The sequence below is a fragment of the Paenirhodobacter sp. genome (genome assembly GCF_047600745.1).
Classification (GTDB): Bacteria; Pseudomonadota; Alphaproteobacteria; order Rhodobacterales; family Rhodobacteraceae; genus Rhodobacter.
The window spans coordinates 279,149-330,969 of sequence record NZ_JASGKI010000006.1; the positions used below are offsets into that span (position 1 = coordinate 279,149).

Annotated in this window: 65 protein-coding genes and 8 pseudogenes (1 of these 73 cut by a window edge); 40 read left to right on the forward strand and 33 right to left on the reverse strand. The window is 66.4% G+C overall.

The genetic code is table 11. From position 1 onward, the window contains the following. Nucleotides 1-70 precede the first annotated feature (70 nt). Entirely contained in the window at nt 71-1,453 is a 1,383-nt protein-coding gene (locus tag QM789_RS20530; protein ID WP_420353694.1) for an MFS transporter, read from the reverse strand. Between the two features lie 91 nt (nt 1,454-1,544). Between QM789_RS20530 and QM789_RS20535 the strand changes: the two genes are divergently transcribed. Continuing rightward, nucleotides 1,545-2,345: a helix-turn-helix transcriptional regulator gene (locus tag QM789_RS20535; protein WP_420353695.1), complete on the forward strand. Its 801-nt coding sequence runs from the start codon at nt 1,545-1,547 to the stop codon at nt 2,343-2,345. On the opposite strand, the gene QM789_RS20540 is transcribed toward QM789_RS20535, so the two are convergent. The 3 genes from QM789_RS20540 to QM789_RS20550 are packed head-to-tail and all read right to left on the reverse strand — an operon-like array spanning nt 2,290 to nt 4,870. Next, nucleotides 2,290-3,429 (reverse strand): MFS transporter, encoded by a 1,140-nt coding sequence (locus QM789_RS20540; protein WP_420353696.1) that lies wholly within the window; start codon nt 3,427-3,429, stop codon nt 2,290-2,292. The genes QM789_RS20535 and QM789_RS20540 overlap by 56 nt on opposite strands. Beyond that, complete coding sequence (locus tag QM789_RS20545; RefSeq protein ID WP_420353697.1) at nt 3,426-4,262, reverse strand: EamA family transporter; 837 nt, start codon at nt 4,260-4,262, stop codon at nt 3,426-3,428. The genes QM789_RS20540 and QM789_RS20545 overlap by 4 nt, the downstream gene beginning before the upstream one ends. Then, on the reverse strand, nt 4,259-4,870 hold the full coding sequence (locus QM789_RS20550) for a nitroreductase family protein (protein ID WP_420353698.1): 612 nt from the start codon (nt 4,868-4,870) through the stop codon (nt 4,259-4,261). Before QM789_RS20550 ends, QM789_RS20545 begins: the two co-directional genes overlap by 4 nt. Before the next feature lie 95 nt (nt 4,871-4,965). On the opposite strand from QM789_RS20550, the gene QM789_RS20555 reads away from it, so the two are divergent. Next, a complete protein-coding gene (locus tag QM789_RS20555) occupies nt 4,966-5,889 on the forward strand; it encodes a LysR family transcriptional regulator (protein ID WP_420353699.1) in 924 nt (307 codons plus the stop codon). Here QM789_RS20555 and QM789_RS20560 read toward each other — a convergent pair. Then, complete coding sequence (locus tag QM789_RS20560) at nt 5,843-7,231, reverse strand: MFS transporter (protein ID WP_420353700.1); 1,389 nt, start codon at nt 7,229-7,231, stop codon at nt 5,843-5,845. The genes QM789_RS20555 and QM789_RS20560 overlap by 47 nt on opposite strands. Nucleotides 7,232-7,329: 98 nt before the next feature. On the opposite strand from QM789_RS20560, the gene QM789_RS20565 reads away from it, so the two are divergent. Then, entirely contained in the window at nt 7,330-7,926 is a 597-nt protein-coding gene (locus QM789_RS20565) for a TetR/AcrR family transcriptional regulator (protein ID WP_420353701.1), read from the forward strand. A gap of 36 nt (nt 7,927-7,962) precedes the next feature. Here the strand turns inward: QM789_RS20565 and QM789_RS20570 are convergent, their stop codons facing one another. Then, nucleotides 7,963-8,661 (reverse strand): type 1 glutamine amidotransferase domain-containing protein, encoded by a 699-nt coding sequence (locus QM789_RS20570; RefSeq protein ID WP_420353702.1) that lies wholly within the window; start codon nt 8,659-8,661, stop codon nt 7,963-7,965. Between the two features lie 101 nt (nt 8,662-8,762). Between QM789_RS20570 and QM789_RS20575 the strand changes: the two genes are divergently transcribed. Beyond that, nucleotides 8,763-9,668 carry a LysR family transcriptional regulator gene (locus QM789_RS20575; RefSeq protein ID WP_420353703.1) on the forward strand — a complete coding sequence of 302 codons (906 nt, stop codon included), beginning with the start codon at nt 8,763-8,765 and terminating at the stop codon, nt 9,666-9,668. A gap of 67 nt (nt 9,669-9,735) precedes the next feature. Here QM789_RS20575 and QM789_RS20580 read toward each other — a convergent pair whose 3' ends face one another. Next, nucleotides 9,736-10,920 (reverse strand): serine hydrolase domain-containing protein, encoded by a 1,185-nt coding sequence (locus QM789_RS20580; protein ID WP_420353704.1) that lies wholly within the window; start codon nt 10,918-10,920, stop codon nt 9,736-9,738. Between the two features lie 76 nt (nt 10,921-10,996). On the opposite strand from QM789_RS20580, the gene QM789_RS20585 reads away from it, so the two are divergent. Both QM789_RS20585 and QM789_RS20590 read left to right on the forward strand, forming a co-directional pair. Beyond that, entirely contained in the window at nt 10,997-11,653 is a 657-nt protein-coding gene (locus QM789_RS20585; protein ID WP_420353705.1) for a TetR/AcrR family transcriptional regulator, read from the forward strand. A gap of 23 nt (nt 11,654-11,676) precedes the next feature. Continuing rightward, nucleotides 11,677-12,243, forward strand: a complete 567-nt coding sequence (locus QM789_RS20590) for a TetR/AcrR family transcriptional regulator (RefSeq protein WP_420353706.1) — start codon at nt 11,677-11,679, stop codon at nt 12,241-12,243. 13 nt (nt 12,244-12,256) lie between these two features. Here the strand turns inward: QM789_RS20590 and QM789_RS20595 are convergent, their stop codons facing one another. Beyond that, a complete protein-coding gene (locus tag QM789_RS20595; RefSeq protein WP_420353707.1) occupies nt 12,257-13,036 on the reverse strand; it encodes an NAD(P)H-dependent oxidoreductase in 780 nt (259 codons plus the stop codon). A gap of 89 nt (nt 13,037-13,125) precedes the next feature. Between QM789_RS20595 and QM789_RS20600 the strand changes: the two genes are divergently transcribed. After that, entirely contained in the window at nt 13,126-14,046 is a 921-nt protein-coding gene (locus QM789_RS20600; protein ID WP_420353708.1) for a LysR family transcriptional regulator, read from the forward strand. Here QM789_RS20600 and QM789_RS20605 read toward each other — a convergent pair. Further along, nucleotides 14,033-14,407 (reverse strand): EthD domain-containing protein, encoded by a 375-nt coding sequence (locus tag QM789_RS20605; protein WP_420353709.1) that lies wholly within the window; start codon nt 14,405-14,407, stop codon nt 14,033-14,035. The two genes, QM789_RS20600 and QM789_RS20605, sit on opposite strands and share 14 nt — an antisense overlap. A 72-nt stretch (nt 14,408-14,479) precedes the next feature. Between QM789_RS20605 and QM789_RS20610 the strand changes: the two genes are divergently transcribed. Then, nucleotides 14,480-14,836 (forward strand): MerR family transcriptional regulator, encoded by a 357-nt coding sequence (locus QM789_RS20610; RefSeq protein ID WP_420353710.1) that lies wholly within the window; start codon nt 14,480-14,482, stop codon nt 14,834-14,836. 12 nt (nt 14,837-14,848) lie between these two features. Here the strand turns inward: QM789_RS20610 and QM789_RS20615 are convergent, their stop codons facing one another. The 3 genes from QM789_RS20615 to QM789_RS20625 all read right to left on the reverse strand — a co-directional run bounded on the left by QM789_RS20615 (nt 14,849) and on the right by QM789_RS20625 (nt 17,039). After that, nucleotides 14,849-15,769: an NADP-dependent oxidoreductase gene (locus QM789_RS20615; protein WP_420353711.1), complete on the reverse strand. Its 921-nt coding sequence runs from the start codon at nt 15,767-15,769 to the stop codon at nt 14,849-14,851. A gap of 41 nt (nt 15,770-15,810) precedes the next feature. Beyond that, nucleotides 15,811-16,164, reverse strand: a complete 354-nt coding sequence (locus QM789_RS20620; RefSeq protein ID WP_420353712.1) for a MerR family transcriptional regulator — start codon at nt 16,162-16,164, stop codon at nt 15,811-15,813. 92 nt (nt 16,165-16,256) lie between these two features. Next, a complete protein-coding gene (locus tag QM789_RS20625) occupies nt 16,257-17,039 on the reverse strand; it encodes an SDR family NAD(P)-dependent oxidoreductase (protein WP_420353713.1) in 783 nt (260 codons plus the stop codon). 94 nt (nt 17,040-17,133) lie between these two features. Here QM789_RS20625 and QM789_RS20630 point away from each other — a divergent pair, with 94 nt between their 5' ends. Then, complete coding sequence (locus QM789_RS20630) at nt 17,134-17,721, forward strand: TetR/AcrR family transcriptional regulator (protein ID WP_420353714.1); 588 nt, start codon at nt 17,134-17,136, stop codon at nt 17,719-17,721. 62 nt (nt 17,722-17,783) lie between these two features. On the opposite strand, the gene QM789_RS20635 is transcribed toward QM789_RS20630, so the two are convergent. After that, nucleotides 17,784-18,788, reverse strand: coding sequence for a zinc-binding alcohol dehydrogenase family protein (locus QM789_RS20635; protein ID WP_420353715.1), 1,005 nt, complete (start codon nt 18,786-18,788; stop codon nt 17,784-17,786). A 99-nt stretch (nt 18,789-18,887) separates the two neighbouring features. Beyond that, nucleotides 18,888-19,541: an NADPH-dependent F420 reductase gene (locus QM789_RS20640; RefSeq protein ID WP_420353716.1), complete on the reverse strand. Its 654-nt coding sequence runs from the start codon at nt 19,539-19,541 to the stop codon at nt 18,888-18,890. Nucleotides 19,542-19,617: 76 nt separating this feature from the next. On the opposite strand from QM789_RS20640, the gene QM789_RS20645 reads away from it, so the two are divergent. Further along, the gene (locus tag QM789_RS20645; RefSeq protein ID WP_420353717.1) at nt 19,618-19,959 is read left to right on the forward strand and encodes a winged helix-turn-helix transcriptional regulator; all 342 of its coding nucleotides are present in this window, start codon (nt 19,618-19,620) and stop codon (nt 19,957-19,959) included. 32 nt (nt 19,960-19,991) lie between these two features. On the opposite strand, the gene QM789_RS20650 is transcribed toward QM789_RS20645, so the two are convergent. Next, on the reverse strand, nt 19,992-20,306 hold the full coding sequence (locus QM789_RS20650) for a cupin (protein WP_420353718.1): 315 nt from the start codon (nt 20,304-20,306) through the stop codon (nt 19,992-19,994). 94 nt (nt 20,307-20,400) lie between these two features. Between QM789_RS20650 and QM789_RS20655 the strand changes: the two genes are divergently transcribed. The 8 genes from QM789_RS20655 (at nt 20,401) to QM789_RS20690 (ending at nt 27,662) form a co-directional block, all read left to right on the forward strand. Continuing rightward, nucleotides 20,401-20,847 carry an Lrp/AsnC family transcriptional regulator gene (locus QM789_RS20655; RefSeq protein WP_420353719.1) on the forward strand — a complete coding sequence of 149 codons (447 nt, stop codon included), beginning with the start codon at nt 20,401-20,403 and terminating at the stop codon, nt 20,845-20,847. A gap of 169 nt (nt 20,848-21,016) precedes the next feature. Beyond that, nucleotides 21,017-21,907, forward strand: a complete 891-nt coding sequence (gene ltnD / locus QM789_RS20660; protein WP_420353720.1) for an L-threonate dehydrogenase — start codon at nt 21,017-21,019, stop codon at nt 21,905-21,907. A gap of 9 nt (nt 21,908-21,916) precedes the next feature. Continuing rightward, entirely contained in the window at nt 21,917-23,170 is a 1,254-nt protein-coding gene (otnK, locus tag QM789_RS20665) for a 3-oxo-tetronate kinase (protein WP_420353721.1), read from the forward strand. A gap of 1 nt (nt 23,171) precedes the next feature. Further along, a complete protein-coding gene (gene otnI / locus QM789_RS20670; protein ID WP_420353722.1) occupies nt 23,172-23,954 on the forward strand; it encodes a 2-oxo-tetronate isomerase in 783 nt (260 codons plus the stop codon). Then, nucleotides 23,951-24,745, forward strand: coding sequence for a DeoR family transcriptional regulator (locus QM789_RS20675; RefSeq protein ID WP_420353723.1), 795 nt, complete (start codon nt 23,951-23,953; stop codon nt 24,743-24,745). The genes otnI and QM789_RS20675 overlap by 4 nt, the downstream gene beginning before the upstream one ends. Then, on the forward strand, nt 24,742-25,710 hold the full coding sequence (denD, locus tag QM789_RS20680) for a D-erythronate dehydrogenase (RefSeq protein WP_420353724.1): 969 nt from the start codon (nt 24,742-24,744) through the stop codon (nt 25,708-25,710). Before QM789_RS20675 ends, denD begins: the two co-directional genes overlap by 4 nt. After that, nucleotides 25,707-26,339 (forward strand): aldolase, encoded by a 633-nt coding sequence (locus QM789_RS20685; protein ID WP_420353725.1) that lies wholly within the window; start codon nt 25,707-25,709, stop codon nt 26,337-26,339. Before denD ends, QM789_RS20685 begins: the two co-directional genes overlap by 4 nt. 21 nt (nt 26,340-26,360) lie before the next feature. After that, complete coding sequence (locus QM789_RS20690) at nt 26,361-27,662, forward strand: MFS transporter (protein ID WP_420353726.1); 1,302 nt, start codon at nt 26,361-26,363, stop codon at nt 27,660-27,662. A gap of 659 nt (nt 27,663-28,321) precedes the next feature. On the opposite strand, the gene QM789_RS20695 is transcribed toward QM789_RS20690, so the two are convergent. Further along, entirely contained in the window at nt 28,322-30,883 is a 2,562-nt protein-coding gene (locus tag QM789_RS20695; RefSeq protein ID WP_420353727.1) for a GcvT family protein, read from the reverse strand. 949 nt (nt 30,884-31,832) lie between these two features. Here QM789_RS20695 and QM789_RS20700 point away from each other — a divergent pair. Both QM789_RS20700 and QM789_RS20705 read left to right on the forward strand, forming a co-directional pair. Then, on the forward strand, nt 31,833-32,195 hold the full coding sequence (locus QM789_RS20700; protein WP_420353968.1) for a DUF899 family protein: 363 nt from the start codon (nt 31,833-31,835) through the stop codon (nt 32,193-32,195). Nucleotides 32,196-32,207: 12 nt separating this feature from the next. Then, nucleotides 32,208-32,414: pseudogene (locus QM789_RS20705) on the forward strand (DUF899 family protein); the annotation flags it as partial. A 46-nt stretch (nt 32,415-32,460) separates the two neighbouring features. Here QM789_RS20705 and QM789_RS20710 read toward each other — a convergent pair. Further along, on the reverse strand, nt 32,461-32,700 hold the full coding sequence (locus QM789_RS20710) for a helix-turn-helix domain-containing protein (RefSeq protein WP_420353728.1): 240 nt from the start codon (nt 32,698-32,700) through the stop codon (nt 32,461-32,463). A 24-nt stretch (nt 32,701-32,724) separates the two neighbouring features. Beyond that, the gene (locus QM789_RS20715) at nt 32,725-32,880 is read right to left on the reverse strand and encodes a hypothetical protein (RefSeq protein WP_420353729.1); all 156 of its coding nucleotides are present in this window, start codon (nt 32,878-32,880) and stop codon (nt 32,725-32,727) included. Between the two features lies 1 nt (nt 32,881). On the opposite strand from QM789_RS20715, the pseudogene QM789_RS20720 reads away from it, so the two are divergent. Continuing rightward, nucleotides 32,882-33,362, forward strand: a pseudogene (locus tag QM789_RS20720) (IS66 family transposase); the annotation flags it as partial. Between the two features lie 14 nt (nt 33,363-33,376). On the opposite strand, the pseudogene QM789_RS20725 reads toward QM789_RS20720, so the two are convergent. Next, a pseudogene (locus tag QM789_RS20725) lies at nt 33,377-33,533 on the reverse strand (transposase); the annotation flags it as partial. A 131-nt stretch (nt 33,534-33,664) separates the two neighbouring features. Here QM789_RS20725 and QM789_RS20730 point away from each other — a divergent pair. Beyond that, complete coding sequence (locus tag QM789_RS20730) at nt 33,665-34,039, forward strand: hypothetical protein (RefSeq protein WP_420353353.1); 375 nt, start codon at nt 33,665-33,667, stop codon at nt 34,037-34,039. On the opposite strand, the gene QM789_RS20735 is transcribed toward QM789_RS20730, so the two are convergent. Beyond that, the gene (locus QM789_RS20735) at nt 34,006-34,332 is read right to left on the reverse strand and encodes a hypothetical protein (RefSeq protein ID WP_420353354.1); all 327 of its coding nucleotides are present in this window, start codon (nt 34,330-34,332) and stop codon (nt 34,006-34,008) included. The genes QM789_RS20730 and QM789_RS20735 overlap by 34 nt on opposite strands. Before the next feature lie 124 nt (nt 34,333-34,456). Here QM789_RS20735 and QM789_RS20740 point away from each other — a divergent pair, with 124 nt between their 5' ends. The 4 genes from QM789_RS20740 to QM789_RS20755 all read left to right on the forward strand — a co-directional run bounded on the left by QM789_RS20740 (nt 34,457) and on the right by QM789_RS20755 (nt 35,981). Beyond that, the gene (locus QM789_RS20740) at nt 34,457-35,029 is read left to right on the forward strand and encodes an SRPBCC family protein (RefSeq protein WP_420353355.1); all 573 of its coding nucleotides are present in this window, start codon (nt 34,457-34,459) and stop codon (nt 35,027-35,029) included. A 167-nt stretch (nt 35,030-35,196) separates the two neighbouring features. Next, nucleotides 35,197-35,322 carry a hypothetical protein gene (locus tag QM789_RS20745; protein WP_420353356.1) on the forward strand — a complete coding sequence of 42 codons (126 nt, stop codon included), beginning with the start codon at nt 35,197-35,199 and terminating at the stop codon, nt 35,320-35,322. A gap of 53 nt (nt 35,323-35,375) precedes the next feature. Continuing rightward, on the forward strand, nt 35,376-35,591 hold the full coding sequence (locus QM789_RS20750; RefSeq protein ID WP_420353730.1) for a hypothetical protein: 216 nt from the start codon (nt 35,376-35,378) through the stop codon (nt 35,589-35,591). Between the two features lie 60 nt (nt 35,592-35,651). Beyond that, a complete protein-coding gene (locus QM789_RS20755) occupies nt 35,652-35,981 on the forward strand; it encodes a hypothetical protein (protein WP_420353731.1) in 330 nt (109 codons plus the stop codon). A gap of 226 nt (nt 35,982-36,207) precedes the next feature. On the opposite strand, the gene QM789_RS20760 is transcribed toward QM789_RS20755, so the two are convergent. From QM789_RS20760 to QM789_RS20775, 4 genes and pseudogenes are all read right to left on the reverse strand, one after another. After that, a complete protein-coding gene (locus tag QM789_RS20760) occupies nt 36,208-36,846 on the reverse strand; it encodes a zinc-binding dehydrogenase (protein ID WP_420353969.1) in 639 nt (212 codons plus the stop codon). Between the two features lie 51 nt (nt 36,847-36,897). Next, nucleotides 36,898-37,266, reverse strand: a pseudogene (locus QM789_RS20765) (hypothetical protein); the annotation flags it as partial. Then, entirely contained in the window at nt 37,214-37,780 is a 567-nt protein-coding gene (locus tag QM789_RS20770; RefSeq protein ID WP_420353732.1) for a DUF2239 family protein, read from the reverse strand. The gene QM789_RS20770 and the pseudogene QM789_RS20765, both read right to left, overlap by 53 nt. Nucleotides 37,781-37,891: 111 nt before the next feature. Next, the gene (locus tag QM789_RS20775) at nt 37,892-38,062 is read right to left on the reverse strand and encodes a hypothetical protein (protein WP_420353733.1); all 171 of its coding nucleotides are present in this window, start codon (nt 38,060-38,062) and stop codon (nt 37,892-37,894) included. A gap of 303 nt (nt 38,063-38,365) precedes the next feature. On the opposite strand from QM789_RS20775, the gene QM789_RS20780 reads away from it, so the two are divergent. The 10 genes and pseudogenes from QM789_RS20780 (at nt 38,366) to QM789_RS20825 (ending at nt 43,344) form a co-directional block, all read left to right on the forward strand. Further along, nucleotides 38,366-38,980 (forward strand): TetR/AcrR family transcriptional regulator, encoded by a 615-nt coding sequence (locus tag QM789_RS20780; RefSeq protein ID WP_420353734.1) that lies wholly within the window; start codon nt 38,366-38,368, stop codon nt 38,978-38,980. A gap of 280 nt (nt 38,981-39,260) precedes the next feature. After that, the gene (locus QM789_RS20785; protein WP_420353735.1) at nt 39,261-39,680 is read left to right on the forward strand and encodes a M24 family metallopeptidase; all 420 of its coding nucleotides are present in this window, start codon (nt 39,261-39,263) and stop codon (nt 39,678-39,680) included. A 316-nt stretch (nt 39,681-39,996) separates the two neighbouring features. Next, a pseudogene (locus QM789_RS20790) lies at nt 39,997-40,321 on the forward strand (ATP-binding cassette domain-containing protein); the annotation flags it as partial. 654 nt (nt 40,322-40,975) lie between these two features. Continuing rightward, nucleotides 40,976-41,107: a hypothetical protein gene (locus QM789_RS20795; RefSeq protein WP_420353736.1), complete on the forward strand. Its 132-nt coding sequence runs from the start codon at nt 40,976-40,978 to the stop codon at nt 41,105-41,107. 110 nt (nt 41,108-41,217) lie between these two features. Next, complete coding sequence (locus QM789_RS20800; RefSeq protein WP_420353737.1) at nt 41,218-41,601, forward strand: hypothetical protein; 384 nt, start codon at nt 41,218-41,220, stop codon at nt 41,599-41,601. A 170-nt stretch (nt 41,602-41,771) separates the two neighbouring features. Continuing rightward, entirely contained in the window at nt 41,772-41,918 is a 147-nt protein-coding gene (locus QM789_RS20805) for a hypothetical protein (RefSeq protein WP_420353738.1), read from the forward strand. Between the two features lie 210 nt (nt 41,919-42,128). After that, nucleotides 42,129-42,341 (forward strand): annotated as a pseudogene (locus QM789_RS20810) (hypothetical protein); the annotation flags it as partial. Between the two features lie 221 nt (nt 42,342-42,562). Continuing rightward, nucleotides 42,563-43,122: pseudogene (locus tag QM789_RS20815) on the forward strand (lipocalin-like domain-containing protein). Then, entirely contained in the window at nt 43,058-43,243 is a 186-nt protein-coding gene (locus QM789_RS20820) for a hypothetical protein (protein ID WP_420353970.1), read from the forward strand. The pseudogene QM789_RS20815 and the gene QM789_RS20820 overlap by 65 nt, the downstream one beginning before the upstream one ends. After that, entirely contained in the window at nt 43,186-43,344 is a 159-nt protein-coding gene (locus QM789_RS20825) for a hypothetical protein (protein WP_420353739.1), read from the forward strand. Before QM789_RS20820 ends, QM789_RS20825 begins: the two co-directional genes overlap by 58 nt. A 103-nt stretch (nt 43,345-43,447) precedes the next feature. Here QM789_RS20825 and QM789_RS20830 read toward each other — a convergent pair whose 3' ends face one another. Beyond that, nucleotides 43,448-43,627: a hypothetical protein gene (locus QM789_RS20830; RefSeq protein ID WP_420353740.1), complete on the reverse strand. Its 180-nt coding sequence runs from the start codon at nt 43,625-43,627 to the stop codon at nt 43,448-43,450. 277 nt (nt 43,628-43,904) lie between these two features. Next, nucleotides 43,905-44,387: a serine hydrolase gene (locus QM789_RS20835; protein WP_420353741.1), complete on the reverse strand. Its 483-nt coding sequence runs from the start codon at nt 44,385-44,387 to the stop codon at nt 43,905-43,907. Between the two features lie 396 nt (nt 44,388-44,783). On the opposite strand from QM789_RS20835, the gene QM789_RS20840 reads away from it, so the two are divergent. Further along, entirely contained in the window at nt 44,784-44,870 is an 87-nt protein-coding gene (locus tag QM789_RS20840) for a hypothetical protein (protein ID WP_420353971.1), read from the forward strand. 490 nt (nt 44,871-45,360) lie between these two features. Here QM789_RS20840 and QM789_RS20845 read toward each other — a convergent pair whose 3' ends face one another. Next, nucleotides 45,361-46,275, reverse strand: coding sequence for an alpha/beta fold hydrolase (locus QM789_RS20845; protein WP_420353742.1), 915 nt, complete (start codon nt 46,273-46,275; stop codon nt 45,361-45,363). A gap of 58 nt (nt 46,276-46,333) precedes the next feature. After that, nucleotides 46,334-47,239, reverse strand: coding sequence for an alpha/beta fold hydrolase (locus QM789_RS20850; RefSeq protein ID WP_420353743.1), 906 nt, complete (start codon nt 47,237-47,239; stop codon nt 46,334-46,336). 326 nt (nt 47,240-47,565) lie between these two features. On the opposite strand from QM789_RS20850, the gene QM789_RS20855 reads away from it, so the two are divergent. Genes QM789_RS20855 through QM789_RS20865 form a run of 3 tightly spaced genes read left to right on the forward strand, consistent with a single transcriptional unit; the run spans nt 47,566 to nt 48,312 of the window. Continuing rightward, entirely contained in the window at nt 47,566-47,730 is a 165-nt protein-coding gene (locus tag QM789_RS20855; protein WP_420353744.1) for a hypothetical protein, read from the forward strand. 18 nt (nt 47,731-47,748) lie between these two features. Beyond that, nucleotides 47,749-48,006 (forward strand): hypothetical protein, encoded by a 258-nt coding sequence (locus tag QM789_RS20860; RefSeq protein WP_420353745.1) that lies wholly within the window; start codon nt 47,749-47,751, stop codon nt 48,004-48,006. Between the two features lie 27 nt (nt 48,007-48,033). Next, on the forward strand, nt 48,034-48,312 hold the full coding sequence (locus QM789_RS20865) for an SH3 domain-containing protein (RefSeq protein ID WP_420353746.1): 279 nt from the start codon (nt 48,034-48,036) through the stop codon (nt 48,310-48,312). Between the two features lie 471 nt (nt 48,313-48,783). Here QM789_RS20865 and QM789_RS20870 read toward each other — a convergent pair. From QM789_RS20870 to gstA, 5 genes and pseudogenes are all read right to left on the reverse strand, one after another. Further along, nucleotides 48,784-49,317: pseudogene (locus tag QM789_RS20870) on the reverse strand (IS66 family transposase); the annotation flags it as partial. Between the two features lie 164 nt (nt 49,318-49,481). Continuing rightward, on the reverse strand, nt 49,482-49,742 hold the full coding sequence (locus tag QM789_RS20875; RefSeq protein ID WP_420353747.1) for a transposase: 261 nt from the start codon (nt 49,740-49,742) through the stop codon (nt 49,482-49,484). A gap of 533 nt (nt 49,743-50,275) precedes the next feature. After that, the gene (locus QM789_RS20880) at nt 50,276-50,773 is read right to left on the reverse strand and encodes an aldo/keto reductase (protein ID WP_420353748.1); all 498 of its coding nucleotides are present in this window, start codon (nt 50,771-50,773) and stop codon (nt 50,276-50,278) included. Then, on the reverse strand, nt 50,770-51,141 hold the full coding sequence (locus QM789_RS20885) for an aldo/keto reductase (RefSeq protein ID WP_420353749.1): 372 nt from the start codon (nt 51,139-51,141) through the stop codon (nt 50,770-50,772). Before QM789_RS20885 ends, QM789_RS20880 begins: the two co-directional genes overlap by 4 nt. Before the next feature lie 74 nt (nt 51,142-51,215). Next, nucleotides 51,216-51,821, reverse strand: partial view of a glutathione transferase GstA gene (gene gstA, locus QM789_RS20890; protein ID WP_420353750.1) — the 3' portion only. The gene runs 36 nt beyond the window's last position; the window shows 606 of its 642 coding nt (coding positions 37-642); the start codon falls outside the window, past its right edge — the gene reads right to left on this strand; it ends in the stop codon at nt 51,216-51,218.

Consider the following 51,821-nt stretch of genomic DNA (forward strand, 5'->3'; position numbering starts at 1 on the left):
CCTTATTCTGTAGTCATGGGTACACAAATCAGCGATCCCGGACCGGGCGTCAAGGATTATATAATCACGATTACGGATTTCTCGCCCGCCCGAGGCGCAGCAACACGAAGGTCGCGAGGATCGCCGCGCCGACATTGTAGCCCATGCCCGCCACGAAGGCCGAGGCGTAGAGCGCCCGATCCGCCGGTCCCGCGCCCAGCACCCCGCCGAACAGCATCCCGACGACCGCGACGCCAAGCGCCGCGCCCACCTGTTGCAGGGTCGAGATGACGCCGGAGGCCATGCCGGCCTGACGCTCCGCGACGAAGCCCAGCACAAGGTTGAGCAGCGGCGTCATGATCATCGCCTGCGCCCCGCCGATGACGATCAACACCGGGATGAGGTGGGGGACGACCAGCGCGGCGCCCGCCTGCCAGACCTGTCCAATCAGCACCGCCAGCGCGGCGGCGTAGATCAGCGCGCCGATGGCGATGGCCCGGGTGCCGAACTGCGCGACAAGGCGCGGGGCGCTCAGCGACAGGACCACGAAGGCGATGGAACAGGGGGCGAAGACGCGGCCCGCCGCGAAGGGGCTGAGGCCAAAGCCGGTCTGGGCCAGAAGCGCGAAGCACAGGAAGAAGGAGGCCGAGGTCGAATAGATCAGCAGGACCAGCACCCCGCCCTGAGCGAAACGCGGCTGCCGCAGCAGGGTCATGTCCACCAGCGGCTGCCGCCCGGTTTTGCGGCGATGTTCCTGATGGTAGTAAAAGGCGGTCAGCACGAGGGCGGCGGCGATGCTCCCGCCACGGATCGGGGCTTCGATCAGCGGGATCAGCAGCAGCGCCAGCCCGAGGCTGACCAGCGCCACGCCCGCCCAATCCAGCGCGGGGCGCTCCGGCGCGCGGGTTTCGGGAATGAATCGCGCCGCCGCGATGGCGATGAGGCCGATCGGCACGTTGATCAGGAAGATCGTGCGCCAGCCGAGGCCGAGGAGATCCGCCTCGACCAGATACCCGCCGAGGATCTGCCCGGCGATGGCGGCGAGGCCCAGCGTCATGCCGAGAAACCCGAAGGCGCGCTGCCGGTCCTCGCCGGTGAAATTCACCCGGATCGAGGCATAGACCTGCGGGAACAGCAGCGCCGCCGCCAGCCCCTGCGCCACCCGCGCGGCGATCAGGAAACCCACCGTCGGCGCAAGGCCGCAGAGCAGCGAGGCAAGCGTGAAGCCCGCCATTCCGGCCACGAACAGCCGCCGCCGCCCGTATAGATCGCCAAGCCGCCCGCCGGTGATCAGCAGGACGCCGAAGGCCAGCTCATACCCCGCGACGATGAAACCGATCTGCGACAGGCTGGCGCCAAGGTCGGCCTGCATCGACGGGATCGCGACATTGACCACGAACAGGTCAAAGATCGTCACGAACCCCGCCAGCAGCAGGATGGCAAGGCCGGGCCATGGTGGGGGATTGGGGGTCATGTCGCGTTCTCCTGAATTGACGCGACGGGGATTCCATGGCCTTGATCGGGTTACAATTTAACACGTTATGCTGTTACAGAAGGCAATATCCATGCGGACGCTGGACCGGACCCGCCCCGAACTGACCGAATTCCTGCGCAGCCGGCGGGAACGGCTGACGCCCGAGGATGTCGGCTTGCCGAGCGGCCGGCGCCGCCGCACGCCCGGCCTGCGGCGCGAGGAGGTGGCCGCGCTCGCCGGGGTCGGGCTGACGTGGTACACATGGCTTGAACAGGGGCGGGAAATCGGCGTTTCGGCCGGGTTCCTCGATACGCTCGCGCGGGTGCTGAAGCTCGATGCGGCGGAGCGGCGGCATCTGTTCCTGCTCGCCCATGAACGCCCGCCCGCCGAACCGGGCAAGACCTTCTGCACCGTGCCGCCGCTGGCCGGGCGGCTGGTGCGGGATCTGGCGCCGCATGCCGCCTATATCCTCAACCTGCGGTGGGACGTTCTGGCCTTCAACCCGCCCGCCGATGCGCTGTTCGGCCTGGGCGGGCAGGGGGGCAACATGCTGCGGCGGCTGTTCACCGATCCGGCACTACGGGAGGCGATCGTGGATTGGGAGGAACAGGCTCCGGCCATGCTCGCCAGTTTTCGCCGCGATTTCGCCGCCGCGCGCGCGGATGCCGATGCCTGCGCGCTGGTGGCCGAACTGGAGGCGGTTTCGCCGGAGTTCCGCCGCTGGTGGCGCAGTCAGGAGGTGCATGCCCCCTGCACCGGCACCCGCAGGATCCGGGTGGCGGGGGAACCGGTCACGTTCGAGCATACCTCGCTGACGATCGACGGCGGGCAGCACCTCAGGATGGTGGTCTATGCCCGTCAGGGCGCCGCCCCGCCACCATCAGCGCGATGAGGGTCAGGGGCAGCAGAACCACGGGCAGCCAGCCCGGCCCCGGGCCCCGGACGATCAGCCCACCCGCCAACCCGCCCGCCGCCACGGCGAGGTTGAAAACGGTGACGAAGACGGATTGCGCGATGTCCGCCTGTGCGCCCGACGCATCCGCCAGCGCGGTTTGCAGGAGCGTGGGCGCGCCGCCGAAGGCAAGGCCCCAGATCACTGTGCCGAGGAGGACGCGCGTTGCCGAAGGCTGCGGCAGCGCGAGCAGGACCGCAGCGGCGGCGAAGGCGCACAGGCTGGCCAGCACCATCCCGCGCAGGTGACGGTCCACCAGCAGGCCGGTGCCGCAGATCCCCGCGACCGAGGCCATGCCGAAGACCAGCAGGACGACCTCCACCCGCAGGCCGGTTCCCGTGGCGGCAAGAAAGGGCGCGACATAGGTATAGAGGGTATTATGCGCCAGGATCCACGCGAACAGCACCAGCAGGATCGGCCGCAGCCCGGGGATCCGCATCACCTGCCGCAGCGGCAGGCGCTGGTGCCAGGTCTGGCCGGGAAAGTCGGGGATGCCGAGCCGGATCCAGACCAGAAGCACCAGCGCCACCGCCGACATGATCCAGAACACCGCGCGCCAGTCGAACAGCCCGCCGAGCCAGGCCCCGAGCGGCACGCCGAGCGACAGCGCGACGGGCTGACCGACACCGGCGATGGCGAGCGCGCGGCCTTGCAGATGCACCGGCGCCAGCCTGCGCGCATAACCCGCGATCAGGCCCCAGACGACGCCCGCCGACATGCCCGCGACGAACCGCGCCGTCAGCGTCAGGCCATAGTGCGCGGAAAGCGCCGTGACAGTATTGAAGACCAGCAGCCCCGCAATCGCCAGCAGAAAGAGCGGGCGGCGGTTCCAGCTTCGCGTTGCCGCGATGACCGGGATGGCGGCGGTGACCGACCCGAGCGCGTAGAGCGTGACGGTCTGGCCCGCCGCCGCCTCGGCCACGCCGAGCCCCGCGCCGATCTGCGGCAGCAGGCCCGCAGGCATGGTCTCGGTCATGATGGCGAGGAAACCGGCCAGGGTGAAGGCCAGCAGTCGGGGGGTCATTGGCGCTGTCCGATCCAGATGCTGCCGATCACCAGCGCTGCACCGGCGATCTGAAGGGGGGTCAGGGACTGGTTGAGGAAGACCCAGCCGAGCAGGACCGCCGTCGCCGGGCTGAGGAAACCCAGCAGGGAGACGGTGGCGGGCCCGATCCGGGTGACGCCGCGAAACATCAGGTAACAGGTCAGCGCCGCACCGATCAGGCCGAGCCAGCCGAGCGCCAGCAGGTTGGCGGGGCTGGGGATCCGCGGTTCAGCCCAGAGCGCAACGGGCAGGAGCAGGATGCCGCCCGCCGTCAACTGCCACGCGGTGAAGGTGAGCAGCGACACCGGCGGCTGCCATTTGCGGGTGAGGACGGTGCCGAAGGCCATCGACACCGCTCCGGCCAGCCCCGCCGCGATGCCGATCGGGTCCAGCGCGGCCTGCGGCGTCAGCACCAGAAGCGCCACGCCCGCGAGGCCCAGAAGGGCCGCGATGACGGAGACCCGCCGCACCCCACCGCCCAGCAGGGCGGCGGAGAGGAAGACCACGATCAGCGGCTGCACCGCGCCGATGGTCGCCGCGACACCGCCGGGCAGGCGATAGGCGGAGATGAACAGCATCGCCCAGAAGATCGCGAAATTCAGCGCGCCGAGGATCGCGATCCGCCCCCACCACGCCCGCGCCGGAAGCTGCCGCACGATCAGGAGCAGCAGCAGCCCGGCGGGCAGGGCGCGCAGCAGCGCCACCGTCAGCGGCTGAAAATCCGGCAGGAAGGCCGTGGTGACGATATAGGTGCTGCCCCAGATCACCGGCGCGATCGCCGTCAGCAGCAGGTCCGTGCCGCGCGTCGTCATGCGAAGGTCAGCACGTCCGACAGCGGGCGGCGGGGTTTCTGCGGCCAGTTGCCGGGGGCGGCGCGTCCGACGGACAGCAGCAGGACGGGCACGTCGGTCCCAAGGCCGAAGGCGCGCGCGAGGGGGTCCGGCTCGAACCCCGTCATCGGGCCGGAGGCGAGGCCGAGCGCCGAGGCGGCATGGATCAGCGTGGCGGCGCCGAAGATGGCGGAGCGGATGGCCTCGTCCCGGGCCGCGCGGGGATCGGCGAACTGGCTTTGTGCCGCGCCTTGCCATGTGGCGGGCATGTCGGCGGGCATATATCCCGCCGCCACCGCGGGGCGCAGACGGTCGGGCAGCACCCCGGGATCGGGCAGCACGCCGATGACGATGAAGGTCACAGCGGCGTCCTCGACCTTCGGCTGGTTCCAGGCCAGCGCCCGCAGCCGCGCCTTCGCCTGCGGCGTACGGACGGCGATGAAGCGCCAGTTTTGCAGGTTGTAGGCGGTGGGCGCGCGGGTGGCGAGGCGGACCAGTTCCGCGATCTCGCCGTCCTCCATCCGGTGCGAGGGGTCGAAATGGTTCGCCGAGACGCGCTGTTCGATCAGGGAGAGGGCGGGGTGGGTCATGGGTTTGCTCCGATTGTTGCGGATCAGATATTTCCCTGTGCACCGGATGATAATATCCCCTTCGATGAAGACACTCTTCACTGTCGGAGAATGATGTGGACCGCTTCACCGCCTTGCAGGTCTTCCGCCATGTCGCTCAGATGAACAGCTTTGCCGGGGCCGGACGGCGGCTTGGCCTTTCCCCCGCCGCGATCAGCAAGAACATCGCCGAGCTTGAGGCCCATGTCGGCGCGCGGTTGATCAACCGCACGACGCGGCGCATGGCGCTGACGGAGGAGGGGCGGATCTATCTCGATCACGTCAGCCGCGGGCTGGATGCGCTGGCCGAGGCGGACTGCGCCCTGTCCCCGATCCGCACCGCGCCGATGGGCACGCTACGGGTCAGCGCGCCGATGACCGTTGTGCTGACGCGGCTGTCGCGCGCCATTCCGGGCTTTCTGGCACGGCACCCGGATCTGCGGCTCGATCTGGATCTGGATGACCGGCGGGTGGATCTGATCCGCGAGGGCTTCGACCTCGCCATTCGCGGCAGCGACAAGCTGGAGGATTCCAGCCTGATCGCCCGCAGGCTGACGGTGATGCCGCATGTCCTGTGCGCCGCCCCGGCCTATTTCGCGCGCCGGGGCATCCCGATGGTGCCTGCGGACCTGAACGGGATGGAGCACCTGCGGTTCAGCCTGTCGGGCCACGCGGACAGCTGGGAGTTCCACCGGGAGGGCCGCACCGAGAGGATCGCCGTCGAGGCCCGCTATTCCGTTTCCTCCAGCCTCGCGGTGCGGGATGCGTTGCGCGAAGGGTTCGGGGTCAGCCTGATCCCGCGCCCCTATGTCGAGGACGACTTGGCGCGGGGCCGCCTGCAAGCCGCGCTGACGGATTGGCAGACGGTCGAAACCACGCTCTACGCCGTCTACCCCTCGCGCCAGCACCTTGCCCCGAAGATCCGCGCCTTTCTGGATTTCCTGATCGCGCAGTTCAGCCCTTCGCCCGAGCAGGCAGGGCAAAGGCCGCAATCAGGCTGACGAGGATCCCGGCGGCGGCGAGCCAGAAGGCAAGCTGCGTGCCCTCGGCCAGCGCCGTGCGCAGCGCCTCGCCCTCCAGCCCGCCGGTATGACGGTTGGCAAGTGCGATCAGGACAGCGAGGCCGATGGAGTTGCCGACGCTGAGCGCGGTGGACGCCATGCCCGAGGCGACGCCCTGTTCGTCGTGATGCACGCCGGAGGCGGCGGCGATCCACATGCCGGTCCAGACGATGCCTTGCCCTAGCCCCGAAACGATCAGGCCCGGCACGATGGCGAGATACCCCGACGTGACCCCGGGCACCAGCAGCGCCGTGCCGACCGCACCCACGATCATGCCGGTGATCAGGGTCGTGCGGGTCGAAAGCCGCGTCGCCAGCCGCTCGCCGATCTGCGTGCCGACCGCGATGGCGATGGAGGGCACGAGGAAGGCCCATCCGGTCTGGAGCGCGGTCAACCCCTGCACGTTCTGGAACAGGACGGTCAGGAAGTAGGGCAGCGCGCCGAAGGTGCCCATGTAAAGGAAGGTGATCGTCATCCCCGCCACAAGGCTGCGGTTCCTGAACAGGCGTAGCGGCATGAGCGGGTCGCGGCTGCGCGCCTCGATCACCGCGAAGGCGATGAGGAAGACCGCTGCGAGGATGAGCGCCCAGACGACGCTGGTTGCACCCCAGCCGATTTCTGGTCCTTCGACCAGCGCGAAGACCAGCGCCGTCGCGCCAATCGTGACGGTCAGCGCGCCCGGCAGGTCGAAGCTGCGCTTCTCATGCCGCTTGGGATCGCGCGGAATGACGAAGAAGGCCGCAATGATAGCGATGCCCGCCAGCACCACATTGACGTAGAAGACGGCGGGCCAGCCCCATGCGGCGGTCAGGAACCCGCCCGCCAGCGCACCGATGCTGAGCCCGCTCGCCCCCGCGCCGCCCCAGACGGCCAGCGCCCGGTTGCGTTCCGGTCCCTCGGCGAACAGGCGGTTGAGGAGCGAGAGCGTTGCCGGGAACAGGAAGGCCGCGCCGATACCCTGCACCGCGCGCGCCGCGACGATGACGGCGGGTGACGTCGCCAGACCGCCCGCGAGGGAGGACAGCGCATAGAGCCAGAGCGCGAAGATGAACATGCGCCGCTGCCCGATCAGGTCGGCGGCCCGTCCGCCGAACAGCAGGAAGCCGCCGCAGAACACCATATAGGCGCTGACAACCCATTGCAGGGTTTGCCCGGAGAAGCCGAGGCCCGCGCCGATTTCCGGCAGGGCGACGAAGACGATGTTGATGTCCAGCGAATAGATGAGCTGGGCGAAGGCGAGCAGCGCGAGCGCCCGTCCTGTGCCGGAAGCCGGGGTGGTCATGTCAAACTCCGTGATTCTTTGTTGTTCGACAAAGAATGCAGGCTTGCGTGGGAGGGTCAAGCGGATTATTTATCGACCGACCAAGAATGGAGGAAGCGATGGCGGGGCGTCCACGCGAATTCGACCGGGATGCAGCCTTGGCCAAGGCGCGCGATGCCTTCTGGTCGCGCGGCTATGAAGGCGTGTCGATGGCCGATCTGGTGGAGGTGCTGGGGCTCGCCTCGGCGCGCATCTACGCGGCCTTCGGCTCGAAGGAGCGGCTGTTTCAAGAGGCGGTGGCGCTTTACGACGAAGGCGAAGGCGGTTTCGCCACACGGGCGCTGGCCGAGGAGCCGACGGCGGCGCGCGCCATCGAACGGAGCCTGCGCGAGGCGGTCGAGACCTACACCCGCAAGGACCGGCCGCAGGGCTGCATGGTGGTCTCGGCCGCGACCAACTGCACCGCCGGGAACGATGGCGTGCGGGAGTTCCTGGCCGACTACCGCCGCCGCCGCACCGCCTCGCTGGTCGAACGGCTGGAGCGGGCGGTGGCGGAGGGCGAGCTGCGGCCCGATACGGATGCGCAGCTGCTCGGCGACTACTACGCCACGGTCCTGCACGGCCTTTCCGTGCAGGCGCGCGATGGTGTCCCGCGGGAGCGGCTGCTGGCCATGATCCCCACCGCTTTACTCGCGATCCGGGCGGTTGCAGCGTGAGGTTCTGATACGGAGTGGTCAGGTCGGCCGATCCTCTCAAAGAGCCTCCAACGTCAACCTGGCCGTCAGTGCGGACGATGCCGGATTCTGTCCCGTAACCAGCCGCCCATCGACGACGGCGAAGGGCTGGAAGTCGGCAGCATTTTCGTAACGGCCACCCAGTTCGCGCAGGCGGGTTTCCAGAAGGAATGGAACGGCCGTGTCCAAGCCAGCCGCGCGTTCCTCGCTGTCGGAAAAGCCTGTGACGCGGCGACCGCTCACCAGCGGCGCGCCGGTTTCATCCCTGGCGTTCACCAGACCAGCTGGACCGTGACATACAGCAGCCACAACCTTGCCGTTCGCCCATGCCTTGCCGAGCAGCGCGGCCAGTTCCATGCTTTCGGGCAAATCCCACATCGTGCCGTGACCGCCGGGCAGGAATACTGCGTCATATGGCGTAGCGTCGATGGAGGAGACCGCAACGGTATCGTTCAGCGCCTTGATGGCGGCTTCATCACCGAGAAAGCGATCTACGCTCGCCTCGTTCTCGCCCTTTGCCCTGCGGGAGCGGGGATCAATCGGTGCCGGACCGCCCTTGATCGAAGCGAGTGTGACGGACGCGCCCGCGTCGATGAACGCAAAGTAGGGTGTGGCCAGTTCCTCGAACCACAGGCCGGTCGCCTTGTCGCTATCGCCCATGGTGCTGGCGGAGGTGAGGACCATCAGGATGTTGGTCTTCTTGGTGTCTTCGGTCATATGCTTGCTCCTTGTGACCGGCGGAGCATGTCTGATCGAAGCCAGCGACAGAAATCATTCCTTGCGCTATCAGTCATAGATATTCCTATGGTTGAGGCAGCATGAATCACCTGATCTATCTGCGCACCTTCCTCGACACCTACCGTGCCGGATCGCTGACACGCGCTGCGCAGCGGCTCGGTATTACCCAGCCCGCCGCCTCCGCGCATATCGCGTCGCTGGAGAATTTGCTGGGCAAGCCGCTTTTCATCCGGCAGGCGCGCGGAGTCGCGCCGACGCCAGCGGCGGACGATCTCGCCCGGTCCATCGCCATGAATCTCGACGGGATCGAGGCGACCATGGTTGCCGCTCAGGCGCGGTCCGCCCACCTGAGCGGCACGGTGCATCTGATCGGGCCGGCCGAATATCTTTCGATGCGCGTGGCGCCTGCGCTCGTGCCGCTGATCGCGGAAGGCTTGCAGCTGCGCATCCAGACCGGAAATCGCGAGCGCATATATGCCGCGCTGGACGAAGGCCACGCCGATCTGGCGGTCACGGCCTCGCCGCCGGAAGGCAAGACCCACGGCTTCGCGGAGTTGGGCCGGGAACGGCTGTTGCTTGTCGCCGCGCCTGCCATTGCGGAGCGTGCCAAGGCCAGAACCGTGACGGATGCGTTCCTCTGCGGCATGCCCTGCATCGCCTATGACGAGAATCTGCCGCTGCTGCGCGAGTTCTTTCAGCAGGTATTTGACAAGGTGCCGGACATACAGGCCGTCGCGACCGCGCCGGATCTGCGTATCCTTATAGAGATGGCCAAGGCCGGTGCAGGCTGGACGGTGTTGCCGGACTACCTTTGCGCCGATGCTCTTGCGTCCGGGCAACTCGTTGAACTGCCAACCCCGAAAGAGCCCCCGGTCAATGCCCTCTATCTCGCCTGGAGCAAGGGTGCGCTGCGGCATCCGCGTGTCGTCCATGTGCGTGATTTTCTTCTTCGCCACCGGGAAGCATCCCCGGTAGCGAAGCCTTGATCAGGCAGGGCGGACGGGTGCCGGCCCCGCGAAGCCCTGATCGATCTGCTGGCTATTTGCGCCAGTCCTATTCATATACCGCGTTTCTGATCGCGGTCGGAAACGCCCCGGCCATGCCCGCGAAGGCGGTGTTGGTGAGGGCGACGACGGTCAGGCCGTTCTGCGGGTCGATGAACCAGGAATGGCCATAGGCGCCGCCCCATTGCAGCGTGCCGGTGGCCTGTGGCGTGCCGGTCGGGGCGGGATCGGTCAGCACCGCCCAGCCATAGCCGAAGCCCCAGCCGGGGCCCTGGGTTTGTGCCTGCGGGCCGACCTGATCGCGGGTCATCGTTGCCACGGTTTCGGGCTTCAGGATCGGTGCGCCGCCGGTGCGGATCGCTTCCAGAAACCGCAGGAGATCATCCGCCGTCCCCACCATGCCCGCGCCGCCCGAGGGGTAGGAGGTGGGGTCAAGGATGCGCGATGGCGCGAAGACCGTATCCAGCCCCATCAGTGGAACGGCGATGCCATCTGTCATCCGCCGGGGCTCCGGGGTGGCATCGGCATAGGCGGCCACGAGGCGCGAGGGATCGCGGACGGTGAAACCGGTGTCCGTGATCCCCAGCGGCGCGGTCACCTTGTCGCGGACGATATCGGGCAGGCTGCGGCCTTCGGCCTGTTCCAGAACGCCGCCCAGAACGTCGATCCCCAGCGAATAGCGCCAGCCTTCGCCGGGGGTGAAGTACAGCGGGGCCGCCGAAAGACGGGCGAGGTTTTCATCCAGCGACAACCCCGGCTGGTCCATCCCGTCCGAGACGTTCAGCCGGTGATACGGCCCATCAGCCGGTTCCAGAAAGCTGTAGCCCAGCCCGGAAGTATGCGTCAGCAACTGGTGGATGGTGATGTCGGGCCGTGTGCCATCAGGCAGGGCGGGGCGGAAATCCGGCAGCCATCGCGTGACCGGGGCGTTCAGGTCCAGCCGGCCTTCCTCGGCCAGCCGCATCGCCGCCGCCGTGACGAAGGGTTTGGAGACGGAGGCAAGGCGGAAGATCGCATCTTCCTGCATCGGGGCGCCCGCCTCGCGGTCGGCAAGGCCAGCAGCGCGGCGATAGATGATCTCGCCATCCTTCGCGACGAGGACGACGGTGCCGACGATCCGCTTTTCGGCAATCGCGGTGTCGATGACGGCGTTCAGTCGGGCCTCAAGCGGCGCTTCGGCAAGGGCGGTGGTGGCGGCAACGGCAAGGGCCGCCGCGAGAACGGGGATGCGCATGTCCGGGGAATCCTCTATATATGGAGTGACCATTCCTGAATAATCCAATCGCCGAGGTATTTCCAGAGTGAACGTTATGAAAAATAACACACCCCGTCCGCGCGGTCGTCCCCGTGCCTTTGACCGGGATGAAGCGCTGGCGAAAGCCGCAGAAACCTTCTGGCGGCTGGGGTATGAGGGCGCGTCGATCGCCGATCTGACGGCGGCGATGGGGATCACGCCGCAAAGCCTCTATGCGGCGTTTTCGTCGAAGGCCGACCTCTACCGCGAGGCGCTGGCCTGGTATCAGGTGCATATCGGCGCCTGGGCGGTCGAAGCGCTTGCGGATCCGGATGTGGGGGCCGCGCTGACCCGCCTGCTGCGGGATGCGGCGCGGGAATTCACCCGGCCAGATCATCCGCATGGCTGCATGGTCTCGACCGCCGTGCTGACCTGCGCGGTCGAAAATGCGCCGGTGGCCCGCCACGTGTCGGGGCTGCGCGAGGCGACGATCGGCATCATCCGGGCGCGGATCGAACGGGGGATCGCCGAGGGGCAGTTCCGGCCCGACACCGATGCCGGGGCGCTGGCCCGGTTCGTCGGGGCGATGATCCAGGGCATGTCGGTTCAGGCGCAGGACGGCGCGTCCGAGGGCGCACTGGCGGCGCTGGCCGAACATGCGATTGCCGAGATCGCGCGCCGCCGGATGGAGAATCCGGACCGCTTGCCGCACCCGGCCAAGGGATTTATATAACCCGCATTATGGAAAGGAACGCCATGGCGCCGCGCGGCCGTCCCCGCAGCTTTGATCGCGAAAAGGCGCTGGAGCGCCTGATGGAGGTGTTCTGGTCGAAGGGCTATGAGGGCACGCAGGTCAGCGATCTGACCGCGGCGCTCAACATCGGCCCGCCGAGTTTCTATGCGGCTTTCGGCTCGAAGGAGGCGGCGTTTCTGGAGGCGGTGGATCTTTATATCGCCACGGTGGGCGCGGGGCCGATGCGGGCGCTGGCAGAGGCCCCGACGGCGCGGGAGGGCATTCGCGCGATGCTGCGGGGCAGTATCGACGTGGCGCTGACGGCCAAGCCCGGCGGCTGCATGCTGATCCTTGGCGCGGCGCATGGCGGGCCAGCGCGCAACTGTCTGATGGCCGCGCGCCGGGAGACGGTGGAGCATATCCGCGCGCGGCTGCGCCGGGGGATTGCGGAGGGGGAACTGCCCGCAGGCCCTGATCTCGCGGCCTTCTACCACGGCGTCATGCAGGCGATTTCGCATCAGGCGCGCGACGGAGCCACGCGCCCGGAACTGGAGGCGCTGATCGAACCGGCGATGGCCGCGCTCGCCTGACGCCTGCCATAACTCAACCGCGCCGGTGCAGGGCAAAGCCTGACGTGCCCGGCGCCTCAAGCCCCGGCTTGAGCTGCATCGTCGGGATCACATAGTCGCCGCCGTTCTGCTTCCGGTAGGGGATCGGGGCTGTCGTTTCGACGTCCCGCATCCGCTGGCGCAGGGCCTCCGCCGCCGCCTCGAAACGGGCGTCGTCGAAGCGGTCCGTGCTGTAGGTCACGAAGGATGGCAGAACGTCAAAGCCCGGATAATACAGGATATTATGGGTGATCGGGAACAGCAGGTCGTCGATCGGGCCGTTCACGCCGCGCGGCGAATAGTGTTCCTCCCAACCGCCTGCCGTCACGATCAGCATCGCGCGCTTGCCCGCCAGCGTGCCTTCGCCGAAACGGTCGCCCCACCGTGTGTCGCTATGCTCGCCGACACCATAGGCGAAGCCGTAGGCATAGACCCGATCGACCCAGCCCTTGAGGATCGCGGGCATCGCATACCACCACAGCGGGAAATGCAGGATCAGGAGATCGGCCCAGAGCAGCTTGTCGATCTCGGCCTTGACGTCATCGGTGAGCGTGCCGGTCGCGAAGGCGTGTTTCGATGCCGCGGCAGGCATCAGCCGGTCCTCGGTCAGGGCGGGGAAATCCGCGCGATCCACCTGCGCCTTCCAGTTCATGGCGTAGAGGTCCGAGACCCGGACCTCATGCCCGGCGGTTTCAAGCTCCCGGATCGCCACGTCGCGCAGCGCGGCGGACAGGGAGTGCGGTTCGGGATGGGCGAAGACGATGAGAACCTTCATGGGATGCACCTTTGTGATTGCGTCGCACAATCTAGGCGCGGAGCGATTGATCCGGTATCCTTGCAAAGCGGATAGGATAGTGCCGGAAAATGGATCAATCGAACGTCACGCTGGAACGGATGCGCAGCTTTGTCCGGGTTGCCGAACGCGGGAACCTCTCGGCTGTCGCGCGGGAGATGAACATCGGCCAGTCCAGCATCACCCGGCATCTGCGGGAGTTGGAAAGCGCCCTGGGCGTCGCGCTGCTGAGCCGGACCACGCGGCGCGTCACGCTGACCGAGGAGGGCCGCCGCTACTACGCCCATGCCGTGCAGATCCTGCGGCTTGTCGAGCAGGCGGGCGAGGAACTGCGCAGCGATGCGGCGGGTACGGTGCGGGTGTCCTGCACGGCGGCGCTTGGCGTGCGGCATGTCGCGCGGTTGATCTTTGCCTTTCAGGACCGCCATCCGGGGATCTCGGTCGATCTGAGCCTGACCGACGAACGGATCGACCTGGTGCGGGAGGGCGTGGACATCGCGCTGCGGCTCGGCCCGCTGGCCGACAGTTCGCTGAAGCTGCGGCCTTTGGGGGTGAGCCGGCGCGTTCTTGTTGCTGCGCCCGGCTATCTGGCGCGGCATGGGCGGCCAAAGGTGCCCGGGGATCTGGCGCGGCTCGACGCGATCCGGATGTCGAATATCGCCGGGGCGGATGTGCTGGTGCTGACCGGCCCGGAGGTGGTGCGCGTGCCCGTCACCGGGCGGCTGCGCGTCGATCACGGCCTTGCCGCGCTGGAGGCCTGTCTGGCCGGGCGCGGCTTCGCCCCCGCGCATCTGTGGCTGGTGGACGACCTGCTGGCCGACGGGCGGCTGGAGGTGATCCTGCCCGGTTACACCCCGCCGCCCGTGGCGCTGAACATGCTGATCGTCCCGGAACGGGCCGGGGTCGCGCGGATCCGGCTGCTGGTGGATTTCCTCGCGCGGGAGATGCGGGGCGTGCCCGGGATCGGGGGACCGCCCCTTACGACACGATAAGCCTTTCGGTGGCATACCAAAGCTGCGAGCGCTTCAGGTCGACGAAGCGCCGCTCATCCTCCATCACCAGGCGCAGGGCTTCGGCGCCTTCCGGCGTGGTTCTTGCCGCAAGATGCGCGTCGAGATCGTCCCACCACAGTTCCGCGCAGCCATCGAAGTCGACAGGCTCGGTGCCGCGTCCGCGCTCCAGGGCCGCCTGCACCGCGGTATCGGCCAGGGGGACGGACTGGACATAGCGCCGGATGCGCAATGCGCCCTGATATTTGCGGATGAGCGCCGCGTGTTCTTCCCGCCAGTGCATGTCGAACGCCGCGCGGCTAAGCCCGGGGAGGCGCCGGACACAGGAGATCATTTTCAGCATGGATTGTTTCCTTTGCATTTCGCGATGTCGCAGCCTACGCCTTGACAGCACTGTCAGGGTCAAGGGCATTTCATGAAGATCGGAGAACTGGCGCGACGGACAGGACTCAGTGAACGGATGCTGCGTTACTATGAGGATGAGGGCCTGCTGAAACCGGATCGGACGGCGGCCGGATATCGCGACTATTCCGAGGCGGATGTTGCGGTGGTGGAGCGGATCGCTCTGCTGAACGGGGCGGGGTTGCGGCTGAAAAGCATCGTCGGTCTGTTGCGATGCGCCATGCCCGGGGCGGGCGAACAGCCCTGCCCGGCGCTGCGAGACAGCGTTCTGGCCAAGATGGATGAGTTGGATCGGCAGATCGCGGACCTGAAGACGTGCCGCAGGATTCTGGCCGCTATCGTGAAGCCGGAGGGCGAACCGCATCGGTAGGGGCCGGTTCCGTCATGGCCGCAGCAGGATCTTGCCGGGGCTGTGGCCGGCGCGGACCCGTTCGAGAGCGGTGGCGGCTTCCGCCAGGGGCAGGATTTCGGCGATCCGAACGTGCAGCAACCCGCGCGCCGCGAGGTGGGTGGCCTGCTGCAATTCATCCTCGGGGTGCCGGACCCAGGGGATGCCTGCCGCCCGGGAATGTTCATCGCCCCATGCGGTGACGGCGCGGCCCGGCCGCAGGGCCACCGTCGCAGCCACCGAAGCGGCCCCGCCCACGGCATCGGCGCTGGCTGTGACCGGGCCGAGCTTGCGGATGGCGCCGATCATGTCGCCCCGATAATCCACCGGCTCGGCACCCAAGCGCCGCAGATAGTCATGGTTGGCGGGTGATGCCGTGCCGATCACCCGCGCACCGCGCGCAATGGCGACCTGCACGGCGGCGGAACCAACCGCCCCCGCAGCGCCATGAACCAGCAGCGTGTCGTCCCCGGTGATGTCGAGGTAATTGACCAGGGAATACCCCGCCACCGCCGAGGACGGCAGCCCCGCCGCCTGTTCGATGCTGATTTCCGGCGGACGGGTGACGATCTGCCGCGCATCGACCGCCAGATATTGCCGGAAGGTGCCCGCGCGGCTGCCCGACGTCACCGGCAGGCGGGCGCGGCTGTCCACGATCACGGCCTGCCCGGTGGTGAAGGGCGCGCCTGCGCCAACGGCCTCGATGATCCCGGTGCTGGCCCAACCGGGCGTGCCGGGAAAGGGCGCGGGATCGTGCCGGAAAAACCCGGCGACGAGTTTCCAGTCGATCGGATTCACCCCGATCATCTCGTTGCGCACCAGCACCTGTCCCGGCGCGGGGGTGGGGATGGCCTCGTCCTCCCATCGCAGGACTTCGGGGCCACCATGTTCGTAATAGACGATTCGTTTGCTCATGGGGCGAGGCTACAGCCTTACACCAATGTCAGAGTCAAACGCTATCTGGGGCTGGCCTCGATGATCGCGCTCAGCGCGGTGACCGAGGCGCGCAGCGTCGCGATGCGGTCCAGAAGGGCCTTCCGCTCGGCCTCCAGTTCGGCGCGGAGGTCGGCGCAGGAAAGCCGAAGCCCGTCGCGGTGCTGCATCATGCAGGGCAGGATGCGTTCGATCTTCTGCGTGCTCAGGCCCGCCGCCAGCAGGGCCTGAATCCGCTGCACCCGGACGACATCGGCATCGCCATAAACACGGTAGCCGCTGGTCAGGCGCTCCGGGCGCAAAAGGTGCTGTTCCTCGTAATAGCGCAGCGAACGGATGCTGACGCCCGTCCGCCGCGACAGTTCACCGATCCGCATTGCCGCCATTCCCTGACATTCGTGTCAGAGAATAACGGTGATGATGCCGAACTGCAATTGATCGTGGTCTGGGTTGCTGCCCGTTGCTGCGGTCAGATCGTCTTTATCGCGCCGCCATCGACGATATATTCGTGACCCGTCATGCTGATCGCGCGCGGCGAGGCAAGAAAGGCCACGAGGGAGGCGACGTCCTCGGGTTCGACAAGCCGGCCAGACTGGATGCCCGAGGCGGTTGCGAGGCCGGCCAGAAGGTCGGCATGGGACAATCCCTGCGCCGCCGCAACCGCCCCGCCAAAGCCTTGGGGATCGGTCCACATCGCCGTGCGCGCCGGTCCGGGCGAGACCGTTACCGCCCGCACCCCCTGGCTTCCAAACTCCTCGGCCAGCGCCTTGCCATAAGCGGTCAGGGCGGCTTTTGCCGTCGTATAGGGGGTAGGCCCCGCCTGCGGCATCCGGCCACCGATCGAAGAGATGTTGATGACGACCCCGCGCCGCCGGACAAGGCCCGGCAGGGCGGCCTTGCATGTGCGAACCGCGGAATGGAAATTCACGTCGAACATCCGCTGCCAGACGCCATCGTCCAACTGATCGAAGCTGCGGAGGTCCGCGACATCCCCGCCGCCGACATTGTTGACCAGAATGTCGATGTCACCATGCGCTTCCATTGCGGCCCGGACGGCGCGCGCCGGTCCGTCGGCGGTGGCGAGGTCGGCGGTCAGCACCATTGCCCCGCTTTCCGCCAGTTCGGGCGATATGTTGCGCGCGACGCCGATCACCGTGGCGCCTTCGGCGATCAGGGCACGGGTGATCGCAAGGCCGATCCCTTTGCTGGCCCCCGTGACCAGCGCAATCCGATCCGTTAGAAACAGGTCCATACTACTCTCCTGACACAAGAATCATGCACATACATGACGCGAATATATGGCTAATTGCAACATTCATGCTCCACTTACGGGGGCAACCGAACCGATGGCAGGGAACGCGCGTCCTCTGAGGGCGGATGCGGAACGCTCCGTCCGCGCGATTCTCGAAGCGGCGGAGCGTGTTCTGCGCGCTGATCCCGCTGCCAGTCTTGCGCAGATCGCGGAGGCGGCGGGCGTCGCCCGCACGACCATTCACCGCCGCTTCTCCAGCCGCGAAGCCTTGCTGGACGCGCTTCGGGCATGGTCGGTCGGGCAGTTCAACGCGGCGGTGGACGATGCCCGCCCCGAGGCGTCGCCGCCGATGGTGGCGCTCTATCAGCTTACCCTCAACATCCTGCGGGCGAAGATTGCCTGGTCCTATGGCATGGCGCAGGCGGAGAGGGCCGGGCCTGCGGTTCCCGAAATGCTTGCCGCCGTCACGGGCCGGTGCGAAAAGCTGTTCGAGCGCATGCAGGCGGCCGGGCTGATTACGGAAAACGCTGATCTGCATTGGGCGCTGCGGGTTTACCGCGCGCTGATCGCCGAGACGCTGCATGGTGAGAAGGCTTCCGGCGATGCAGATGCCGATGTGTTGGCAACCCGGATCGTGGCGACGCTGATGCAAGGGATTGGCACGGAAGCGGCCCGCCTTTAACAGCGGCCCGCCTCAGCGCCACAGTCGCAACTGGCTCTCCGATTGCAGCCCGTGGCCGCGCGTCAGAACCCTTCCAACGCGATCTTGCCCCGGGCCTTGCCGGATTCGATGAAGGCATGGGCGCGTTTGAGGGTTGCGGCATTGATCGGGCCGAGGGTTTCCGTAAGCGTGGTGCGGAGCGTGCCCTGATCGACCAGGCGCGCGACCTCGTTCAGCAGCGCGCCCTGTTCGGCCATGTCGGCGGTGCCGAACATGGAGCGGGTGAACATCATCTCCCAATGCACGGACACGCTTTTGCGCTTGAACGGCGTGATGTCGAGGGTGGGCAGGTCGTCGATCAGTGCGAGGCGGCCTTGCGGCGCGATCAGGTCCACGATTTCCGGCAGGTAATGGTCGCTGTGGGTGGTGGAGAACACGAACCCCGGCGCACCGAGGCCGAGCGCCGCGACCTGCGGAGCCAGCGGCTGCGTGTGGTCCACGACATGATCCGCGCCAAGCGCGCGGACCCAGGCATTCGTTTCCGGCCGCGAGGCGGTGGCGATCACGGTCAGGCCCGCCATCCGGGCAAGCTGGATGGCGATAGAGCCGACGCCGCCCGCCCCGCCGATGATCAGCACCGCATGCGCGGCCCCGGGAACGGCGCGCTTCACGTCCAGCCGGTCGAACAGCGACTCCCATGCCGTGATCGCGGTCAGCGGCAGCGCCGCCGCTTCGGCCCAGCCGAGGGACGCGGGTTTGTGCCCGGTGATGCGTTCGTCCACCAGTTGGAATTCGGCATAGCTGCCGGGGCGGATGATCGAACCCGCGTAGAACACTTCGTCGCCGGGTTTGAACAGGGTGGCCTCCGGCCCGGCCTCAACCACGATCCCGGCGGCGTCCCAGCCCAGCACACGCCAGCCCTCCGGCTGGACATTCGCGCGGACCTTCACATCCACCGGATTGACGGAAATCGCCTTGATCTGAACCAGCAGGTCGCGCCCCGCAGGCGCCGGGCGCGGCAGGTCGATGTCCACCAGCGAATTGTCATCCGTGATGGGAAGCGGGGTCTTGTAGCCAATGGCGCGCATCTTTGTCTCCTGTCGATGTTTCGCAACAGGTGACGCGGCGGCGCATTTTGCGCAAGAACGCACATGAATTGCACATAGTGTTGAAAAGGATACTGTGGATCAGCCGCGCCGCCAGGATCCGTGGGGCAATTCGACATCGCGCTGCGCCTGTGCCAGCGCGGCGGCCAGCCCGGCACGATCCAGGGGGATGCAATAGGCGGGCTTTGCCCGCTCGAACCGCCAACTGTCGGCCAGCGAACCGGCGTCCAGCGTATCGAAGCCGAACTGATCCTGAAGCGCCGCGACGATACGTTTCGCCTCCGCGTCATCGCCCGCAATCGGCAGGGCACGGCGGCCCGCCAAAGGCGCGGGCGTATCAAAGTCCGTCGCCAGGATGGCATTGAACGCCTTCACCACCCGGGACCGGGGAAAATGCGCGGCCACCAGGGCGCTTGTGGTGGTCTCGTGCCGGTCGAGCGCGGCGATCCGGCCATCGCGGTCGGGATAGTAATTGTTGGTATCCACGATGATTTTCCCGGCCAGAGGCGCCGGGTCGATCTGAAACAGATGGGTGAAGGGCACGGTGACCACGACGACCTCGCCAAAGCGCGCGGCCTGTGCGGCGGTGGCGACGGCACAGCCGATCCGCTGGCCGAGTTCCGTCAACGTCTCCGGGCCGCGCGAATTGCTGATCGTGACCTGATGCCCGGCGCGAACCGCGAGCCGGGCGAGCGCCTGACCGATATGTCCTGCGCCGATGATGCCGATCTTCATGGTGATCTTCCTATCCGGTAGCGGATTGTCTAGTATGTCCGAAAATATCTGTAGTCCCGAAAAGGATACCACTGCAATGCCCCGCCCGCCGCATGACCGTTTCGATTGCAGCCCCGGATGCCCGGTCGAGGCGACGCTTGCGCTGATCGGTGGCAAGTGGAAGGGCGTGGTGCTGTGGCACCTGCTGCAAGGCACGCTGCGCTTCAACGAAATCCGCCGCCAATTGCCGAACATCACGCAACGGATGCTGACCAACCAGTTGCGCGAACTGGAAACGGACGGCTTCGTGATCCGCAAGGTCTACCCGGAAGTGCCGCCGAAGGTGGAATACAGCCTGTCCGCGCGGGGCCGGAGCCTTGAGCCGGTGATCCTCGCGCTGAAGGCCTGGGGTGAGGCGCACGTCGAAAGGGTGGGATGAGCGCGGGGCGGGGCCCCGCGCGGATGAACCGCTCAGATACTGCCCGCGCGTTCGATGACCAGAACGCGGACGGCGCCGATGGGGTGGGCGACATGCGCATCGCCTTCGGTGGCGTGAAAGATGTCGCCCGGAAGCAGCCGGTGAACCACCACGGCCCCGTTTTCGCGCGCGTGCATGTCGACCGCGCCGTCCAGCACGACAAAGACTTCCGGCCCATCGTTGACGTGCCACTTGTAGGGCTGATCGGTCCAATGCAGGCGAACGGTGGTTTCCCCCGAAAACCGTTCGATCTCCATTGCCTCCCACGCCCGGCTGCCTGAAAAGTCCTGCGGTGAAATCTTGCGCATCCGTGCCTCCTGTGTTGAGGCGATCAGAGCAGAAAGCCCCGCCGGGGTCACCTTGCGCAGCGCTGTGAAACGCCTGCCAAACGTCGGGAGTAGCATGGACATCGACCGCACCAACAAACGCATCCTGGCCCTGCTCGAAGCCGATGGCCGCAGGAGCGCGGCGGCGATCGGCCGCGACATCGGCCTGTCCCGGCCCGCGGTTCAGGAGCGGATCGCCGCGATGGAGCGGGCAGGCATCATTCAGGGCTATCGCGCCGTGATCGCCGGGCCGGGGCTGGTGCAGGCCGTCCTGTTCGTCCAGATCGCGGTGCGCCCCTGTGACACCGCCCTGCGCTGGATCCAGTCGCTGGAGGGGGTGGCTTCGGTGATGTCGCTCGCCGGAGAGGTGGATGCGCTGGTCTCGGTGGCCGTGCCGACGATGGCGGATATTTCGGTGCTGAACGACAGGATCACGGGCTCGCCGCTGATCCTGTCGGTGCGGAGTCAGGCCGTGCTGCGGCGCTATGGCGACCATGAGGCGGAGCGGCCGGGCAGACAATGACACCGGCCGGTATTGGCCCTTCGGTTTTCGGGCGCGGGGCCGGATCGCGGCCTCAACCCTGATGTTCTGACCAGCGCGCGGATGTGACCATGTGATAATATATGTGATTATATGTTGACATGTGAGAGGCTCATAATCAAAACTTCACAAAGTTTCATGTGGAGGAATCATGGAGCATTCAGCATATCGGGTTTGCGTCATCGGCCTTGGCTCTATGGGCTTTGGTGCCGCAATGTCCTGTATTCGCGCAAAACTTGATACTTTCGGCGTTGACCTTGATCCGCAACACTGTGCGGACCTGCGGGCTGCGGGCGCCATTGCCGCCGGGCCGGTATGTGAAAATCCGGAAGATCTGGATGCCGTTCTGTTACTTCTTGTGAATTCGGCGCAATGCCGGGCGGTGTTGTTTGGCCCGAACGGCCTTGCCCCCCGGCTGAAGCCCGGCACGGCGGTCATGGTCTCCTCGACGATTTCGGTCGCCGATGCGCGGGAGATCGCGGCGGAGCTGTCGGGCTATGGGCTCGAAGTGCTGGACGCGCCGGTTTCGGGCGGCGCGGCCAAGGCCGATGCGGGCGAGATGACGGTCATGGCGGCGGGCAGCCGCGCGGCCTTCGACAGGCTGCGGCCGGTGCTCGATGCGGTCGGGGGCAAGGTCTATGACCTCGGCGAGGAGATCGGCAAGGGCGCGACGGTCAAGATCATCCACCAGCTTCTGGCGGGTGTGCATATCGCCGTGGGGGCCGAGGCGATGGCGCTGGCCGCGCGGGCGGGGATTCCGCTCGATACGATGTATGACGTGGTGACCCATGCGGCGGGCAACAGCTGGATGTTCGAGAACCGCATGAAACATGTCGTCGATGGCGACTATACGCCGAAATCGGCGGTGGACATCTTCGTCAAGGATCTGCGGCTGGTGACGGAAACCGGGCTTGCGCTGAATTTTCCGCTGCCGCTGGCCACGACGGCCTATTCGATGTTCGCCAACGCCTCGAACGCGGGCTATGGCAAGGAAGACGATGCCGCGGTCATCAAGACCTTCGCGGGCATCGCGCTTCCCTGAGGAGGACACATGCTTCTGGGCGTGATCGCAGATGATTTCACCGGCGCGACGGATATTGCCGGTTTCCTTCAGGGCAACGGGCTGCGGACCCTGCAACTCAACGGCGTTCCGGCGGCGGATCTGGCGGTGGAGGCCGATGCGGTCGTCATCAGCCTGAAGAGCCGGTCCTGCCCACCCGCGGAGGCGGTGGCCGACAGCCTCGCCGCGCTCGACTGGCTGCGGGCGCGGGACTGTGCGCAGGTCTTCTTCAAATACTGCTCGACCTTCGACAGCACGCCGAAGGGCAATATCGGCCCGGTGACGGATGCGCTGCTCGATGCGCTTGGCGAGGATTTCACCGTGATCTGCCCGGTTCTGCCGGTCAATGGCCGCACGATCTACAACGGCTACCTGTTCGTGAACGACGTGCCGCTGAACGAATCCGGCATGCGGAACCATCCCGTTACGCCAATGACCGATGCCAATATCATGCGGGTGATGGAGGCGCAGTCGCGTGGCCGGGCGGGCAATGTGCCCAGCCGGATCCTCGACAAGGGGGTGGAGGCGGTGCGCTCGGCGCTGGACGCGCTGCGGGCGGCCGGGGTGCGCTATGCCGTTCTCGATGCGCTGAACGACCGTCATCTGGAGGTGATGGGGGCGGCGGTGCAGGGGATGCGGCTGGTCACCGGCGGCTCCGGGCTGGCCGATGGCATGGCGCGGCACTGGCGGACCGGGCGGACGGCGGCGGTCGAGCCGGTGGTCCGTGGCCCGGCGGTGGTGCTTTCGGGGTCGTGCTCGCAGATGACGAATGCGCAGGTCGCGGCCTATCGGGCCGAGGCGCCCGCGATGGCGGTGGATGTCGACCGCGCCATCACCGGCGATGCGGCGGCCTATGCCGACGACCTGACGCATTGGGTTCTGGCGCATCAGGGCGGGCTGGCGCCGCTGGTCTATGCGACGATGCCGCCCGACGCGCTTCGGCAGGTGCAGGACCGCCACGGCGCCGCGCGCGCCAGCGAACGGATCGAGCATCTGTTCGCCCTGCTCGCACAGCGGCTGGAGGCGGGCGGCGTCGTGCGCTTCATCGTCGCCGGGGGCGAGACCTCGGGTTCGGTGACGCAGGCGCTGGACATTCCGGGCTTTGCCATCGGCGCGCAGATTGCGCCGGGCGTGCCATGGGTGCGGGCGGTGGGCAAACCGCTGGCGCTCGCGCTGAAATCCGGGAATTTTGGGGCCGAGCGTTTCTTCTTCGACGCTCAGTCCGTTGCCGATGGGAGCCATTGAGATGCCGCGTTTTGCCGCGAACCTGTCCATGATGTTCACCGAAGTGCCCTTCATCGAGCGTTTCGGCCGGGCCGCCGCCGCCGGGTTCGAGGCGGTGGAATTTCTGTTCCCCTATGCCCATACGCCCGAAGAGGTCGCGGCGGAGGTAACGAAGCACGGGCTGACCGTCGCGCTGTTCAACATGCCGCCGGGCGACTGGGAGGCGGGTGAGCGCGGCATGGCCGCGATCCCGGGCCGCGAGGCGGAGTTCCGCGCCAATATCGACATCGCGCTGCGCTATGCGCAGGCGCTCGGCTGCAAGACGCTGCACGCCATGTCCGGGATCACCGGGGGGATGGACCGCGCCGCCTGCGAGGCGACCTTCGTCGAGAACTTCCGCCATGCCGCCGACCGTCTGGCCCCGCATGGCATCACCGTTCTGGTCGAGCCGATCAACAGCCGCAACATGCCGGGCTATTTCATCGCCCATCAGATGGATGCGCTGGCGCTGCTGGACCGGGTGGACCGGCCGAATGCGAAGGTACAGCTCGACCTTTACCATGCGCAGATCATGGACGGCGACCTGACCCGGCTGATCCAGAAGATGAAGGGCCGCTTCAGCCATGTGCAACTGGCCTCGGTGCCCGAACGCCATGAGCCGGACGAGGGCGAACTGAACTATCCGCACCTTTATGCCGTGCTGGATGCCGAAGGGTATGACGGCTGGATCGGCTGCGAATACAACCCGCGCGGTGTGACCGAGGACGGCCTCGGCTGGTTCGCGCCCTGGCGGTCCCGGCAATGATCCCGGCGGAGCGCCAGTCCCTGATCGTGCGCGCGCTGACCAACCGCGGGGTGGTCAGCATCACCGATCTGGCCGACCAGCTGGGCGTGTCGCACATGACGATCCGGCGCGACATCCGCGCGCTGGAGGAGCAGGGCCGGGCGACCTCGGTCGCGGGCGGGGCGCAACTGCCCGAACGGATCTTCAGCGAGCCGTCGCACCTGACCAAGGCCGCGCTGTTTCACGCGCAGAAGCGGGCGATCGGCCGGCTGGCGGCGGGCTTCGTGCAGCCCGGGATGGTGGTCTATCTCGATGCCGGCACGACGATCCTTGAGGTCGCGCATGGCCTGGCGGGGCGCGGAGACCTGACCATCGTCACCAATGATTTCGTCATCGCCGCCTTCATCGCACAGGAAACCTCCTGCCCGCTGTGGCACACCGGCGGCTTCGTCGAGCGCGAGAACCAGTCCTGCGTCGGCGAGGCCGCGGCCGAGGCGATCCGGCGGTTCAACTTCGACATCGCCTTCCTGTCCACCTCGTCCTTCGGGCCGCGCGGGGTCTCCACGCCGTCCGAAACCAAGGTCGCGGTCAAGCGTGCCGTGGCCGAAAGTGCGCACCAGCGCGTGCTGGTCACCGACAGCAGCAAATACGGCCGGATCGCCACCTTCCAGGCACTGCCGCTGAACATGCTGACGGCGGTCGTCACCGATCCCGCGCTGCCCGAAAGCGCGCATGACACCATCACCGAACGGGGGATCTCGCTGCATCTGGCCGAGGTTCCCGCTGTCTCGCCGGAGGAGAATCCAGAATGAAAATCGTCATCACCGGCGGCGCCGGTTTCCTGGGCAGCCGCCTGATCCGTGCCCTGCTGGCCGCGCGGGGGCAGAACGGCGTGCCGGAGTTCGACACCATCACCTCGGTCGATCTGGTGCCCTGTCCGGTCGCGGATGCGCGGGTGACCTCCGCCGTGGGGGACATCGCCAATCCGGCCTTCGCGGCCAGTGTGATCACACCGGGCACCGTCGCCGTCTATCACATGGCCGCCGTGCTCAGCGGCCAGTCCGAGGCCGAGTTCGACACCGGCATGCGCGTCAACCTCGACGGCACCCGCGCCCTGCTCGAAGCCGCGCGGGCGACGGGCGATGTGCCGCGCTTCGTCTTCAGCTCCTCGCTCGCGGTGTTCGGCGGCGAAATGCCGGAGGTCGTGCCGGAGACCTTGGCGCTAAAGCCGCAGTCCTCCTACGGCGCGGAAAAGGCGATCGGCGAGATGCTGGTGTGCGAATATTCCCGCAAGGGCTTCGTCGATGGCCGTGTCTGCCGCCTGCCGACGATCGTCGTGCGCCCGGGCAAGCCGAATTCGGCGGCCTCGTCCTTTGCCAGCGGCATCATCCGCGAACCGCTCGCCGGGATCCCCTCCAACAACCCGGTGCCGCCCGAAACCCGGATGTGGCTGTCCTCGCCCGATGCGGCGGTGGCGAACCTCGTGCATGCGGTGGCGGTGAGCGGGGACGCCATCGGCGCGGACCGGGTGCTGAACCTGCCGGGCCTGACCGTCACCGTGGCCGAGATGCTCGACAGTCTGGAACGGATCGCCGGGCCCGAGGTGCGCGCGCTGGTCGCGGCGGAGCCGGAACAGCGGGTGATCGACATCGTGTGTTCCTGGCCCGGCGCCTTCGACGTGACCCGCCCGCGCGCGCTCGGTTTCACCGCCGATGCCGATTTCGACGCCGTGGTGCGCCAGTACCGCGACGAATTCGCGCCGGGGGTCGGGGCATGACCGAAGCCGAACTGCGCACCCTTTTGGTCGAACTCGGGGCGAGCCTGTTCGCCCGGGGCTATTCGGTCGGCAGCGCGGGCAATATCAGCGTCCGGCTTGAGGACGGCTTCCTGATCACGCCGACGAATTCCTCGCTCGGGCGGCTGACGGCGGAGCGGATCAGTAAGCTGGACCGGAACTGGACCCATGTCGGCGGCGACAAACCGTCGAAAGAGGTGTTCATGCACCGCGCCGTGCTGACCGCGCGGCCCGAGGCGGGCGCGGTGGTGCATCTGCATTCCACCTATGCCACGGCGGTAAGCTGCCTCGACCTCGGCGAGGGTCGGCGCCCGATCGCGCCGCTGACGCCCTATTTCGTCATGCGCGTCGGTCGCCACCTGCCGGTCGTGCGCTACTACCGGCCGGGGGATCCGGCCATGGAGCAGGACATCCATGAAGCCGCGCTCGGCGCCCGCGCGCTGCTGCTCGCCAATCATGGCTCGGTCGTGTCGGGGAAGACCCTCACCGATGCCGTCTATGCGGCCGAGGAACTGGAAGAAAGCGCGAAGCTCGCCCTGATGCTGGAGGGCAAGGCCACGCGCGAACTGACGCCTGAGCAGATCGAGGAGCTGCTCAGCACCTTCAAGTAACCTTTTCAAGGGGGAGAGAGAATGACCACCACGCACACCGCTTCGGCGGTGCCGGATGCGCATGCCGATTTCACATATCGCAAGGTCGCGTTCCGCATCATGCCGATCCTGTTCGTCGGCTATATCATCGCCTATCTGGACCGGGTGAACGTCGGCTTCGCCAAGCTCCAGATGGCGGATCAACTGGGCTTCAGCGAGGCGGTCTATGGCCTCGGCGCGGGGCTGTTCTTCATCGGCTATTTCTTCTTCGAGGTGCCCAGCAACATCTTGCTGCACAAACTGGGCGCCCGGCTGTGGATCGCCCGGATCATGGTGACCTGGGGCATCCTGTCGGCGCTTTTCGTCTTCGTCGAGACGGAATGGCAGTTCTATGTGCTGCGCTTCCTGCTCGGCGCGGCGGAGGCGGGCTTCTACCCGGGGGTGATCCTCTATCTGACCTACTGGTTCCCCTCGCACCGGCGCGCGAAGATGTTCGCGCTGTTCCAGATGGGCAGCCCGGCGGCGGGGATCTTCGGCAACCCGCTTTCCGGCTGGATCATGGATGCGTTCCACGGCGTCGGATCGTGGCAGGGCTGGCAGTGGATGTTCCTGATCGAGGCGATCCCGGCGCTGGTTCTGGGCGTCATCATCCTGCTCTATCTGGACAATTCGGTGAAAGGCGCGAAATGGCTCAACGATGACGAGAAGGCGATGATCGCGCGCGACATCGCGGCCGATGGCGCGGGCAAGGCCGAACATCACTCGCTGCGCGAGTTGATCCGGATCCCGATGCTGTGGGTGATGGCGCTGATCTATTTCTGCTTCGTCATGGGCCAATATGGCCTGACCCTGTGGATGCCGACGCTGATCAAGGCTTCGGGCGTGCAGAGCAACCTGATGATCGGCCTGCTGGGCGCGATCCCGTTCATCTGCGCGATCGTCGCGATGGCGATCTTCAGCCGCAGCGCCGACCGCCACCGCGAGCGTCGCTGGCATCTGGTGGTGCCCGCGCTGATCGGGGCGGTGGGCTTCATCGTCGCGGCGACGGCATCGAGCACGACGGTCTCGATCATCTTCCTGTCGCTGGCGGCGGCGGGCGTGCTGTCCTGCGCCCCGCTGTTCTGGTCGCTGCCGACCGCCATCCTGAGCGGCGGCGCCGCGGCGGCGGGCATCGCCCTGATCAACTCGGTCGCCAATCTGGCGGGCTTCCTCAGTCCCTACATGATCGGCATCCTGCGCGACATCACCCATTCCTCGGCGATCGGGATGTATGTGCTGGCGGGGTTCCTGCTGGCGGGCGCGGCGATCGTGCTGCGCATTCCCGCCGGGACCGTCAACCGTTAAGACCTGCGACCGGGGGGCCACCTCCCGGTCGTGACACGGACCGGAAACCGTCACACCCGGCGGTAATGGACCGGTTTCGGCCTGTCCTCGCCGGGTCGGAATCGGCAGCCATACCCCGCGCCCAGATCAACCGGCCGTCTAGGTCGTAGGCGATAGGGGAGCGAGCTTCGCCACGCGATAGCTGCGGCGGTGCGGATAGCAGATCTACGGAGACGGCACGGAATCTCGGTTTCAAGATGCCGGCATTCGAGATGGACGCGATCCGGATGCTGTTTTGCGACCATATCCCGGCCCTGGGAACGGTGCAGTTTGTCAGGAATCGGGACATTTCGGATTTTCTCGACGCGCCGCTGATCCATACGCCATCCCTGAACGGAATGTCCCGCGCCGCGTGGGTCTTTCTCAACACCTGTCTGATTTCGCCGAGGATCGGCTCCGGCTTGGGCGGTTATTTCGACAGCGGTCGAGGCCGGAGGCTAATGCGTTCTATCTGTGCAGTCATGGTCGGGCTTCGGCCAATGCGCGATTGTTTGAGGATCGGAAAATGCTGCCTTGATTTTGCATCAGGCCCGGATTCGCTATTCCGTCGGAGCTTGCGCCCCAAATGACTTCAATGCGCAAACCCGGCGGAAGACCGCCGGGTTTGTTTGAGTTCCGCCTCAGCTACGCGGCTTGAGGTTTTCCGGATCGTAAAGCGGCGCATAGCCGACGCCCGCCACTTCGACCGGATAGGTTTCGTCGAAATAGGTGACGTTCAGCTTGCGGCCGACCTGACAATAGTCCCACGGCAGATAGGCCAGCATGATGTTCTTGCCGATCGTCGGGCCGAACGCCTGTGACGTCGTATAGGACCGGCGACCGAGCGCATCGACCAGAACCTCGCCGGTTTCCGGATCCATTACCGGCATCGTATTCACCGGATAGCGGGCGACCCCTTTGCTGTCGATATTGTCGGTCATCACCAGCGTGCAAAGCATCGCCGGCTGATGATCGCGGGCGCGGTATTCCAGATGCTTTGCCTTGCCACGGAAATCCGCCTCCTTGACCTTGGGGCGCGCCAGATCGGCCTCGTAAAGGTTGTATTGCGTGTGCAGATCGGCGTTCTGCAAGCGCAGGGATTTCTCCAGCCGCCGCGAATTGGCATAGGTTTCGACCCCCACCGCCATTACGCCCACGCCGCGCAGCGCATCCCAGACGGCCAGACCGTCGGCATAGGGCATATGCAGTTCCCACCCCTGTTCGCCGACATAGGAAATGCGGAATGCCATCACCTTCTTGCCCGCAATCTCGATGGTGCGGATCGCCGCAAAGGGGAAATTCGCGGCCTCAAGCCCTTCCGGATCCGCGACCACCTTTTTCAGGTTCTCCCGCGCATTCGGCCCCCAAATGCCGATGGTGGTGAAATCCTCGGTCACATCGGTGATGGTGACGTCCAGCCCCCGGTCCTGCGCCATCCGCTTCATATACATCAGGTCGCGCGGACCGGCATCGGCACCATTCACCAGACGGCAGCGGTCCTCCATCCGGAACACGGTAAAGTCGGCGCGGACATTGCCCTCGTCATCCAGCATATGGGTGTAGATGCCCTTGCCGATATTGCCATCCCCGCCGATCTTCGCCGCACAAAGATATTCCAGCAGCGCAACATGATCCGGACCGGAAATATCGGTCATGTGGAAATGCGACAGGTTGATGATGCCACAATCCGCACTCATCTCCAATTGCTCGGCATTGGACACGCGCCAGAAATGGCGATTGTCCCACTCCGCCGCGCGAACCGGAACCTGCGCCGCGTATTTCTCCAGCAGATGTTCATTGGCGGCATAGCCATGCGCCCGTTCCCAACCGCCCAATTCCATGAAATAGCCGCCCAATTCGACTTCGCGTTCGTAGAACGGCGAGCGGCGGATCCCCCGGCCATTGCCGAAGGGCTCGCGCGGGTGGACCGGCGGGTTGTAGATCTTGGCGGCGGTTTCGGTGCAGCGACCCCAGATGAAATCCTCGGTCAGTTGAAAGTCCTGGAACCGCGCATAGTCGATGCCGTGATGGTCGATATGGGTGCGCCCGTCGGTCATCCAGTCGGCGATCAGCTTGCCCATGCCCGGCGCGTCCTTGACCCAGATCGCCACCGCATACCACAGGCCCCGCAGCTTGCGGCTTTCGCCCATCGACGGCCCGCCATCGGTGGTGGTCTGCAACAGGCCGTTGAACGAATGGCTTTCGTTGAATCCCAGATCCGCCAGGATCGGCGTCAATTCAATCGCCTTTTCCAAAGGTTCGATCACGTCATCCAGAACCAGATCGCGCTGCGAAGGCGACAGTCGGGCCTGATCCTTTTCCAGAATGTCGCGCGGATGCACCAGACGGGGGTTCGTTTCGTAGTAATAGCCCCATTCCATCTGGCCGCCTTCGGTGGTGGCCGGATCGCCGGTGTCGCGCATATAGGCGGAGTTGCCCTGATCGCGCAGCAGCGGCCAGCCGATTTCCTTGCCGGTGCCCGCGAATTCGTCATAGGGACCGAAGAAGGTCAGCGGGTGATCGACCGGCATCACCGGCAGATCCTCGCCCGCCATTTCCGCGATCAGCCGCCCCCAGAGCCCGGCGCAAACCACGACATGATCCGCCATGATCGTGCCGCGGGTGGTCTTCACGCCCTTGATCCGGCCGTTTTCGATAATCAGCGACAGCGCCGGGGTATTGGCGAAGGCGCGCAGCCTGCCGGTCTTTTCGGCCGCATCCACCAGCTTGCCCGCCACGGTCTGCGAACGCGGAATGACCAGACCCGCATCCGGATCCCACATCGCGCCCTGAATCTGATCTTCCTCCAGCAGCGGGAATTTCGCCTTGGTCTCGGCGGGAGAAATCATCCGCACCCGAGTGCCGAAGGCGCGGCCGGAATCGCAGCGGCGCTTGAGCTCCTCCATCCGGCCATCATCGCCGACGCGCGCCACCTCAAGCCCGCCGACGCGCGCGTAATGGCCCATTTTTTCGTAGAAATCGACCGAGTAGAGCGTGGTCCAGGTGCTGAGCAGATCGTGGCTGGTGCAGTAGCAGAAATCCGAGGCATGACCCGTCGAGCCGATATCGGTCGGGATGCCGGATTTGTCGATACCGACGATATTGTCCCAGCCGCGCTCGATCAGGTGATGGGCGACCGAGGCGCCGACGATGCCGCCAAGGCCCACGATGACGACATCGGCGCGTTCAGGAAAGGATGACATGGCTGATCCCATTGGTTCGAGTGTTTGCGTCAGAGTAAACGCGAAACGGGCCGCTGCTGTAGCTCAACCGGCATTCACCGTGCGATCCGCGACCATTCCGCGCCCTGCGGAACGAAAATTGCCAGAGGTGCCGGGCGGCCAGCGGGATCATGATCGCCATCGGGCACCGCGGAAATGACCCGTGCCCTTTACGCCGCTCCGCCGAAATCGACATCCCCGACAAGGCGCTTTTCGCCGTCGCGGACCACCATGTGAACGGGGGAGCCCTGACCCCGTGTCGGCGCCGGGCGCTGGTCGTCGAGACGCCCGGGGAGTGGCGGTGGATCATGTCGCGTGCCGCATACCGCCCGGCATGACCGTCGGCCCGGGTCAGTTCTCCCCGCGCAACCCCGAGTACAATCGGCACGTTCCCTGAACCGGCGCCGGAACATGCGTCATATCCATCAGCGCACGGCCTCACACCGGTGCCGGTGGATTTCCTGTATGGGGTCGAAGTATACGTCGTATTCGAGCGTTTCTTGCCCCGCAAGCTGGTCTCGAACGTCGCGGTTCTGTCGGCTGGTGCGGAGCACCGGGTCGGTCTCAGGCGTATCGGGACAGGAACTTTGCGGCGAAGGATCGGCCAGAGCTTCATCGGGATCATCGGCCTCGGGCAGCCTTGCCTTTGGCCCGCGCGGAAAAGACGACCCGCCAAACCTGCGGATGGCAAGTCGCTGTGGTGGCGGCATAGCCTGCTGAGGCATATGATCCTCGCGGCGATATTGACGGGGCGGGCGGCAAAGAAAATCTCCAGGCGCCTTACCGCCCTCATGCGGGATATCCGCGATCCGCCGAGACGGAGGAAGGCCAGGAAAACGCCGCCAGAACCCCCACAAGCCCATCAGTGAGCGCATATGCAGCCGAAGCCTCCTCTGGCGATGACCGACCATGACCCACCCGCGAGGACTGGCTGGAGGCCCGCGAACGCGACATGACCCATCAACTCGACACGCTGCGTGTCGAGCGGCGGCAGATGCCTTGGGTCCGCATCGACAAGCCCTATCGCTTCATGGGGCCCGACGGCGAGGTAACGCTGGCCGACCTGTTCGGAACCCACAGCCAGCTCGCCGTCTATCACTTCATGCTGGCGCCGAGATCGGAGCATGTCTGCTCGGGCTACGCTTCGTCGCCGATCATATCGACGCCGCCCGGCGGCATTTCGCGCAGGCTGACCTGGCCTTCGCCGCCATCTCGCGCGCGCCGATCCGGCAGATCGAAGAGGTCCGCAGCGCATGGGCTGGCGCTTTCCCTGCCTGTCGTCGGAGAACAGTGATTTCACTACGACTTCGGCGTGTCCTTCACCGACGAGGACCGCGCCGCGGGCCGGGCGATCTACAATTACGGATCGGTGATCGAGAAGAGCCCCGACATGCACGGCGTCAGCCTCTTCGCGCGCGAGGACGGCTATATCTTCCTCAGCTATTCCACCGACCAGCGCAGCGTGGAACTGCTGATGGGCGCGTTCAACTGGCTGGACCTCCCTCCAAAGGGCCTGGGCGGAGCGGGGGGATGGGTTTTGTGGCGCATGGTGAAGGGCGCTATTGGGCGCTGTGCATTTCGCGGTAAGTTCCGGGCGAGATGCCGAAGCGTTTCTGGAACAGGCGCGGGAGCCTTGTGGTCGGGAGCAGACCCAGCTGCACGGCGGCCTGCTTCAAGGGCAGGCCGCGCGACAGCAGTATGCGGGCGGCGTCCAGCCGCAGGGTCTCGACGAACTGGCCGGTGGCGGCGGTGAACTTGCGGTGGAAGCTGCGCCCGGCGCGGGCGGCGAGGGTCGGCACGTCCAGCGGCGCGTGCGGGTTGGCCTAGATCCAGCCGATCAGATCCGCGAAGGGACTGTCGGCCCGCGCCTGCGCCGACAGCACCGGGCTGAACTGCGACTGGTTCCCCGGCCGGCGTGCGTAAGGCCCCAGCCGCTGCGCCACCTCGGCCACGATGCCCGCATCCAAGTCGCGGGTCACCATCGCCAGCGCGACGGTTGGGCGGATGGCCGACCTCTGGGAGCTGGAGGCGACTGTCGGGGGCAGAGGCCCGTGCCGCGGCGCGCCAGACCGTATCGGCCCCCATCGTCTCCGGGATTTTCACGCTCTGGCAGCAGACCCTGCCGCGCATCTCCGGCAAATCGAAGCTGGCCGAGGCCATGCGCTATGCCATCTCCCGCCGCGAGTTCTTCGAGCGCTTCCTCACCGATGGCCTGGTCGAACTGGACTCGAACATCGCCGAGCGCGCCATCAGACCCCAGACGATCACACGGAAGAACAACCTGTTCGCCGGGTCAGATGGTGGTGGCCGCACATGGGCAACCATCGCCCCCCTTCTGCAAACCTGCCGGATGAACAGCGTCGATCCGACCGCCTGGCTCACCCAGACCCTCACCCGCATCGCAAACCAATGGCCGGGCGCCAATCTCGACGCACTCATGCCCTGGAATTGCAGAACCTGAACGGGCGACGCTCCACGCCAACGATACGACAGGTTCGGCGCCACGCCATTGCGCCGCGCGACGACCGAAATGCGGGCGTGATCCTCCAGCGTCTCCTCGACGATCCGCAGCTTCTCCGCCACCCTCCAGCGGCGACGGCGGCCGCCGTCGGTGAATCTCTGCGTTAGCCATAAGCACATGCTCAGGCCTCCATCTTCTGGCCTGGGTGTCCGGTCGAAATGGGGGCCAGTTCCCTGCCAGCCGGTCGCTTTGCTATGCTTGCCTCATCGCGACACGGCCACCGCGGGGAAGGAGGAACCGGCATGAGCGATCCGACCGCCCTGTACCGCTGCGTTGCCTCGGGGCCGTCCTGGGGCTGGGCGCTCTCTCGGCGGCGGGGTTTGGCCGCCCGCATCCGTGGCGCTGGCCCCGCCGGTGCCGCAGGCGGAGACCGACGCCCTGCTCGCAGCGCTGAAGCCGAAGCGCCCCTCGCCATCGTCGGCCTCAACGATGCGACCGGGACCACCGATGACCTGCTCCTGAAACGCGCCGATGCGGTGTCGCTTGCCACCGGCCCCGGCCCGCTGCGGCTGTTTCCCGCGCTGACCGTGCAGCCCGACATGACCATCGCCGCCTTCGACGCAGCGCATTCCCGGGGCGCCGATCATGTGATCGTCCCCGCCATGAACCGGCGGTGACAGGCTGGCTGCAAGGCCAGGCCCGGAAGGGCGTGGTGATCCTTGGCCTTCGCGCTGACCCGGCCTTTCGCGGCGATGGTGCTTGCCAACCGGCTGGCCTTCTGGAACCATGAGGAACCGGGTATCGCCCGCGCGCCGGGCGTGGATGATGTCTCGCTGGCGCTGGTGGCCGATGCCTGGTCGCGGATCTGGCCCCCGACGGTGACGAGCCAGGCGGCACGGTCGAGACCCGGCACGGCATCCACATCATCCCCGACCACCGGGGTGCGGACGGACGGGAGGCGCGCCCCCACCTTCCCGATAGCCCGCCGAAGCCCTCGGCCGGACCCTTGCTGCGATCGCCGCGCGTTACGGCGCAAGGACCACCGATGTGGTGGCCATGCAACTGGAATATCCAAGGTAATCAAGGAGGAAACCATGCCCTGCACGATCCGGCTGCACCGCGTCATCGCGGCCCCGCCCGAAAAACTCTACCGCGCCTTCATCGAGCCCGACGCGGTGGCAAGCTGGCTGCCGCCCTGGGGCTTTCTCTGCACCGTCCACGAGCTGGAGGCAAAGGTCGGCGGCCGGCACCGGATGTCGTTTCGCAACTTCACCACCGGCCACAGCCATGCCTTCGGCGGCAGCTACCTCGAACTGATCCCGGGCCGGCGCCTCGTCTATACCGACCGCTTCGACGATCCCGATATGCCGGGCGAAATGACGGTCGCCGTGGATCTGAAACCGGTCTCGGTCGGCACCGAGCTCTTCATCGAGCAGAAGGGCGTGCCGGACCTGATCCCCGCTGACGCCTGCTATCTCGGCTGGCAGGAGTCGCTGCACAAGCTCGCGAAGCTGGTTCAGCCGGAGATCAAGTCCCAGGCGCAGGAGCCCGCCGATGCCCCTCCGCTATCACCGCATTCGCGCAATCCCCCGACCAGGGCCGGGGACATGCGCGTCCGCTGGGCGCTGGAAGAACCCGGCCAGCCCTACGCAGCTTCGCCGAGATGAAGCACCCACGCATCTGGCGTCGCATCCCCGCGGACAGATCCCGACCTGTGAACAAGGCGATCCGACCCTCTTCAAGGCCAGCGCCCCCGTGCCACACATCGCGCAAACCCGCGCCGACAAGCGAACGCGCGGAAGGTGATGCGAACCTTCCCCGCGATCAGCGCCAGATGCTTCTGGTCTGGAACCGGCTGATCCTTCCAGGCGACCGCTCGCTGGTGCTGGAGCACCTGCCCGGAGCGGCGATGCCGGGCCGGAGGATGGGGCCGGTCGTCGAGGACAGGCCAGGAAGGTAACGGCGGAACGCCCCGCGCCGCTCCCCCGTGATCCTGCCGCCCATGCCGAACTGATGGGCCGTGCAGGCCATGGCGGACAGCAAAGGATCGACGGCACGTTCATCGTCGGCGACCTGCTGATGGTCACGGTGCTGCGGCGGCCAGAGGGCAGCGACATACTGGAGGAATATCCCAACCTCTCAGCCTATATCGTCCGCGGCCAGGCGCGCCCCGCCTATCGGCGCGCCTTCGAGGCGCAACGGGCCGTGCTCAAGGTATCGCGGGGTTAAGCGGGCGCTTACGACAGGATCATGGCAGGGTGAAGCAACCGGAAAGAGAGACCTCGCAGCATGGCGAAATTCGTCTTCGGAATGAACCTGTCGCTGGACGGCTATGCCGATCACGATGCCTTCGCACCCGATCCGGTGTTGTTCTGGCACTGGACCGAGCAGGTGCGCGTCCCGGTCGGTAGCCTCTACGGCCGCCGCATCTGCGAGTTGATGCGCTATTGGGACGAGGACCGCCCCGACTGCACCTCTGCGGAACACGACTTCGCCGAAGCCTGGCGGCGGCCGCCGAAATGGGTGGTCTCACGCTCGCTGGCATCGGTCGGCCCCAATGCCGCGCTCATCTCGGACGGGATCGAGGCGACGATCCGGGGGGTTGAAGGCACAGCATAACGGAGAGATCAACGTCGCCGGGCCGAACCTGGCCCACAGCCTGACCGAATGGGGCTGATCTACGAATACCGGCTGTATTTCCACCCGGTGGTGCTTGGCCACGGCAAGCCCTTCTTCGCCGGCCCACGGCCCCGGTTGCGCCTGACCGCAAGCGACCGGATCGGCAAGAACGCGATCAGGCATATGTGCCCGCATAGGTCTTGCGGGCCTGCCTCGCACCGCTCGCTCACGGCCGCACAAGCTGCTTGCCGAGATTTGCGCCCCGGAACAGGTCGGAAAGCGCGGCGGGGGCAGTTTCAAGGCCATCGCTGATCGTTTCCTCGACGCGGATCTCCCCGGCGGCCCGCCAGCGCGACAGGAAGGCGAAGGCGGCGGGGAAAGTCTCGACGTGATCCAGGAAGATGAACCCCTCCATGCGCGCCCTGCGGAACGCAAGCTGCATGTAGTTGCGCGGTCCCTGCCCATAATCGCCATCGCGGTAACCCGAGGCGATGCTGCCGCACAGCACGATGCGGGCGCCAATGGCGATATGGTCCAGCGCGGCTTCCAGCGCCGGGCCGCCGGTATTGTCGAACACTACGTCGATGCCCTTTGGCGCATATTGCGCAAGCCGCGCCCGCATGTCGTCATGCCGATGGTCGATGCAGGCGTCGAGCCGCGCGACATCCCGCAGCCAGGCGCATTTCGCCGCCCCGCCCGCCGAGCCGATGACCCGGCATCCCAGCAGCCGCGCGATCTGACAGGCGATGGAGCCGACACCCCCCGCCGCGCCGGTCACGAAGACCGTTTCGCCCGCGCGGGGCCGTCCGATCCCGGTCAAGCCGATATAGGCGGACAGCCCGTTCACCCCGAAGACGTGCAGCATGTCCCTGGGCTCGATCCCGTCCGGCACCTTGTTGAGCCCGAACAGCCCCTCGCCGCCGACAATCGCATAGTCCTGCCAGCCGACCGGGCCGGCGACCCAGTCGCCCACCTTCAAATGCGGGGCGTCCGAGGCAACGACCTCGCCAACGCCGCTTCCCGACATGACCGCCCCAAGCCGTGCAGGCGAGGCATAGGGACCATCCGCATTCAACTAAGTCCGCTGCGTGGCATCAATCCCCAGCCAGCGCACCCGCACCAGGGCCTCACCCGGCTTCGGCACGGGTATCTCGCCGCGGCGCAATGCGAAACATTCGGGGCCGACATCGCCCTTGGGCCGGGCGACCAGCACGAGCTGTCGGTTGACGGTGTCAGCCATCGCCCGCATCCCGGTCAAACGCGTCTGCGGCGAAGCGGAGGGCATGGGTGCGGATGTCCTGCGACCAGCCCGCGATCAGCGCCTCGAAGCCCGGCCCGTTCCCGGCGTAAAGCGCCCGCGAGACCTCTTCATAGCCGGGAAGGTCGCCGGCCACGACCGACAGGAAACGGTCCGTCACCATCTGCGCCTGCCTGCGGCGGGCCGCGGGAGAGGCGCGGGCCTCGTCCACCAGCCGCCGCAACGTGCCCGAGGCCCCACCCGGCTGCTGCGCCAGCCATTCCCAATGCCGTGGCAGCAATGTGACCTCGCGGGCGGTCACACCCAGCTTTGGCCGCCCGCGCCCGGCTTCCGCAATGTTCGACGGTGCAAGCCGGGCCACGATCTCATCCTCACTGCCCCGCAGGTCCGGTTCAACCTGCCGGCCCGTGCTGTCATCGAAGATGAGTATCCCGGTCACGCCGTTCTTGCCTGCCCGGCTGACGGCCCGCGCAACGGTCTCTTGCGACCCCGCGGCAATGCAGAGATGCCCGGCGAAGGCGGTCCAGTTTGGTGATGTCATGTCCGTCTCCTTGGATTCGCAGATATTTATACCCGGGCAAAATGTGGACATAAATATCACCCGGGTAAAATAAACGTCAACGCACCGGCCTTGGTCGATCACAGGGCAGACCTACCCGCCGCGATGGGTGATCGCGATCAGCATTGATGGCTCCATAAGCCGAAGTCGGTGCCAGGTGCCCGAAGGCACGACATGGCCGGTTCTCGGCATCAGTTCCATCGTGTGCAGGCCGTCGGCGTCCTTGAGGTCCAGTTCCAGCCTGCCGGAACAGAGGATAAGCAACTCGTCGCCGCCGGGATACGTCTCCCAATGGTCCGGGTGAACATCTTCGGGGCGTTCAGCGGCAAGGACGGCAAGCGTTTTGCCACCCGCCAGACACTCGTCCGCATTCAGGGGCAGGGGGTATGCGAGGCCCGTCCCCAAGATGCAGGTGGAAGCGGTTCAGGTCGAGGGCGGAAACAATACCGGTCATCGTGTCTCCCCTTCGCTGGCCGCGTCTGGTGCGGCTTGCTTGCGGTGGTCCTGTAATATGTGATGAATTCCTCGGTTTTTGTATTCCCGGCCCCTGACCGGAGGATGGTGCAGATGGATGTAAAACCACGGAAAATCCCGCGCCAAAGCCGGGCACAGGCCACGGGTCGGGCAATCATCGAAGCAACCGTTCAGATTCTGGTGCAGGCCGGGTTCGAGCGGATGACCACCGCGCTGGTGGCGCAGCGCGCCGGGGTCAGCATCGGCTCGCTCTACCAGTATTACCCGAACAAGCAGGCCCTGGCGGCGGCGGTGGTCGACCATTACGGCGAGGTCTTTGCCGCCCGCTTCGCCCAGGCCATCGACGAGGCGCCGGGCGACACGCTGGCGCGAACGGTCGATGCCCTGGCCGCGACTGCCTTCCGCAACCACCCGCACGATCCGCGGCTGCACAGGGTTCTGATCGAAATCGCCCCGCGCATCGGCCACAGCAAGACGCTCAGCGCCCGGATCGCCGCGCTGATCGAGGCGCGGCTGCGTCGCCATGCGGACGAACTGGCCGGCGACCTCAATCCGGACGAGGCGGCGGTGATGCTGGAAGTCCTGCTGGAGAATGCCGCGCACCGGGCACTGGAACAACATCCCGCCAGTCTGCCGCCGGAGAGGCTGGCGGATCAGTGCCGGAGGATGATCATGGCCTACCTGACATGCCCGCAAAGCGGCGGCTGAGAAGGGAAGCGTGGCGCTTTCGGTCGCAGCGGTGCAGAAGCCGAAGCGGGGGCGGCGGCCCTTAAGGGCAAGATAGGGGTGATGGTGGAAGTCTCGCCGAGGATGCGATCGCGGCTCTGAACGCGCATGTCGCCGAACTGACGGCCTGAACGCCCAAGGCTGACCTGCTAGCCGGGCAGCCACGGCTTCCGGCAGCCGCCATATATTTTCCCCGTTACTGCCCGCCGCCCGGGACATTTCCGGCCTGCGCCGCTAACCTGCCCGGAAAGAAACCGAAAGCATGACGATCATCAATCACGATGAACTGGAGGGGCTGAAGCATATCGGTCGGATCGTCGCCAACACCATGCAGGTGATGGCAAAAGCGATGAACCCCGGCATGACCACCCGCGAGCTGGACGAGATCGGCCGCGCATTTCTGGACCGCAAGGGCGCCGTCTCGGCGCGGCAATCCACCTACGACTTGCCCGGCGCGGCCTGCATCCGCGTGAACGAGGAAATCGCCCATGGCATTCCCGGCGACCGGGTGATTGTGGCGGGGGATCTGGTCAATATCGACGAAGAACGACTATTTCGCCGATACCGGCGCGACATATCGCGTCGGCCCGGTGCCGCCCCCACTGTGCCGCAACAGCAGGTGCGCCATGCCGATCGGCATGGCGCAGGTGGGCCACAACAAGCCGTTGGCCGGGATCGGTAAGGCGATCAGACGCTTTGCCGATACGCGCGGCTAGACGCTGATCCGCAACCAGGCCAGCCACGGCGTGACCCAGCCGCACCGAGAAGCGCCGCATCGGCAAGGGGCTGGTTCTGACCGTCGAGCCATTCCTATCGGCAGGCGGTCTATGGCGATGACGGCTGGACGCTCTACAGCAAGCCCTCCGCCCCGGTCGTGCAATATGAGCATACGGTCGTCGCGACGGATCGCGGTGCCATCGTCGTCACCCTGCCGGGTTGACCTTTCTTCTTCGTAGGGCCATGGCTTGCCCCCGCCCAGTTTTTGCCGAGGAGCCAGCATGCTTTCGCTGACCGCCATCCGCAAGGGCTATGCCAGTTCCAAGGGCCGGGGCGCGGTCCTGAACGGCGTCGGCCTGTCACTGGCGGCGGGCGAGACGCTGGCGCTGACCGGCGAGTCCGGCAGCGGGAAAAGCACGCTTCTGCATCTGTGCGCCGGGCTGGACCTGCCTGATCCCGGCAGGATCGGGGTCGCCGGCCAGTCGATGGGCCGCAGCGCTGCGGCGTAGCACGGTGGAGCCGGTGTTCCAGCAGGTCAACCTCGTTCCTTCGCTCGACGTGACGGCGAATCTGGCCTTTCACGCGCGCCTGGCGGCGCGACTGGACCGGCGCCTGCATCTGCGCGGCGAGCGGCTGACATGACCGGGCCGATGGCGGGGCTGCTGTCGCATTGGGCGCGGCACCGGGTGCAGGCGGCGCTTCTGCTTCTGGGGCTGGCCACCGCGCTCTGGACCGGCGTGCAGGCGATCAATGCCGAGGCGGGGCCAGCTATGACGCCGCAACCCTGTCGCAGGACAGGCTGCCGCGGCTGGTCGCGGATCGGATCACGACGGACGATTACGCCGTACCGGCTGGCCGGTCTCCCCGGTGATCAAGGGCGAGGTGGTGATCGGCGGCCAGCATCTGCGCCTGATCGGGATCGAGCCGCTAACCCTGCCCCCGGCGAGACCCAAGTGGCAACCGATGCCGCCGATACGACCGATTTCCTGAGTGGCGGGGTGATCCTGTCGGCTGCCCCGCTGGACGATCCCCGCGCGCGGATCGCCGACCTGCCGCCGGGCATCGCCCTGACGGGTATCGGCGTCGCCGCGATGCCGGGGCCGGACATCTCCTATCTGCTCCTGACCGAGGACCGAAGCCCGCCCGAGGGTTACGCACGGATCCAGCCATCGCCGACCGACCTGTCGCAACTGACCGAGAAGCGTTCATCTGAACCTTGCCGCTTTCGGTTACCTCGCCTTCGGCGTCGGGCTGTTCATCGTGCATTCCGCTATCGGCCTCGCCTTCGAGCAGCGCCGCACCCTGCGGGCGCTCGGCGTTTCGGCGCGGATGCTGACCGGGCTTCTGGTCTTCGCGCTGCTGGCGGGTGACGCGGGCGTCGTCCCGGGCTAGCTGGTCGCGGGGGCGCTGCTGCCGGACGTGGCGGCGGGCTTTAAGGGGCCGAGATCGGGGCGATCCTGACCTTGCGCCCGGTCTGATGGCTGTCGGGGCTGGCGATCGCGGTGCTGGCTTCGGCCGGGCAGAGCCTGTGGCGGTTGTGGCGCTTGCCCCCGCTGGCACCGGCCCATCCCCGGGCATGGGCGCGCGAATCGGCGCGGGCGATACGGGGCCGGGGCCTTTCTGCTGGGTCTTGCGGCGGGGCTGCTGGCGGTTCCGGGCCTCTGGGCCGGCTTCGGCGTGCTGGCGGGGCATGGCTGCTGCCGGTCCTGTTCGCCGCCCTCACGCATCTGGGGCAACGGCTGGCACGCGAGGCGGTGGCGCAATGGTTCTGGGCCGACAAGCTGCCCGGCCTGTCGCTGGTGCTGATGGTGCTGCTGCTGGCACTGGCGAGCAATATCGGCGTGGGCACGATGGTCGGCAGCTTCCGCGCGACCTTCACCGCCTAAATCGACCAGCGGCCGACCGCAGACCCCTATGTCGAGGCCGACGCGGCCCGGCTGCTGGAATGGCTGGGAACCCGCGCAGTCGCGCTGCCGATGATCCGGACCACCGATGGGGGGACGGATATCGTGGGCATGGTGGACCATCCCCTGTTCCACCGGGCCTGGCCGCTGCTGTGCGCCTTGCTGAGGGCGATGTCTTCGTCAACGAACAGCTTGCCCTGCGCCGGAACCTCAAGCCCGGAGACCGGCTAGAACAGGGCATGATCGCCGGCATCCATCCCGATTACGGCAACCCGATGTCACAGGTGATCCTGTCCTAGGAGAGGCACCGTGCCCTCTATCCCCTGCCGATCCTGCGCCATGCGCTGATTACCGAGATCCGCGCCGCCTTCCCGCGCCTGGTAGTCGAGGACCGCGCCGCCTCGGTCGCGGTGTTCGAGCGCACATTCGCCATCACCGCCGCGTTGAACGTGCTGACACTGGGTGTCGCGGCGCTGGCGATCTTTGCCAGCCTTCTGGCGCTGTCTGCGATGGGCCTGTCGCAGGCCGCGCCGGTCTGGGCGATGGGATTGACCCGCCGCCGACTTGCACAGATCGAGTTGCTGCGCACGCTTGCGCTTGCCGCCATGATCTGCGTGCTGGGGCTCGCGCTGGCCTGGGTTCTGCTGGCGGTGGTCAAGGTCGAGGCCTTCGGCTGGCGGCTGCCCATGCTGCTGTTTCCCGCAGACCGGCTGCGCCTGGCCGGTTTGTCGCTGCTTGCCGCAGTGCTTGCGGCGGCGTTGCCGGTCCGCAGGCTGGCCAGCTTCGTCGCAAGCCCTGCGCCCGGCCAGGGCTTCGCCGGACTGGGGACCGAGGCCGAAGGGTTCGAGATGCCCAGCCCGGCCCCTTCGACTTTCCCGCCGATCATGGCCCGCATACGAGCTTCCGCATCGAGTGGTGGTATGTGACCGCGAATCTCACCGCCGTGAACGGCACGGAATACGGCGCGCAATGGACATTGTTCCGCAGCGCGCTTGCCCCCCATGAGGCCGAGGGTTGGGCCAGCCCGCAGATCTGGCTAGGGCATGCGGCGCTGACGACCGGCACGCGCCATCTCGCGGCGGCATCGGACAGGCGGGTGCCATCTCCACCCCGTTCGAGGGCTGGATCGACGACTGGCGGTTTTCCAACCGCATGGCCGCACAAGGCACGGGCTTCGCCTATGACCTTTCGCTGCGCGCCACCGGGCTGATCGTCGCGCAGGGAGAGGACGGCTATTCGGTCAAGTCCGCCGCCGGTGAGGCCAGCCGATACCATTCGCAGCCCTTCCTTGCAGCCTCGGGCGAGGTGGTGCTGGACGTCCAGCGCATCCCGGTGACCGGCACAGACTGGATGGACCGCGAATGGACGCTCCGAGCCGCTTGCCGGGGATCAGTCGGGATGCGACTGGTTCAGCCTGTCCTTCGACGACGGTGCGCGGCTGATGGGTTTCCGCCTGCGAGGGACCGAGGATTACGTCAGCGCCACCTGGATCGCCGCGGATAGACGCCCCGAGCCTCAGCCGCCCGGCACGCTGCGCAGCGCAACGGCGCCGACCGGGAGGTGCGGGTGGAATGGCGGCTCGAATTGCCCACAAAGGGTCTGGACATCACGACGCATCCGCTGAACGAGCAGGCCTGGAACGCGCTATCGGTGCCCAAGGCCCGATCCGCGCCGAGGGCAGCCATCCAGGACGAGATGACCGGCTATGACGAGGCCGCGCGATAGGGTTCCGTTCGAAGGTCGGCCAAGCCAGCCTGAGCTTTGCATGCTCCGACTTGCATCCCCTTCCTTCGATACGATCCGTGGGCGGCAGGCCACGAACGCCCTGTCAGGGCTGGTTTCGCTGTTCAGCCTCCAGAACGGCTTCGGTCAGGTCCAGCCCGGCCTCCACGCGGGCGGGATTGGGGATGTTGCGATTGGCCGGGATGACAAGGCCCAGGTCCCCGTCCGGGATAAAGACGACATAGCCGCCAAGGCCATTGGTCGATCCGGTCTTGCTTGACAGCACTGCATGGTCCGATTTATCGGGCCGCGGGCTGGCTTGCCATGACCATCTCGGCCGCATTTCCGGCCAGCAGTTGGTTGCGGGAAACCGGCCAGGGATAGCGTTCCCAGATCATCGCCTGCTGGAAGCGCCGCGTCCCCGTCTGGCCTGTATGGGTCTGCGCCACGGCCTGCGCAGATCTGGCGGGACATCCGTATCAGCCAGGTTGACCCGCAGGAAGCGCAGCATGTCGTACGGGTTCGACTTCAGGCCATAGCCTCGTCGTCCAGCATGCCGGGATTCACCCGGATGGCGCTGTCGTCCCGGCGCGAATAGCCCGAGGCATAGCGCGGCATTTTTGCCTCCGGCACATCGACATGGGTGCTTTCCAGCCCCAGCGGTTACAGGACATGGGCTTGCAGCGCCTCGGATAGGTTTCGCCGAAGGCGCGCGCGGTAATGCGGCCCAGAAAACCGATGCTGACATCCGAATAGGACCGCTCGCCCTGGCCCGGCACGGGTTGCCACTCCCCCAGCCAGCGCATCAGCTTGCCTTCGTCACCTGCCGCATTCGGCCCTCGCAGGGGCAGGCCGCCGGTCTGATGGGTGGCAAGGTCCATCAGCGACACCAAGCCGATCGCGCTGCCTTTCAACTCCGGGAGATGCACCGCGACCGGATCGGCCAGCGACAGGTGACCCTGTTTCGCCGCCAGCGCGGCCAGCACCACGTTGAAGGTCTTGCGGATCGAACCCAGTTCGACGAGCGTTTCGGCCGTAACGGGCACAGCACCTGCGGTCGGCCATGCCCGCAGTATAGGCATAGTCCTGTCCCTGTCAGGTCACGCTGACGGCGAGGCCGGGAATGTCATGCTCGGCGATGACGGGGCAAGGATCCCGGCCGCGATCTGCTGAAACTCGGCCTCGCTCATCCCGAGGCCGGCATGGCAAGCCCCGCTGCGATCAGGCCAAGGCCCGCGCCTCCATAATTCATATTCATGTTTCCGCTCTGCTCATATCGGCACCGCCTTGCTGCGGCCGCCATATGCCCTGTCAGGCCGAAGGGGCATCTCGGCACAAACGATCATATTTCACTTCTGTCATGAGAATCTAATTTCGCCCGCAACTTCTCTGAACGCCCCTCGCGCCATCTGAACCTGACCCGCGCCGCCATCGAGCTTTGCGTGACGCAGGCGGCGCTGAGCCACCAGATCCGGGGGCTGAAGGAGCGGTCACGCTGTTCCGCCGCGTCCCGCGCGGGCTGGTGCTGACCGAAGAGGGGATCATGCTGGCCCTGACCCCGATCTTCGATGAGATGTCCGGGACTCTGGACCGCTTTTCCGCCGGCCACGAGACGATCAACCCGGGCATCGTCAACGGCTTTGCCACTGAATGGCTGATCCCGCGCATTGCGGATTTCCAGCGGCGCCACCCCTCTCTCGACCTGCGCACCCACACCAACGACAACCGCGTCGATCTGACGGGCGAAGGGCTGGCCCGGCCATTGGAAGCCGAACTGACTGCGGGCGACTATTGGCTGACACGCCAGTCCCGAAACCACCGGGCAAGGCGCCGTCCGGGAATGGCGCATGGCGGGCTGCGAGGACATCGAGTAACGCAGTCAACCATGTCCGGTCCGACGGCTGCGCCAGCTTTCTCGCTGGCTCGGCGGGGACTTCAGCGTCAGCGACTTGGTGATGGTGCTGCGCAGGCTGGACGAAAGCTCCGGTTGGGCAAGCGTTCCCAAACGCCAGCGAACCGTTATTCCGACAGGAAGGTTTCCAGCATGGCGCCGACGGCCTGCGGCGCCTCCCAGAACATGTTGTGGCCATATCCGGCAAAGGTCTCGTGCCGGGCTTCGGGCAGGATCGTCCTGAGATGATCCTGCGTGGCCGCGTCGAACAGCCCGTCCTGATCGCCCCACAGAATCAGCATGGGCGCCTCGATCCGCGCGGCATAGGGCGTCCAGTCGGTCATGGTCAGCCCCTCCAGCACACCGGTCCAGACCTGTCTCGGCGTGGCCGCGCTCTCCGCCCGCTCCCGGTCGAGGAAATCCGGCGAAACCGGGTTCGGGTTCCAGTACCAGTCCGTCATGAAGGCGCTGCCTGGATCCAGATCCTCGGGCAGTTGCGGAACATTGTCCCACAGCCAGTCGCTGGCCGCCTGTGGCAGGCTGGCCGCGCTGCTGATCAGGACAAGCTTGCCGACCTTTTCGGGGTGGCGCGCCGCAAAGACTGCCGCCGTCATCGAGCCGAGCGAATGGCCGACGATATCCGCCTTCTCGATGCCCTTTTCCGCCATGAAGCCGTCGAGGTCATGGCTGAAATCCATGATCGTGTAGCAGCAATCGGGGGCGGAAGAAGGACCGTGCCCGCGCAGGTCCACGGCAAGGATGTGACGGCCGGCCAGTTCCGGTGCCAGAAGCGACCAGCTTCGGCTGTTGTCGGTATAGCCGTGGATCAGGATCAGCGGATCGCCCTCGGCATTGCCCATCTCGACATAGCCGATGGTCTGGCCCGACGGCAGCGTGACGGTCTGGCGCGCGCCATCCCAATCGGCCTGGGACGGCACGGGCAGCACTTCGGCATGAACCATGCCCGCCATCAGCACCGCCAGGATACCGACAACACCTGGCTGCCGGATGGCGGCACGGTCACGGAACAAAGCCTCCTTCATCGGCGTGCTCCATCCTGCCTGTCTCCCGACAGCATTCGACGGCAAAACGAGGCGCCTTTCAAGACGCCGTGCCCGGATCAGGACCGTTCCTGGCCAGGAACGCCAGTATCGCGCCCGCGATCTGTGCGGCGATACGGGGTTCGAGGTGGAAATGGTGGTCTCCCGGAAACTCGGCCAGTTCGTAGTCCGGGGTCAGCCTTGCGCCGAGCCGTGCCAGTTCCATCGCCTTCGGCCTGCGGCTCCTGACGCCATCTTCGGCCCACAGGTTCAGCACGGGACATCGGATCGCGCGCAGCACGGCTTCCACCTGTCCCTGCGTCAGCTTGACGGCGGAACTGGCGAAATGCCGCGGATCGCCCCGCATCCGGAAGCCGTCGGGCATCTCGATCAGCGCGCGGTCGGCCAGGGCCTCCGAGGTTTGCCGCGAATTGCCCTGGGACCGGCGGCGCTCGATGTAATCGCCTTTCGAGGCAAAGATCCTGGGTGCGCCGGTCTTGTGCCTGCGGGTCTCCTCGATAAAGGCGCGCAGGGTCGAAACGACGCTTTCATCGGGCACGGGTTCGGGCACCAGCCAATCGAGCGCAACCAGCGCGCGCGCCCTTTCAGGCTGCACTGCGGCGAAGAGGGTCGCGATATTGGCGCCCCGGGAATGGCCCATAAGGACGCAATCCTTCCACCCCAGCCGATCCAGGACTCCGGCGATCTGGGGCAGGTCGTCCCAGATATTGTAGGTGGCATGCGGCGAACGATGGCCGCTCTGCCCCTGACCGCTGAGGTCCAGCGCGACGACATGGCATCCGGCAAGCCGGGGCGCCAGCTCCTGAAAGCTGGCGGCATGATCCATCCAGCCATGCAGCGCCAGCACGGGAATGCCGCCCTCGTGCCCCCAAGCCAGCCCGGCAAGCTGCAACCCGTCCACGTCCCATCGACAGTCTCGCGGGGGTGCCGCATCAGGCCCGTTCATCTGCATGCCCCGCCATTCACTCTACCCGGCCCCGACATATCGCGGCGCGGCCGCCAATTGAAGCGCCATGGCTGCTTTGCGGGCTGGACCTGAAACGCGACGGCGCGGCGTGGAAGGCGGCGACCGCTTGGTCTTCAGCGATCGCGCTTGGCAGAAGCAATCCGGTGACCATCATAGCGATGGCCTGCCGGACCGTCGGGGAGCGATACCGACCCGCCGCCCCGGTGTGGTGCCGTTGCGGCAAAGGAATTGACCGGTCGCACCGAGACGCTGAAGGTGAAGCATGCCGGTTTCCAGCAGATCCGCAGCAGGACCATCGAAGGGGCGTGCGGGACGTCGGCGAGCTTGCGGCGATTGCTTCGGTGCTGCTGACGCCGCTGTTCCAGGTCGAAAAGGGCATACGGCTGCTCGGCGTCAGGCTATCCTCGCTGGAGCCGCAGGGCGAGGATGGCGGGGTGGAACAGCTCAGCCTCGGCCTGCCGGGGCTATGAAGCGGAGGGGAGGGGCCGATGAAGCGCATGAACGAGGAACGGGCCACCGCCCTTGCCAAGGGAATGGCGATGATCTGCGTCCGTAACACCATACGGGAGGATCTTCATGCCGGACGGGTGCCGATCACGAAGACCGGGGATTTCTCCGACGTTCATGTCATTGACGGGATGGCCGGGCGTGAAAGGGACACGGCCGGGGCGCGGTGGCACCATATATTGGCAAGGTCGGGAGCGTCAGGCACCCGCCTGCTGTCATTTGGCGTGATGGTGTCGTAGTAGTGGCGAAACGTTCAGGTCGAAATCATGCGCACTCATCTTGCCACCCTTCTCGCTCTCATGGTCGTCGCCGGTTGCGCAGTCGGTTCCGGTGCCGTGGTCAAGGGCGTCGGGCCAGACGATCTCCTGAAGCTTCGCAAGGGCCCCGGCCTCGATCACGACATCATCATCGGCCTGCCCGACGGAACGCGCCTCACCCGCCAGAACTGCGTCACGAATGGTGGCAAGGTCTGGTGCAAGGTCTCGCTCACCGACAGGCCTGCTATCTCGGGTTACGTTTCGGCGGACTATCTGGCGCATCGCTGACGGCAACATTCTCGGCCCAGAGCGGGCAGTCGGTCCGGATCGCGCTACAGGGCAGCATTTCCGAGGCTTGCCGCTTAGACCCCATGATCGCGGAATGCGCTAACTGGGTCGGTGGCCTCTCCCGCGGCATTCTCCGTTCGAGGGCTGCGCTGGATTGGCTGGCGCCGAGCCTCAGGAATGGGGGGAGAGATCAGATTCAGGATCGCAGTTTCATCGGGCTGGAGGTCCACGGCGACGATCCCGGTCGCGGTCGCGCATGGCAAACGGGGTGGCGAGGTCCGCCACGGGGACGGTGCCTCATCGTCCGGATCAGGCCCGCAAACTGGTTGAGAAGCTAGCGAATTCGGGGGCGCAGCTGCATTTTTGCCATGAGACGAGCCCTTGCGGCTATGACCTTTATCGTCAGCTTGCCGAGTTGGGGTACGATTGCATCGTGGTGGCGCCGTCGCTGATCCCGATAAAGGCGGGCGGTCTGCGTGCCCCCTTGGCCAGAAGCGGCGTGGTGGTGTCGTCCGTATGCAGTCGTTCAGCGCTGAGGACATGCGCGCGGATCAGATCGTGGATCGGCTTCAGGCCGACGGCGCAGGCGCCGACCCGGTCGGCCAAGGTGGAAAGGCTGATCTCGACGCCCTTCTTCGCGTAACGATCGGCCTGCCGGTTCAGCGGTTGATGCTGACCGCCTCGCCATGGTCTCTCGAACCAGTGGCGTTCCCATGGCTCGATCTCGAACAGCACCATGGCCAGCAGATTGGGGCCTGCCCAGCCCCGAGGCGTCGGATGAAACGATGAGCCATGGCGCGCCTCTGCACGATCCTGTTCAAGGTCCGTCTCGATGTCCTCAAGCTGCATCTCGAGTTGCTCAATCAGCCGGGCATGACGTTCGGCGCTGTGGTCATACTGCTCACGCCGGAGTTTGGCGATCTGGAGCCGCAGGTGTCGGATCATGTCTTCGGAGGCCGAGACGATTGCCTGAACCTGGCTCAGTTCGCTCCTGGCGGCGACCAGGGCACGCCTTGCCCTCCAACCCTCCGATCAGTTGGAGGATGCTGGTCACATCGGCTCCGCGCGAAAAGCGCATGCGCCTTCCCGCGCCCAATTCGATGACGAACTCAGGCAGAAGGCCGGTTCCGCGAGTCGGCGTGGAGATCGAGAATGTCGAGCGATCCATCTCATCCTCCGCCACGGCGACCGACAACAGGGCAGAGAAAACTGGCGCAGCTGGTTTCGAGAAGCTGTCCGAGGCGATAGCGCCATTCATACATCTGCGAACGGGAGATGCCATGGCGGCGCGCCACCTCACTGCCGGATATCCCGGGCAGACAGCTTTCCTCAACGATCCGCGTCTTCTCTTCCAAGGTCCAGCGTCGACGACGGCCCGTGTCCGAGACCGAAAGAACCTGAACCCGCGATATGTCCTTGCGAGCGTCCATAAGGACCCTCAATAGTTGATCTGACCCAAGACGATCAGACGGCCCTCACCGGAACGATACCGATATTCTGGCCCGGGCCAACCAGAAACCAGGCGGGTAACGTTCGAGTCGGCAGTCCTGCTTGGCATTGACAGATTGAGCGGGAAGGGTAGGGGCAACGAGGAGAGACCGGCCATCGCTTTTCCGGTGGCCGATAGTGATTTTCGCGCCCATAGAAAGTAGTCGAAAAGGCGATTATCTCTTTCTATACAAGAATTTCTAGCGAGTGCTGGTCTCGGTGGCCGCGCGCGCGGGGGTGGAACCCACACCAGAGCACGCTAAACCATGATGAATCTCCTATCCCAAGTGCCAATCGTGCCGGGGCCAGGCCGGGTGGATCGTGCCTGCGCCTTCAACGTCATTCCCGGCTTTCGGTGGTCCAGTCGGGGTTGTCGGCATAGAGGTTGCGGGTGCCGGTGACGAGGCGCGCAACCGTGTCGAGGCGGTCCATCTGTTCGTCGGACAGCACAAGACCCGCCGCGCCGAGGTTCCCATCATACGCGATGCGCGGCGCGAGCCGGGGAGGGGCACGGTCGCCACCCCGTAGTGCGCGCCCTTGGCGAACAGCCCGGCCTGCGCCACCTGCGAATTGCTGGCGCCCAGTTCCCCCGCCACCGAGGCGACCAGCGCGCGTTCGCGTCCCAGCCCACGCCCATGCGCTCGGTGGCGCCACGGATGCCGGCGGCGGCCTCCTTGGTCAGCGTACCGGTCAGGAAGCCGCGCCCAAGCGGGCTGTAGGGGACGAAGCCGATGCCAAGCGCGGCGCAGGCGGGGATGATCCTTGCCTCGACATCGCGCGACCACAGGCTCCATTCCGATTGCAGGGCCGAGATCGGGTGGGTTGCGTGCGCGCGGCGCAATTCGTCCACGGTCACCTCGGACGGGCCCAGGTGGCGCACCCTGCCTTGCGCGACAAGCTCGGCCATGGCGCCGACGGTCTCCTCGATCAGCACGGTCAGGTCGGGCCGGTGCAGATAGTAGAGGTCGATCACCTCGACGCCCAGGCGCCGCAGCGAAGCCTCGTGCACATAGTCCGGCCTGCCTCGATCCTGCCGGTCTCGGGGTCCACCTGTTCGCCGGTGATACCGAACTTGGTGGAGAGATGCACGTCGTCGCGCCGTTCGGCCAGCAGCGGGGCCAGCATTTCCTCGTTGGTGCCCGCAGGGCCTTCGTGCCCGGGGCGGGGATCGCCATAGACATCGGCGGTGTCGAGCAGGGTGATCCCGGCGTCGATGGCCTTGTACACTTGCTCGCGGGCGTCGTCATCGGTCAGCCCGCCGCCATAGATGCCGGTCAGGGCCATGCAGCCGTAACCGATGGGAGAAACGGCAGGTCCGCCAAGCTGAACGGGTGTGCGCATCGTCGAATTCCTCTCGTATTCCCTTTCGGGAGCGTTGCGGATCGCGGAGGCCGGTCAATCCGGCCCCCTTTGCGTCAGGCGGGCTCGGCTTGCAGCCCCTCGGCCTGCAACGCCGCCTGCACCGCCGGGCGGGCCATGACGCGCCTGTGCCATGCGGCCAGGTTGTCAAGCCCGGTCAGGTCGAGATCAAGCCGGAAGACCGAGGTCATCCAGTCCGCCTTGGCCCATCCGATCAGCGCGAACAGGTAGCAGTCGGCGATGGTGAACCGCTCGCCCATCAGGAAATCCCGGCCGGCAAGCTGCGTGTCGATCCATTGGAAACGCTCAAGCAGCTTGGATCTGGCGATGTCGAAATACCCCTCGGCGGCGGCGCCGTAGAACAGGGGGATGAAGCCCTTGTGGATCTCGCTGCTCAGGAAGGTCAGCCATTCCTGCAAGCGATAGCGCTCCAGCGTGCCGTTCGCCGGGGCCAGGCCGGTCGCGGGCGCCTGATCGGCGATATACTGGACCAGCACCGCGCCTTCGCGGAACACCTCGCCGCTGTCGAGTTGCAGGACGGGGACATAGCCCAGTTCGTTGACCGCGTAATAGTCCTGGCCGTCGCCGAAGGTATGGGTCCGGGTATCGACGCGGATCAGGTCGAAGGTCAGCCCCGCCTCGCGCAACGCGATATGGGGCGA

Excerpts from the sequence above, each read along its gene's own strand:
- QM789_RS20850 (WP_420353743.1), bottom strand. The coding sequence starts at position 47,239 with ATGAACGGGCCTGATGCGGCACCCCCGCGAGACTGTCGATGGGACGTG.
- QM789_RS20585 (WP_420353705.1), top strand. The coding sequence starts at position 10,997 with ATGAAAAATAACACACCCCGTCCGCGCGGTCGTCCCCGTGCCTTTGAC.
- QM789_RS20590 (WP_420353706.1), top strand. The coding sequence starts at position 11,677 with ATGGCGCCGCGCGGCCGTCCCCGCAGCTTTGATCGCGAAAAGGCGCTG.
- QM789_RS20545 (WP_420353697.1), bottom strand. The coding sequence starts at position 4,262 with ATGACGACGCGCGGCACGGACCTGCTGCTGACGGCGATCGCGCCGGTG.
- QM789_RS20610 (WP_420353710.1), top strand. The coding sequence starts at position 14,480 with ATGAAGATCGGAGAACTGGCGCGACGGACAGGACTCAGTGAACGGATG.
- QM789_RS20695 (WP_420353727.1), bottom strand. The coding sequence starts at position 30,883 with ATGTCATCCTTTCCTGAACGCGCCGATGTCGTCATCGTGGGCCTTGGC.
- QM789_RS20675 (WP_420353723.1), top strand. The coding sequence starts at position 23,951 with ATGATCCCGGCGGAGCGCCAGTCCCTGATCGTGCGCGCGCTGACCAAC.
- QM789_RS20605 (WP_420353709.1), bottom strand. The coding sequence starts at position 14,407 with ATGCTGAAAATGATCTCCTGTGTCCGGCGCCTCCCCGGGCTTAGCCGC.
- QM789_RS20785 (WP_420353735.1), top strand. The coding sequence starts at position 39,261 with ATGACGATCATCAATCACGATGAACTGGAGGGGCTGAAGCATATCGGT.
- QM789_RS20530 (WP_420353694.1), bottom strand. The coding sequence starts at position 1,453 with ATGACCCCCAATCCCCCACCATGGCCCGGCCTTGCCATCCTGCTGCTG.
- QM789_RS20860 (WP_420353745.1), top strand. The coding sequence starts at position 47,749 with ATGAAGCGCATGAACGAGGAACGGGCCACCGCCCTTGCCAAGGGAATG.
- QM789_RS20595 (WP_420353707.1), bottom strand. The coding sequence starts at position 13,036 with ATGAAGGTTCTCATCGTCTTCGCCCATCCCGAACCGCACTCCCTGTCC.
- QM789_RS20565 (WP_420353701.1), top strand. The coding sequence starts at position 7,330 with ATGGCGGGGCGTCCACGCGAATTCGACCGGGATGCAGCCTTGGCCAAG.
- QM789_RS20780 (WP_420353734.1), top strand. The coding sequence starts at position 38,366 with ATGGATGTAAAACCACGGAAAATCCCGCGCCAAAGCCGGGCACAGGCC.
- QM789_RS20580 (WP_420353704.1), bottom strand. The coding sequence starts at position 10,920 with ATGCGCATCCCCGTTCTCGCGGCGGCCCTTGCCGTTGCCGCCACCACC.
- QM789_RS20540 (WP_420353696.1), bottom strand. The coding sequence starts at position 3,429 with ATGACCCCCCGACTGCTGGCCTTCACCCTGGCCGGTTTCCTCGCCATC.
- QM789_RS20575 (WP_420353703.1), top strand. The coding sequence starts at position 8,763 with ATGAATCACCTGATCTATCTGCGCACCTTCCTCGACACCTACCGTGCC.
- QM789_RS20865 (WP_420353746.1), top strand. The coding sequence starts at position 48,034 with ATGCGCACTCATCTTGCCACCCTTCTCGCTCTCATGGTCGTCGCCGGT.
- QM789_RS20645 (WP_420353717.1), top strand. The coding sequence starts at position 19,618 with ATGCCCCGCCCGCCGCATGACCGTTTCGATTGCAGCCCCGGATGCCCG.
- otnI (WP_420353722.1), top strand. The coding sequence starts at position 23,172 with ATGCCGCGTTTTGCCGCGAACCTGTCCATGATGTTCACCGAAGTGCCC.
- QM789_RS20730 (WP_420353353.1), top strand. The coding sequence starts at position 33,665 with ATGAGCGATCCGACCGCCCTGTACCGCTGCGTTGCCTCGGGGCCGTCC.
- QM789_RS20570 (WP_420353702.1), bottom strand. The coding sequence starts at position 8,661 with ATGACCGAAGACACCAAGAAGACCAACATCCTGATGGTCCTCACCTCC.
- QM789_RS20625 (WP_420353713.1), bottom strand. The coding sequence starts at position 17,039 with ATGGACCTGTTTCTAACGGATCGGATTGCGCTGGTCACGGGGGCCAGC.
- QM789_RS20745 (WP_420353356.1), top strand. The coding sequence starts at position 35,197 with ATGCTTCTGGTCTGGAACCGGCTGATCCTTCCAGGCGACCGCTCGCTG.
- QM789_RS20760 (WP_420353969.1), bottom strand. The coding sequence starts at position 36,846 with ATGCTGCACGTCTTCGGGGTGAACGGGCTGTCCGCCTATATCGGCTTG.
- QM789_RS20635 (WP_420353715.1), bottom strand. The coding sequence starts at position 18,788 with ATGCGCGCCATTGGCTACAAGACCCCGCTTCCCATCACGGATGACAAT.
- QM789_RS20600 (WP_420353708.1), top strand. The coding sequence starts at position 13,126 with ATGGATCAATCGAACGTCACGCTGGAACGGATGCGCAGCTTTGTCCGG.
- QM789_RS20640 (WP_420353716.1), bottom strand. The coding sequence starts at position 19,541 with ATGAAGATCGGCATCATCGGCGCAGGACATATCGGTCAGGCGCTCGCC.
- QM789_RS20630 (WP_420353714.1), top strand. The coding sequence starts at position 17,134 with ATGGCAGGGAACGCGCGTCCTCTGAGGGCGGATGCGGAACGCTCCGTC.
- QM789_RS20615 (WP_420353711.1), bottom strand. The coding sequence starts at position 15,769 with ATGAGCAAACGAATCGTCTATTACGAACATGGTGGCCCCGAAGTCCTG.
- QM789_RS20875 (WP_420353747.1), bottom strand. The coding sequence starts at position 49,742 with ATGGACGCTCGCAAGGACATATCGCGGGTTCAGGTTCTTTCGGTCTCG.
- QM789_RS20550 (WP_420353698.1), bottom strand. The coding sequence starts at position 4,870 with ATGACCCACCCCGCCCTCTCCCTGATCGAACAGCGCGTCTCGGCGAAC.
- QM789_RS20845 (WP_420353742.1), bottom strand. The coding sequence starts at position 46,275 with ATGAAGGAGGCTTTGTTCCGTGACCGTGCCGCCATCCGGCAGCCAGGT.
- QM789_RS20770 (WP_420353732.1), bottom strand. The coding sequence starts at position 37,780 with ATGACATCACCAAACTGGACCGCCTTCGCCGGGCATCTCTGCATTGCC.
- QM789_RS20690 (WP_420353726.1), top strand. The coding sequence starts at position 26,361 with ATGACCACCACGCACACCGCTTCGGCGGTGCCGGATGCGCATGCCGAT.
- QM789_RS20560 (WP_420353700.1), bottom strand. The coding sequence starts at position 7,231 with ATGACCACCCCGGCTTCCGGCACAGGACGGGCGCTCGCGCTGCTCGCC.
- QM789_RS20650 (WP_420353718.1), bottom strand. The coding sequence starts at position 20,306 with ATGCGCAAGATTTCACCGCAGGACTTTTCAGGCAGCCGGGCGTGGGAG.
- QM789_RS20885 (WP_420353749.1), bottom strand. The coding sequence starts at position 51,141 with ATGCGCACACCCGTTCAGCTTGGCGGACCTGCCGTTTCTCCCATCGGT.
- QM789_RS20620 (WP_420353712.1), bottom strand. The coding sequence starts at position 16,164 with ATGCGGATCGGTGAACTGTCGCGGCGGACGGGCGTCAGCATCCGTTCG.
- QM789_RS20685 (WP_420353725.1), top strand. The coding sequence starts at position 25,707 with ATGACCGAAGCCGAACTGCGCACCCTTTTGGTCGAACTCGGGGCGAGC.
- QM789_RS20535 (WP_420353695.1), top strand. The coding sequence starts at position 1,545 with ATGCGGACGCTGGACCGGACCCGCCCCGAACTGACCGAATTCCTGCGC.
- QM789_RS20755 (WP_420353731.1), top strand. The coding sequence starts at position 35,652 with ATGGCGAAATTCGTCTTCGGAATGAACCTGTCGCTGGACGGCTATGCC.
- QM789_RS20750 (WP_420353730.1), top strand. The coding sequence starts at position 35,376 with ATGGGCCGTGCAGGCCATGGCGGACAGCAAAGGATCGACGGCACGTTC.
- denD (WP_420353724.1), top strand. The coding sequence starts at position 24,742 with ATGAAAATCGTCATCACCGGCGGCGCCGGTTTCCTGGGCAGCCGCCTG.
- QM789_RS20740 (WP_420353355.1), top strand. The coding sequence starts at position 34,457 with ATGCCCTGCACGATCCGGCTGCACCGCGTCATCGCGGCCCCGCCCGAA.
- otnK (WP_420353721.1), top strand. The coding sequence starts at position 21,917 with ATGCTTCTGGGCGTGATCGCAGATGATTTCACCGGCGCGACGGATATT.
- ltnD (WP_420353720.1), top strand. The coding sequence starts at position 21,017 with ATGGAGCATTCAGCATATCGGGTTTGCGTCATCGGCCTTGGCTCTATG.
- QM789_RS20655 (WP_420353719.1), top strand. The coding sequence starts at position 20,401 with ATGGACATCGACCGCACCAACAAACGCATCCTGGCCCTGCTCGAAGCC.